At 56.2% G+C, this 57,671-nt stretch carries 51 protein-coding genes and 1 pseudogene (1 of these 52 running past the window's edge); 18 read left to right on the top strand and 34 right to left on the bottom strand.

Annotated features, from left to right (window positions below; genetic code table 11):
- Nucleotides 1-230: the beginning of a DNA translocase FtsK gene (locus tag AB4Y96_RS15580; protein WP_441918355.1), read on the bottom strand. It extends 2,461 nt beyond the left edge of the window; the window shows 230 of its 2,691 coding nt (coding positions 1-230); it begins with the start codon at nt 228-230; its stop codon lies beyond the left edge, outside the window.
- Nucleotides 231-694: 464 nt separating this feature from the next.
- On the opposite strand from AB4Y96_RS15580, the gene AB4Y96_RS15575 reads away from it, so the two are divergent.
- From AB4Y96_RS15575 to AB4Y96_RS15565, 3 genes are read left to right on the top strand one after another with little or no spacing between them, the layout of a single operon-like run.
- On the top strand, nt 695-2,236 hold the full coding sequence (locus AB4Y96_RS15575; RefSeq protein ID WP_441918354.1) for a DUF4153 domain-containing protein: 1,542 nt from the start codon (nt 695-697) through the stop codon (nt 2,234-2,236).
- Nucleotides 2,237-2,247: 11 nt separating this feature from the next.
- Nucleotides 2,248-2,946, top strand: coding sequence for a response regulator (locus AB4Y96_RS15570; RefSeq protein ID WP_441918353.1), 699 nt, complete (start codon nt 2,248-2,250; stop codon nt 2,944-2,946).
- Nucleotides 2,943-4,502: an ATP-binding protein gene (locus AB4Y96_RS15565; RefSeq protein ID WP_441918352.1), complete on the top strand. Its 1,560-nt coding sequence runs from the start codon at nt 2,943-2,945 to the stop codon at nt 4,500-4,502. Before AB4Y96_RS15570 ends, AB4Y96_RS15565 begins: the two co-directional genes overlap by 4 nt.
- On the opposite strand, the gene AB4Y96_RS15560 is transcribed toward AB4Y96_RS15565, so the two are convergent.
- The 5 genes and pseudogenes from AB4Y96_RS15560 to AB4Y96_RS15540 form a co-directional block, all read right to left on the bottom strand.
- Entirely contained in the window at nt 4,483-5,739 is a 1,257-nt protein-coding gene (locus tag AB4Y96_RS15560; protein WP_441918351.1) for an aminotransferase-like domain-containing protein, read from the bottom strand. The genes AB4Y96_RS15565 and AB4Y96_RS15560 overlap by 20 nt on opposite strands.
- A 125-nt stretch (nt 5,740-5,864) precedes the next feature.
- Nucleotides 5,865-6,461: a hypothetical protein gene (locus tag AB4Y96_RS15555; protein WP_441918400.1), complete on the bottom strand. Its 597-nt coding sequence runs from the start codon at nt 6,459-6,461 to the stop codon at nt 5,865-5,867.
- A 260-nt stretch (nt 6,462-6,721) separates the two neighbouring features.
- Nucleotides 6,722-8,200: a DHA2 family efflux MFS transporter permease subunit gene (locus tag AB4Y96_RS15550; protein ID WP_091886818.1), complete on the bottom strand. Its 1,479-nt coding sequence runs from the start codon at nt 8,198-8,200 to the stop codon at nt 6,722-6,724.
- 175 nt (nt 8,201-8,375) lie between these two features.
- On the bottom strand, nt 8,376-8,858 hold the full coding sequence (locus AB4Y96_RS15545; protein ID WP_441918350.1) for a GNAT family N-acetyltransferase: 483 nt from the start codon (nt 8,856-8,858) through the stop codon (nt 8,376-8,378).
- Nucleotides 8,859-9,171: 313 nt separating this feature from the next.
- Nucleotides 9,172-10,540: pseudogene (locus AB4Y96_RS15540) on the bottom strand (ISNCY family transposase); the annotation flags it as partial.
- Nucleotides 10,541-10,884: 344 nt separating this feature from the next.
- Between AB4Y96_RS15540 and AB4Y96_RS15535 the strand changes: the two are divergent.
- The gene (locus AB4Y96_RS15535) at nt 10,885-12,381 is read left to right on the top strand and encodes an MDR family MFS transporter (protein WP_441918349.1); all 1,497 of its coding nucleotides are present in this window, start codon (nt 10,885-10,887) and stop codon (nt 12,379-12,381) included.
- A 19-nt stretch (nt 12,382-12,400) separates the two neighbouring features.
- Here AB4Y96_RS15535 and AB4Y96_RS15530 read toward each other — a convergent pair whose 3' ends face one another.
- The 6 genes from AB4Y96_RS15530 to AB4Y96_RS15505 form a co-directional block, all read right to left on the bottom strand.
- Nucleotides 12,401-14,176: an adenylate/guanylate cyclase domain-containing protein gene (locus AB4Y96_RS15530; protein WP_441918348.1), complete on the bottom strand. Its 1,776-nt coding sequence runs from the start codon at nt 14,174-14,176 to the stop codon at nt 12,401-12,403.
- An 87-nt stretch (nt 14,177-14,263) separates the two neighbouring features.
- On the bottom strand, nt 14,264-14,734 hold the full coding sequence (locus AB4Y96_RS15525) for an ABZJ_00895 family protein (protein WP_441918347.1): 471 nt from the start codon (nt 14,732-14,734) through the stop codon (nt 14,264-14,266).
- 58 nt (nt 14,735-14,792) lie between these two features.
- A complete protein-coding gene (locus AB4Y96_RS15520) occupies nt 14,793-15,350 on the bottom strand; it encodes a hypothetical protein (RefSeq protein ID WP_441918346.1) in 558 nt (185 codons plus the stop codon).
- Between the two features lie 198 nt (nt 15,351-15,548).
- Nucleotides 15,549-16,331 carry an SDR family oxidoreductase gene (locus AB4Y96_RS15515; RefSeq protein ID WP_441918345.1) on the bottom strand — a complete coding sequence of 261 codons (783 nt, stop codon included), beginning with the start codon at nt 16,329-16,331 and terminating at the stop codon, nt 15,549-15,551.
- A 26-nt stretch (nt 16,332-16,357) separates the two neighbouring features.
- Nucleotides 16,358-17,548, bottom strand: a complete 1,191-nt coding sequence (locus tag AB4Y96_RS15510; protein WP_441918344.1) for an aminotransferase class V-fold PLP-dependent enzyme — start codon at nt 17,546-17,548, stop codon at nt 16,358-16,360.
- A 5-nt stretch (nt 17,549-17,553) separates the two neighbouring features.
- Nucleotides 17,554-18,024, bottom strand: coding sequence for a RidA family protein (locus AB4Y96_RS15505; RefSeq protein ID WP_091884923.1), 471 nt, complete (start codon nt 18,022-18,024; stop codon nt 17,554-17,556).
- A gap of 154 nt (nt 18,025-18,178) precedes the next feature.
- Here AB4Y96_RS15505 and gcvA point away from each other — a divergent pair, with 154 nt between their 5' ends.
- Both gcvA and AB4Y96_RS15495 read left to right on the top strand, forming a co-directional pair.
- Nucleotides 18,179-19,108 (top strand): transcriptional regulator GcvA, encoded by a 930-nt coding sequence (gene gcvA / locus AB4Y96_RS15500; RefSeq protein WP_441918343.1) that lies wholly within the window; start codon nt 18,179-18,181, stop codon nt 19,106-19,108.
- Nucleotides 19,098-19,826, top strand: a complete 729-nt coding sequence (locus AB4Y96_RS15495; RefSeq protein WP_441918342.1) for a glutathione S-transferase — start codon at nt 19,098-19,100, stop codon at nt 19,824-19,826. Before gcvA ends, AB4Y96_RS15495 begins: the two co-directional genes overlap by 11 nt.
- Here the strand turns inward: AB4Y96_RS15495 and AB4Y96_RS15490 are convergent.
- The 12 genes from AB4Y96_RS15490 to AB4Y96_RS15435 all read right to left on the bottom strand — a co-directional run bounded on the left by AB4Y96_RS15490 (nt 19,823) and on the right by AB4Y96_RS15435 (nt 34,974).
- The gene (locus AB4Y96_RS15490; RefSeq protein ID WP_441918341.1) at nt 19,823-20,761 is read right to left on the bottom strand and encodes an NAD(P)-dependent oxidoreductase; all 939 of its coding nucleotides are present in this window, start codon (nt 20,759-20,761) and stop codon (nt 19,823-19,825) included. The genes AB4Y96_RS15495 and AB4Y96_RS15490 overlap by 4 nt on opposite strands.
- Nucleotides 20,733-23,402, bottom strand: a complete 2,670-nt coding sequence (locus AB4Y96_RS15485) for a nitrate reductase (RefSeq protein WP_441918340.1) — start codon at nt 23,400-23,402, stop codon at nt 20,733-20,735. The genes AB4Y96_RS15490 and AB4Y96_RS15485 overlap by 29 nt, the downstream gene beginning before the upstream one ends.
- 6 nt (nt 23,403-23,408) lie before the next feature.
- Nucleotides 23,409-23,738 (bottom strand): nitrite reductase small subunit NirD, encoded by a 330-nt coding sequence (gene nirD / locus AB4Y96_RS15480; RefSeq protein WP_441918399.1) that lies wholly within the window; start codon nt 23,736-23,738, stop codon nt 23,409-23,411.
- Nucleotides 23,739-23,742: 4 nt separating this feature from the next.
- Entirely contained in the window at nt 23,743-26,208 is a 2,466-nt protein-coding gene (gene nirB, locus AB4Y96_RS15475; RefSeq protein ID WP_441918339.1) for a nitrite reductase large subunit NirB, read from the bottom strand.
- Nucleotide 26,209: 1 nt separating this feature from the next.
- Nucleotides 26,210-27,007 carry an ABC transporter ATP-binding protein gene (locus tag AB4Y96_RS15470; protein WP_441918338.1) on the bottom strand — a complete coding sequence of 266 codons (798 nt, stop codon included), beginning with the start codon at nt 27,005-27,007 and terminating at the stop codon, nt 26,210-26,212.
- A 10-nt stretch (nt 27,008-27,017) separates the two neighbouring features.
- Nucleotides 27,018-27,926, bottom strand: a complete 909-nt coding sequence (gene ntrB / locus AB4Y96_RS15465; RefSeq protein ID WP_441918337.1) for a nitrate ABC transporter permease — start codon at nt 27,924-27,926, stop codon at nt 27,018-27,020.
- Between the two features lie 10 nt (nt 27,927-27,936).
- Nucleotides 27,937-29,235 (bottom strand): CmpA/NrtA family ABC transporter substrate-binding protein, encoded by a 1,299-nt coding sequence (locus tag AB4Y96_RS15460; protein ID WP_441918336.1) that lies wholly within the window; start codon nt 29,233-29,235, stop codon nt 27,937-27,939.
- A 351-nt stretch (nt 29,236-29,586) separates the two neighbouring features.
- Nucleotides 29,587-30,843 (bottom strand): CmpA/NrtA family ABC transporter substrate-binding protein, encoded by a 1,257-nt coding sequence (locus tag AB4Y96_RS15455; RefSeq protein WP_441918398.1) that lies wholly within the window; start codon nt 30,841-30,843, stop codon nt 29,587-29,589.
- 48 nt (nt 30,844-30,891) lie between these two features.
- Nucleotides 30,892-31,479, bottom strand: a complete 588-nt coding sequence (locus AB4Y96_RS15450; RefSeq protein ID WP_091884943.1) for an ANTAR domain-containing response regulator — start codon at nt 31,477-31,479, stop codon at nt 30,892-30,894.
- Nucleotides 31,480-31,583: 104 nt separating this feature from the next.
- Nucleotides 31,584-32,672, bottom strand: a complete 1,089-nt coding sequence (locus AB4Y96_RS15445) for a M24 family metallopeptidase (RefSeq protein ID WP_441918335.1) — start codon at nt 32,670-32,672, stop codon at nt 31,584-31,586.
- Nucleotides 32,673-32,745: 73 nt separating this feature from the next.
- On the bottom strand, nt 32,746-34,338 hold the full coding sequence (locus AB4Y96_RS15440; RefSeq protein WP_441918334.1) for an ABC transporter substrate-binding protein: 1,593 nt from the start codon (nt 34,336-34,338) through the stop codon (nt 32,746-32,748).
- 54 nt (nt 34,339-34,392) lie between these two features.
- On the bottom strand, nt 34,393-34,974 hold the full coding sequence (locus tag AB4Y96_RS15435) for a helix-turn-helix domain-containing protein (protein WP_441918333.1): 582 nt from the start codon (nt 34,972-34,974) through the stop codon (nt 34,393-34,395).
- A gap of 265 nt (nt 34,975-35,239) precedes the next feature.
- Between AB4Y96_RS15435 and AB4Y96_RS15430 the strand changes: the two genes are divergently transcribed.
- From AB4Y96_RS15430 to AB4Y96_RS15410, 5 genes are read left to right on the top strand one after another with little or no spacing between them, the layout of a single operon-like run.
- On the top strand, nt 35,240-36,244 hold the full coding sequence (locus AB4Y96_RS15430; RefSeq protein ID WP_441918397.1) for an ABC transporter permease: 1,005 nt from the start codon (nt 35,240-35,242) through the stop codon (nt 36,242-36,244).
- A 9-nt stretch (nt 36,245-36,253) separates the two neighbouring features.
- Nucleotides 36,254-37,159 carry an ABC transporter permease gene (locus AB4Y96_RS15425; RefSeq protein WP_441918332.1) on the top strand — a complete coding sequence of 302 codons (906 nt, stop codon included), beginning with the start codon at nt 36,254-36,256 and terminating at the stop codon, nt 37,157-37,159.
- A complete protein-coding gene (locus AB4Y96_RS15420; RefSeq protein WP_441918331.1) occupies nt 37,156-37,992 on the top strand; it encodes an ABC transporter ATP-binding protein in 837 nt (278 codons plus the stop codon). The genes AB4Y96_RS15425 and AB4Y96_RS15420 overlap by 4 nt, the downstream gene beginning before the upstream one ends.
- Entirely contained in the window at nt 37,989-38,729 is a 741-nt protein-coding gene (locus tag AB4Y96_RS15415; RefSeq protein WP_441918330.1) for an ABC transporter ATP-binding protein, read from the top strand. The genes AB4Y96_RS15420 and AB4Y96_RS15415 overlap by 4 nt, the downstream gene beginning before the upstream one ends.
- 21 nt (nt 38,730-38,750) lie before the next feature.
- Nucleotides 38,751-39,251, top strand: coding sequence for a GAF domain-containing protein (locus AB4Y96_RS15410; RefSeq protein ID WP_441918329.1), 501 nt, complete (start codon nt 38,751-38,753; stop codon nt 39,249-39,251).
- Between the two features lie 21 nt (nt 39,252-39,272).
- Here the strand turns inward: AB4Y96_RS15410 and AB4Y96_RS15405 are convergent, their stop codons facing one another.
- From AB4Y96_RS15405 to AB4Y96_RS15375, 7 genes are read right to left on the bottom strand one after another with little or no spacing between them, the layout of a single operon-like run.
- Nucleotides 39,273-39,674: a RidA family protein gene (locus AB4Y96_RS15405; protein ID WP_441918328.1), complete on the bottom strand. Its 402-nt coding sequence runs from the start codon at nt 39,672-39,674 to the stop codon at nt 39,273-39,275.
- A 51-nt stretch (nt 39,675-39,725) separates the two neighbouring features.
- A complete protein-coding gene (locus AB4Y96_RS15400) occupies nt 39,726-41,348 on the bottom strand; it encodes an AMP-binding protein (RefSeq protein ID WP_441918327.1) in 1,623 nt (540 codons plus the stop codon).
- A gap of 5 nt (nt 41,349-41,353) precedes the next feature.
- On the bottom strand, nt 41,354-42,508 hold the full coding sequence (locus tag AB4Y96_RS15395) for an acyl-CoA dehydrogenase family protein (RefSeq protein ID WP_441918326.1): 1,155 nt from the start codon (nt 42,506-42,508) through the stop codon (nt 41,354-41,356).
- A gap of 1 nt (nt 42,509) precedes the next feature.
- Complete coding sequence (locus AB4Y96_RS15390; RefSeq protein WP_441918325.1) at nt 42,510-43,322, bottom strand: enoyl-CoA hydratase family protein; 813 nt, start codon at nt 43,320-43,322, stop codon at nt 42,510-42,512.
- Nucleotides 43,315-43,818, bottom strand: coding sequence for a MarR family winged helix-turn-helix transcriptional regulator (locus AB4Y96_RS15385; protein ID WP_441918324.1), 504 nt, complete (start codon nt 43,816-43,818; stop codon nt 43,315-43,317). Before AB4Y96_RS15385 ends, AB4Y96_RS15390 begins: the two co-directional genes overlap by 8 nt.
- Nucleotides 43,815-44,579 (bottom strand): SDR family NAD(P)-dependent oxidoreductase, encoded by a 765-nt coding sequence (locus AB4Y96_RS15380; RefSeq protein ID WP_441918323.1) that lies wholly within the window; start codon nt 44,577-44,579, stop codon nt 43,815-43,817. The genes AB4Y96_RS15385 and AB4Y96_RS15380 overlap by 4 nt, the downstream gene beginning before the upstream one ends.
- Nucleotides 44,580-46,877: a bifunctional salicylyl-CoA 5-hydroxylase/oxidoreductase gene (locus AB4Y96_RS15375; protein ID WP_441918322.1), complete on the bottom strand. Its 2,298-nt coding sequence runs from the start codon at nt 46,875-46,877 to the stop codon at nt 44,580-44,582.
- 256 nt (nt 46,878-47,133) lie between these two features.
- On the opposite strand from AB4Y96_RS15375, the gene AB4Y96_RS15370 reads away from it, so the two are divergent.
- From AB4Y96_RS15370 to AB4Y96_RS15345, 6 genes are all read left to right on the top strand, one after another.
- Nucleotides 47,134-48,552 carry a 3-hydroxyacyl-CoA dehydrogenase NAD-binding domain-containing protein gene (locus AB4Y96_RS15370; RefSeq protein ID WP_441918321.1) on the top strand — a complete coding sequence of 473 codons (1,419 nt, stop codon included), beginning with the start codon at nt 47,134-47,136 and terminating at the stop codon, nt 48,550-48,552.
- A 71-nt stretch (nt 48,553-48,623) separates the two neighbouring features.
- Nucleotides 48,624-49,760: an ABC transporter substrate-binding protein gene (locus tag AB4Y96_RS15365; protein WP_441918320.1), complete on the top strand. Its 1,137-nt coding sequence runs from the start codon at nt 48,624-48,626 to the stop codon at nt 49,758-49,760.
- A gap of 69 nt (nt 49,761-49,829) precedes the next feature.
- Nucleotides 49,830-50,750: a branched-chain amino acid ABC transporter permease gene (locus AB4Y96_RS15360; protein WP_441918319.1), complete on the top strand. Its 921-nt coding sequence runs from the start codon at nt 49,830-49,832 to the stop codon at nt 50,748-50,750.
- A gap of 8 nt (nt 50,751-50,758) precedes the next feature.
- On the top strand, nt 50,759-51,742 hold the full coding sequence (locus AB4Y96_RS15355) for a branched-chain amino acid ABC transporter permease (RefSeq protein WP_441918318.1): 984 nt from the start codon (nt 50,759-50,761) through the stop codon (nt 51,740-51,742).
- On the top strand, nt 51,735-52,484 hold the full coding sequence (locus tag AB4Y96_RS15350) for an ABC transporter ATP-binding protein (protein ID WP_441918317.1): 750 nt from the start codon (nt 51,735-51,737) through the stop codon (nt 52,482-52,484). The genes AB4Y96_RS15355 and AB4Y96_RS15350 overlap by 8 nt, the downstream gene beginning before the upstream one ends.
- Nucleotides 52,481-53,167 (top strand): ABC transporter ATP-binding protein, encoded by a 687-nt coding sequence (locus AB4Y96_RS15345; RefSeq protein WP_441918396.1) that lies wholly within the window; start codon nt 52,481-52,483, stop codon nt 53,165-53,167. Before AB4Y96_RS15350 ends, AB4Y96_RS15345 begins: the two co-directional genes overlap by 4 nt.
- Nucleotides 53,168-53,203: 36 nt before the next feature.
- Here AB4Y96_RS15345 and AB4Y96_RS15340 read toward each other — a convergent pair whose 3' ends face one another.
- Complete coding sequence (locus AB4Y96_RS15340; protein WP_441918316.1) at nt 53,204-55,498, bottom strand: heavy metal translocating P-type ATPase; 2,295 nt, start codon at nt 55,496-55,498, stop codon at nt 53,204-53,206.
- 70 nt (nt 55,499-55,568) lie between these two features.
- Here AB4Y96_RS15340 and AB4Y96_RS15335 point away from each other — a divergent pair, with 70 nt between their 5' ends.
- Nucleotides 55,569-55,991, top strand: coding sequence for a MerR family transcriptional regulator (locus tag AB4Y96_RS15335; RefSeq protein ID WP_441918395.1), 423 nt, complete (start codon nt 55,569-55,571; stop codon nt 55,989-55,991).
- A 41-nt stretch (nt 55,992-56,032) separates the two neighbouring features.
- Here the strand turns inward: AB4Y96_RS15335 and AB4Y96_RS15330 are convergent, their stop codons facing one another.
- Together AB4Y96_RS15330 and AB4Y96_RS15325 are read right to left on the bottom strand one after the other, a co-directional pair.
- Nucleotides 56,033-56,743 carry a L,D-transpeptidase gene (locus AB4Y96_RS15330; protein WP_441918315.1) on the bottom strand — a complete coding sequence of 237 codons (711 nt, stop codon included), beginning with the start codon at nt 56,741-56,743 and terminating at the stop codon, nt 56,033-56,035.
- Between the two features lie 200 nt (nt 56,744-56,943).
- The gene (locus AB4Y96_RS15325) at nt 56,944-57,663 is read right to left on the bottom strand and encodes an MgtC/SapB family protein (protein WP_441918394.1); all 720 of its coding nucleotides are present in this window, start codon (nt 57,661-57,663) and stop codon (nt 56,944-56,946) included.
- Nucleotides 57,664-57,671 lie beyond the last annotated feature (8 nt).

The raw sequence follows: 57,671 nt of genomic DNA, 5'->3' as shown, positions 1-57,671 counted from the left end.
GCGCGCGTTACTGCACTTGGCGTGGCCACGGCAGGCGCTTCAACGGAGCGTCTTGTGGATACCGGCTCGTAAGGTGACGGCGCCGCAGCGCGTGCGCTGGGAGCAGCTTGGCGTTGAACCGGTGCCGGTGCTGGTTCCGGCACGTAAGGTTTAGCGGCCATCGGTGCCGGTATAGACGCAGGCGATTCGTTCACATCGCCATACTCGTCTACGTAATCATCTGACTTCATTGAGAAATTTGTTCTTGGAATACGCATGATACCTGCAAGCGAAGCGATTGGATGTTGCTCGTAAACTTGCCTTATCGAATAGAAAATGAAGGTTAATAAGTTGCTACTGATGGCTGCAAACACACTGTCTGTTGCCACATCTTGACAGGGGATTTCTTCAACTTGTTCGACACAAGCTGATTGTTGGCCCCATCACTTCAACACGCCTGCACAATTTCTGCACGAAACTGCTGAAATTCTCCTCCAGCGCAACACAAGCCGCCCTTGGTTTGCAAGCACAAAGCCCGCATGCAAACGCCCTCAGAACCCACTCATCACATCAAACACTCTTTGCCTTCACGGCTTCTTGCCGATGGCTGGTGGCTTGTTGATCCGCCAACGCCACTCCCTGGCGCCACAATCCTCCCGTTCAGAGCTTCATCCAATCCGCCTGTTAACCGCAGCGACGCCAAGGGTCACAAAACATGATCACGTCCAAAACACTCCAACCGAGCTTTCCAACGCGAATAGGACTTGCTCTTTTCCTGACCGCCGCTGCTGATTTTCTGCTTTTTGACCAATATGTCGGAGTGTCGCTGCTGATTCTGGCCGTGCTGCTGGCAATTGCAATCGTTGTAGCCAACCCTGCCCCAGCAAAAGGCTGGGTGCAGGCAATCAGATTTACGCTCCTGATCGCCGGGCTTGCTCCGCTCGTTGAAGACGTCACCGGGCTCTCTGTTTCCATCGCCATTATCTCGCTTGGTCTTTTTGCACTGGCCACGGCAAAACGTTTGCGTACAGGCGTGGCTGCTATCGCCCGGCAGATGGCAATATTTCTGCTTGTTGCACCTATCAGGTTCATCAGGGATTTCATTCGCTGGCGAACCGTCATCAGACGTGTTGGCAAGCGTGCAATCCGCTTTGCCAGTATTGCCGTATGGTTGATGCCACTCATTCTGGCGGGGGTTTTCATCACTTTGTTCGGTGTTGCCAATCCGGTGATCGAGCATTGGCTATCCCTCATTGATTTCTGGGCAATCTTTGACCTCATCGGCATATGGCGTAGCCTGTTCTGGCTGCTATTCATTGCCGGAATCTGGGCATTCCTGCGGCCACGCCTACAGATCCGGCGCACCCGGAATACCCGCAAACCGCTGGTCAATCCCTTGGCGTCCGTACCATCGATGAAGATGGATGGCACCAACATCGAAGACATTGTCTTTGGCAAGGGAGCAATTCTGCGCGCGCTCCTGCTCTTCAACGCATTGTTTGCAATCCAGACAGCGCTCGATGCCACCTATCTTTGGGGCGGCGCTGCTTTGCCCGATGGTGTGACCTATGCCAGCTATGCCCATAGCGGTGCTTATCCGCTGATTGCAACGGCATTGCTCGCTGCCGGATTTGTCCTTGTGGCGATGCGGCCGGGCAGTGCGACATCGGCGGACCGCAGCATCCGTGCTCTGGTCTATCTGTGGACAGCCCAGAATGTCGTGCTTGTCATCTCATCCATCCTGCGTCTTGATCTTTATGTCACCATCTACTCGCTGACCTATTGGCGTATGGCCGCATTCATCTGGATGCTTCTGGTGGCCGCCGGGCTTGTGTTGATCATGGTTCGTATTGCACTTGGAAAATCGAATGAATGGCTGTTTGCCGCCAATCTTCTGACGCTTTCTGCAACACTTTATGTCTGCTGCTTTATCAATTTCGCGGCTTTAATTGCCGAATATAACGTAAAACACAGCCGTGCGATGAATGGAGGAGAGTTCAATGTCGATATCAACTACCTTACATTGCTCGGTCCTGATGCTATTCCGGCTATGGATAGCATGATCGCGGCAATGCCTCCTGCAGACGTGCAAACGGCCCGTGTACTGGAAGAGGAACGGCAGGGGCTCGTCAGACAACAACGCCGGTATTTCGAGAACTGGCGTGCCTGGACCTTTCGCGGATGGCGTCTTTCCCGCTATCTAGAGGCCAATCCCACGTCACCCTCACGACCGGATTTCGTGCCGGGTGAACACTGAAAGACGAACCTATGGCTCAACGCATTCTTGTGGCAGATGACGACCCGCATATTCGCGAAGTGATCTGCTTTGCGTTGGAAAAAGCCGGTATGACAACGGACGTCGCGGCGGACGGTATTGCCGCGCTGCGCATGGCCCAGCAAAAGGCACCTGATCTTCTGGTGCTGGATATTGGCATGCCAGAGATGGACGGGCTCGACGTCTGCCGTGAACTACGTAAGACGTCGAATGTCCCAATCCTGTTTCTCTCGGCCCGTGATGAAGAGATTGATCGCATTCTCGGGCTGGAGATGGGCGGCGATGACTATGTGACAAAGCCATTCAGCCCGCGTGAACTGGTTGCGCGGGTCAATGTCATCCTGCGGCGAGCGCGTCCAGCTGCGGCCGAAATCGGCCCGGACCCAAAACCTTTGATCCATGGTCTTCTGACACTTGATCCCGCTCGGCATTCCGTAAACTTTTCCGGGCATGACCTCGATTTGACCTCGATCGAATTCGCCATGATCAAAAGTTTGCTGAATAAACCGGCGCATGTTTTAAGCCGCGACCAGATCATGGGTGCCAGTCATGCGGTCAATATTTATGTGTCCGATCGAACGGTAGACAGCCATATCCGCAACATTCGTGCCAAATTTGCCGCTGTGGGTTGCACAGACGCCATTGAAACGGTTCACGGGGTTGGCTTCCGGCTTGGCCGGTGCGGCCTATGAGCGAGAAGTGGCGACCACGACTTGGACTGGTGGTACTCGTCATTCTGATGACGGTCATGGTTCTGCCCTTTGTCGGCCTGTTTTTCTTTCGCCTCTATGAAAACCAGCTCATCCGGCAAACGGAGGCTGAGCTTATCGCGCAGGGAGCCGCTATCGCTGCAATCTATGCGCGTGAAGTACGCGACGCTGATATTCCCCGTGAAAAGCTTGGCGCAATGCCTGTTCCTGCGGCTGGAAGCAGCGGCGACGAACGCTACCACCCCATCGAGCCACGCCTCGACCTTGCTATTGACCCTGTTCTGCCGCGCCGACCGGACTCTGTTCCAGCTACAGTTGATCCCGCCTTCGTTGCAATCGGCGCGCGCCTTACCGGAATTCTGACCGATACCCAGACAATCACACTTGCCGGTTTCCGGCTGCTTGATCCTTCCGGGGTCGTCATTGCCGGAAGCGGCGAAACCGGCAAGTCGCTCGCGGATATCGAGGAGGTTCGTGCGGCACTGTCCGGCACCTATGCCAGTGCATTGCGCACGCGCGTTCTGGATTCGCCGGTTCCGCCAATCTACTCGGTCAGCCGGGGTACACGCGTGCGCGTCTTTGCAGCGATCCCCGTCATTGTTGGGGATCGCGTTGCGGGCGTTGTCTACGCGTCCAGAACTCCCAATAACATTGTCAAACACCTCTACAGCGAACGCGGCAAGGTGATACTGGCCGCTCTTACCATATTCGGTGTCACGCTGATCATCGCCTTTGTCTTTATCCGCACTATCAGCCGGCCGATCTACGAGTTGATCGACCGGACAGCRCGAATTTCCGCCGGTGACAGGAGTGCCGTTGGCCCGCTGCATCATCATGGGACGCGTGAAATGGCCGAGCTTTCAAATGCGTTTCTTGATATGGCCCACAAGCTACAGGCCCGGTCAGACACAATACGAACTTTTGCCACCCATGTTTCGCATGAACTCAAATCGCCCCTGACTGCAATCCAAGGTGCAGCTGAACTGCTTCGTGATGCCGGAGACGAGATGGAACAGGAGAAACGGTCGCGGTTTTACAGCAATATCATTGCCGATACGGACAGGTTGAACCGGCTGGTCCGCCGATTGATCGAACTCGCCCGCGCCGAGAGCATGCATTCGACCGGCGAAACGACGTCTCTTGGCGAAGTGGTTGAAATGCTTGTTCCGGACAAGCGAATGTCAGTTCAGATTGGTGCTGGCGCAGACATCCGCTTTCGCATGTCTGCCGAGAACGCGGCAATCATCCTTTCCAATCTGGCCGATAATTCCGCGCGCCATGGCGCCACGCGCTTCACGCTTAATGCAGTGGCTGGGCCTGAAATTGTAACCCTTACGGCAAGTGATGATGGCAGCGGGATTTCACCCGGCAACAAGGGCCGTATCTTCGAACCTTTCTTTACCACGCGGCGCGAAAGCGGTGGCACCGGTCTCGGACTTGGTATTGCCGCGGCATTGGTCAGGGGGCATGACGGCACGATTGAGCTGCAGGACACCCCCGAGGGGGCCTGTTTTGCAATCAGGCTCCCCGCAGCATAGTTGTTCTGCCGGAAAGGCTCTGAGCGGCCTCTTCAGCAATCAGTTTTCCAAGCCGGGAAATGCCCGTTTCAATTGCTTCCTTATTGGGCAGGGAGAAATTGAGCCGGATGGTGTTCTTACCCGTGCCATCGGCAAAGAATGCAAAGCCGGGAACAAACGCCACCCGTACTTTCTGCAACGCCTGTGCGAGGAGGGCTGCACCGTCCAAACCCTCAGGCAAGGTGACCCACACAAACATACCGCCCTCAGGCTTTGTCCATGTCACACCTTCAGGCATGAAGCGGGCGAGGGCATCCAGCATATAATCCCGGCGCTTGCGGTAACTGTCGCGAACCTTCTCCACCTGTTTGTCGAATGACCGCTCAGCCACATGATGGATCGCCATCTGATTGATGGTCGGACTATGAAGATCAGCCGCCTGTTTGATCAGAACCAATTTGGCAACCACCGGCTTTGCGGCGCATATCCAGCCCACACGCAAACCGGGTGTGAGTGTCTTGGAGAAACTGCCGGAATAGATGACACGCGTATTCTCGATATTTCCTTCCCGCTCGCAGTCGAGCGCTAGCATTGAGGGGACAGGTTCGCCATCAAAGCGCAATGCCTGATAGGCGGCATCTTCAATCAGCGGTATGTCGAGTTCGTGCGCCAGTTCAATCAATCGGATGCGGCCATCGCGGCTGATCGTTTCGCCAGTCGGGTTGCAGAAATCAGCTGTGAGATAGGCGAGCCTGACATCACCGCCAGCAGCTTTGGCACCGTCGCGATAGGCAGCGGGCGTCATGTTCCCCAGTTCTGGGTTGAGACGGTCATAGCGGGGTTCGTAAGCGTTAAACGCCTGCAACGCGCCGAGATAGGTGGGCCATGTCGTCAGCACCGTATCGCCGGGCGATATGAATAGTTTGCCAAGATAATCGAGAGCCTGCTGTGAGCCTGTCGTGATGACGATATTGTCGATGCTGCAGGGCACCCCGATTGACGCCATATGCGTGACCAGCCATTCGCGCAGCGGGCGATAGCCTTCACTCACCGAGTACTGCAAAGCAACGTCCGCATTCTTGCTGATGATCGCGTCGTAGGCTTCCTTGATCGCTTCCTTGGGGAAGAGGGCAGGGTCTGGAATACCGCCGGCAAAGGATATGATATCGGGCTGATCAAGCAGTTTCAGCAGTTCACGTATCTCAGACGCACGCATGTTTTTTGTACGCGTAGCGTAGAGAGCATCCCAATCGCCCATGTCTTCCTCCCGGCTGTTGTTAAGCCATAGCAACGCAAAACACCCGATATGTCAATAATACTGACATATCGGGTGTTGCTATTTTCAGATGGGTTGATTTCGCCGTCAGATGAACAAACGGAAAATTACATGGGTGGAACCACGCCTTTGGTGCCCACTACAACACGGCTTGTGGAAATGGCGCCATCTGCCGCTTTTTCGCCGGGTACAAACACAACGGCGCCGGGGGTCAGATCCGCCGTTGTTGCGGGGGCGAAGGTAACGATTGGCGTGCCATCGGCAATGGAGATTTTCTTATCCTTGCCCTGATATTTGACCGTTACTGTACGACCGTCGACCGATTTGACCGCGTCTGCCACCGTGGCGTTTGTCATCGAGCTGTTCGGTTTCAGATCCCACGAATAGCTTCCTTCGCCTGTGCCTTTCATGGCCGCCGGGAAGATCAGAACTTCGAGCGCACCATCGCCGCCATCGGCTTTGAGAAGCGATGCAATACCGACGAAGTCGCCGGGCTTGATATCATCAACCGATGCCTTGACGACGCCCGCCACCTGCCAGCCTGATTTAAGCGCGACCTTCGTTGTCGCACCTTCTCTGGTCTTCACGGTCAGTGTCGTCGCATCGATACTGYTGACCGTTCCGCGCACTCTCACACGTTGATCAGCCGATGTTTGCGCCTGCGCCGGCAGTGTTGCCATCGCGGCACCAACCGCGAATAGCATCGCCACGGATATCCGATCCAAACCATACTTGAAGTGCATGCTCTTGCTCCTTTGTTTATCCGACGGCCGATGAGATGAATGAGCGAGACACGACATAGCCCTGCGTGCCAACCTCAGTGCTGGAACGCTTTATCGGGTAGAGAATAGTGGTTGAAACTCCATCGTGTCGTCAAAACGTCCGCTGGCTGTCGGGCTCTATCACTACCGGATGGGCCAGAGAGGCACCAATCAAGTTCAAGTGAGACGAGAGTGACCTGGCGTCATTCCGCCGGAGCTTTGGCTACGCCCTTCGTATGGCCACTAATGTCTGATCCTGCTGAGCGCGAAAAGCGCAGATTCCAGATCGTCGCCGTCAATGAGATCGCTGTCACAACGAGAAAAGCCGCGGAGAAATCACCAAGTTCGGGCGTTGCGTGGCTTCTGACCAGCATCGACCCGGATAGCGCCAATGCTCCAACGCAGATGCCAAGCGACAGCATGAGCTGCTGGAATGTCGTGTAGAAACTGGTCGCCGAGCTCATGCGTTCGCGTCCGATCTCATCATAGGCGACGGTATTGTAGGCTGTGAACTGAAATGACATGAAAAATCCGCAGCACATCAAAATGCCGAAGATCAGCGGGAGCGGCCAATCCGGACGGAACGCGGCGCAAAGCGCATAGCCAAATGTTGCAACCAGACCATTGACGATGAGGCTTGCGCGAAAACCAAAATTCCTGAGAATTTTCGGTGCAACAGCCTTCATGATCATTGAGCCGAGTGCCGTGGCAACGATGATACCGCCCGCCCGCGCGGCGGATAAGCCAAAACCCAATTGCAGCATGAGAGGCAGCAGGAAAGGCTGCGCGCCCTGTGTGATACGCGTCAGCGAACCCGCGATAACCGATGTGCTGAAACTGCTGACACGCATGAGCGAGAAGTCGAGGATGGGGGAGGGATGGCGCTTGGCGTGGGCCAGATAACCGGCACCAAAGACGACACCAATCACAACCAGCAGTGCGGCCACTTTGCCTTCACCCGGACGGCTTGCCATTTCGAAGCCGAACAGAAGAGAGCCGAGCGAAATGCCCGAAAGGATAAGACCAAGGAAATCGAAAGGACCGGTGGCTTCGCCTTTCACATTTTCGATGAACCGTGTGACGAGGATAAAACCAAGGCATCCGATCGGTACATTGATATAAAAGATCCAGCGCCAGTCGAAATAGGTCACGATCAGCCCGCCAACGGGTGGTCCCAGAATTGGACCGACGAGTGCAGGGACGAGCAACCACGACATGGCCGAGACAAGATCCTTACGCGCAACGCTGCGCATAAGTACGAGACGGCCAACCGGCATCATCATCGCACCGCCGAGCCCCTGAATAATTCGGGCAAGAACGAGAAAGCGCAAATCCGGCGCCTGCGCGCAAAGGATTGAGCCAAAGACAAAAACCAGTATGGCGACGCTGAAAACTGTCCGCGATCCAAACCGGTCCGCGATCTTGCCACTCGCCGGAATAAAGATCGCGAGGCTGAGCAGATAAGATGTGAGGGCGAGACTCATCGCTGGTGGCTGAACGCCGAAGTCGCGGGCCATGGTCGGCAATGCCGTTGCCAGCACCGTTGCATCGAGCTGTTCCATGAACATGGCACTGGCAACAATAAGCGCGATGGTGCGGAAGTTCGGACCTGTCTTCTGGATTTCAGGCGCTTGGGTCGTAATCGGCAGAGCCTGCGGGCTCTGGCAAGTTTGGTCCGACATGGTCGGGGTCGCTCTCAATAGCGCGTACATATCAGAAAGAGAATGTCGCGGATTTGCAAACGGCGGTCAGCCGTGGGGAAACGACCACCGATATAAACCTGAGATTATACGATATCCATATACAATCTCGTGATTCATTGTACCTGATACAAAATAATTGCCGCGAAGCCCGATGTTACCCTTTGCCAATACGCTTGGTCATATTGAACCCGGTCAGGCGAAATCCGGTGGATTCGTAAACATGTTTGGCCCGTTCGTTATCGGCGGCCACGCGCAGACGCAGGTGTTGAATACCCATCTCGTCCAATACGTCCTGAAGCGCGCTCAGGGTAGCCTTGCCATAACCTTTGTTCTGAAAATGGGGAAAGACATAAATATCATTGATGAAGGCCGAGCTTGATACGGGGTCCGCGCGAAACCAGAGATAACCAACAACCTGTTCATCGCCATCTTGAACATCAAGGATACAGACCAGTGTCTGGCCCTCTGTTTCCGGACCATTTGGCAAATCTTCTGCAATCTCGCGCTTGGCTTGAGCAATTGCCTCATCGCTTGAAAGATCATAATTCGACGAAATCTCAGCCGCATAGTCAGGGATAAAATAGCCCAGATAGTAAGCTTCAAACTCAGTTTTAAGCATGGGTCTGAATCTGATCATGATTGCCATCACCTATATGTCGCGGCCTTTGGTTGTCTGTCGCTGTGTTATCGCCAAACAAAAGGAATATCCAGTGCGACGCATCGCTTTCATTGCGGAGAGAGTATGCATCCTCCTGAAAACAAAGCGGGTTTAGCATCTGTTGCAGTTGAAAATAGAATGTGCCCCAAAGCGACACAATGTGGCAGCAATTTAGAAATGTCGCGTTGTGTGCAAAGTAGAAATGTCATCCCGAGAGATGCCGAGTTGCGTCGCCGGGCAGGGCGGAGACTTCAACATCGCAGCCCGGACCGGTGACAGTGAATAGAGCCGTGGCAGCTTGCTCCTGTAGTCTGCCTTCTCTTCGTTTCTCAATCCAACTGTCGCGCCGCGAAGGTTTGCGGGCGCGTTTTTGATAATCGATAATCTCGCTGTTGGTCTTCACCTTGGGAGCAGGTAGCGGGTCCTGTTGAGCCTTGATCAAAGACAATACATCGCCCAGCCGCTTGTTCTCGGTCACGGCCGCATGGGTGACACGCTGATCCTTGTCGAACATTGTGTAGGGTAGGGTTACGCCTTTCCAACGCATCTCCAAACGTCCGTCGGCAAAGGCGTAGGTGTCGATATATTGACCGACGAGACCCCGACTGAGTTCATTCTCCTTCAGCATGATGCGCTTGCGCTCATAGGAGAATGCCAGTTGCTCTCCGACATAGCGTTGTTCGCGCTTGCACAGGATGTTGTTCGCGCTTGCACAGGATATCGCGCAATCTATCGGGAACAACATTGAGTGGCCGGTGCAGATTGTCCGGCCTGATTGGAGCAACAGAGAACCTTTCGTTGAACGCGTCCTTAAAGTCCGGCAGGAAAGCATTGCCGGTGGCCATATCGCTGATACCAGCCAGTCGCATCTCCTTGACCATGCGATCCTGCAAGGTGCGGTTGACCCGCTCAACACGGCCTTTCGCCTGGCTCGAATTGGCGCACAATATCTCGATGCTGAGCTCTGATAATGCCCGGCCGAACTGGGTCATCCCCTGGCCGTTCACGGCTTCCTTCTTCGCTACACGAAATACCGAATGCTTATCGGAATAGAATGCGACCGGACGTCCATGCGTCTTCAGATAAAGCTCCAAAGCCTCGAAATAGGTGAAAGCGCTTTCCGAACGCACAAACAAAAGCTGCATCAACTTGCCCGTGGCATCATCGATAAAGACGAGCAATGTGCATCGGTCACCACGATCCTCAAACCAGCGATGATCGCTGCCGTCGATCTGAATCAATTCGCCATAACATTCCCGGCGCAGTCGAGGTTGGCGAAACGTCCGGCGCTGTTTGCGTGACAGCCATAAACCATCATCCGCCATCCATTTGCGCAACGTCTCGCGTGATACCGAAAATCCTTGTTCGACCAGCTTCTCGGTCGCCAGCGTCGGCCCAAAGTCCGCATAGCGTTCCCGAACCACCTGCAGCGCAAGGTCTCGCACACCATCCTTGATCCGGTTGTTCGATCGTCGGCCGCGGCTGCGATGTCGCAGCGCCGGAGCGCCTTCAAGACAGAAGGTCCGCATGATCCGCTGCACCTGACGCACGCTCAGCGACAACACAATGGCCGCCGACGCAATCGTCCGGCGGCGCTCCACAACCTCTGACAAAACCTCGATACGGTGCAGTTCGCGTTCGCTCATCAAAATCAGTCCCAAAATCCGCATCCCATATCTCGTTGCACTCAACAAGAAGTGACACAGCGACGTTTCTACTTTGCAGAAACAGGACACTTTAACTTTGCGGCTACACACAAAGATCGCATAAGATAGCTTATGGAACTGCGTGTGATGTCAGCGGATGGCAGTTAGTCGCTGCAATGTAACCATCAAACAATTGACATCTGCACGTTCGAGGAGTTGAACTGCGTTGCGCAAGCCGCAATTATCAGTAGCCCCTTGCCGCCACCACACTTTGATCCCACAGACTATATTGCTCGCCCGATGGTCTTCATCGACCCGTCGACAACTGTCCCAGCGAGTGGAAAGCCAGAACAGATAAAATGTCCCAATCAGTTGAACGTTCAAAGCGTCCGTTGATTATTGCCTCGATCGTGCTGGCAACTTTCATGGTCGCCATCGAAGCCACGATCGTTGCCACAGCCATGCCAAGGATTGTCGGACAGCTTGGCGGCTTTACCTATTACAGCTGGGTTTTCTCGGCGTTCCTATTGGCACAGTCCACGACAACTGTCGTCTACGGCAAACTGTCGGATATTTTCGGCCGCAAGCCAATCCTGATCGGCGGTATTGTCATTTTCCTCATCGGTTCGGCGCTGGCCGGTTTTGCCTGGTCAATGATGTCACTGATCGCGTTCCGATTGCTACAGGGCATAGGTGCGGGAGCGATCCAGCCGGTGACAATGACCATTGTTGGCGATCTCTATAAACTTGAGGAACGGGCCAAGGTCCAAGGCGTGCTTGCCAGTGTCTGGGCCATCTCTGCCGTAACCGGCCCGCTCGCTGGCGGTCTGATTGTCGATCATGTTTCCTGGGCATGGATTTTCTGGATCAACCTGCCTATCGGCCTGTTTACCATTATTGGCTTTACCCTCTTCCTGCATGAGAAAATCGAACCGCGCAAAGCCAGTATCGACTATCTGGGCACGATCCTGTTTACGGTTTCCATTGTCTCGCTTTTGATCATCCTGACCGAAACAGAGGCTGATCTGTGGATACTGGCATCCCTCGGTGCCCTGTTTATCGCCACGGGCGTCCTCTTCTTCATGCAGGAACGCCGGGCACCGGAGCCGATCATTTCGATTGCGCTTTGGAGCCGCAGGCTTATTGCAACCAGCAATGTCGCAACGCTTCTGGCCGGCATGGCGCTGATCGGTCTGACGACCATTCTGCCAATTTATGTGCAAGGCGTGCTCGGTCGCTCACCTCTCGTTGCTGGGTTCACACTGACCATGCTGATTGTTGGTTGGCCTCTGGCAGTCATGCTGTCCATCCGCCTTTTCCGTGCATTTGGAATCCGCCCGACCTTACGCGCGGGCAGCTTCATGTTCCCGATCGGCGCGTCCTTTCTTCTCTTTCTGACACCGGAAAGCAGCCCTGTTTATGCGGGCTTCGGCGCATTCCTTATGGGGTTCGGCATGGGTCTGGTCAGCGTGACCAGTGTTGTGCTCGTGCAGGAGAGCGTCGAATGGTCCATGCGCGGCAGTGCTACGGCTTCCATCATTTTTGCCCGTAGTCTCGGCAATACGCTTGGGGCAACCACCCTCGGCGCCATATTGAACATCGGCATCGCTCACTTTGGCAGTGGTGATCTTGCTGACCGGCTGCATCAGATAATCAATCAACCGACAGGCCTTTCGAGCCTGTCGACCGATCCTGCAATTCGCTTTGTGTTCCACTCCGCTCTGCACTGGAGTTTTTGGGGTGTGTTTATCGTCGCATTGCTCACCTGCATAACGACGTGGCTCATCCCGGTATCGCGTGAAGCCGGAGGCAAACCACCAACGCAGACAGAAATGCAGGAAGCGATGACGTCCTGACAGCACACGGATTGCCCGTTTACTCGGGCAATCCGGCTTTGCGCAACGCATCGAGATAGCGTTCAAGATGTTCGGGCGTTTTCCAGGGAACACCGACGCGCGTTGTCGTAATGCTGGTTTCGGGAGCAACGCTTAACAGGCCATCCAAAGCAGCACGGGTCGCATTGGCATCTCCCATCTCTCCCAGTGCCGCCAGAAGAACCCGGTGATCGGTCGGGAAATTATAATTCATGTGAAGGGCTTTGCGCGCCCACTCCGCCGCGGCGTCATAATGTCCGTCGGCGAATTCTGCCATGCCGAAAAACGCAAAAGTCCAGTAGTTGGCCGGGTCCCGCGGGCTCAGCCTAATCGCCATTTTCAGGGTTTCCCGCGCGCTCTCAATTTCTCCGGCAAGCGCATAATAACCGCCGCCCCACATCCGCGCGAATGCCAGATTGGGATTGAGATCAATGGCTGTTTCCAGACAGCGGCGTGCATCGTCGAAACGGCGCATGAAGAGCGCTACTGAGCCAAGTATTGTATGGGCCTCGGCATCCCGGTCATCCAGTTCGACGGCCAGCCTTGCCATGTCCTGCGCTTCGGCCATGGCTGCCTGCGGGTTGGGGCTCCAGGCATAAAGCACATCGACAATCTTGCACATGGCGTAGACGACCCGCGCCCTTGCCTGGTTCGGATCAATGGCGATTGCCTTCAGCACAAAATCCTTGGCAGCGGCGCTGTCTTCCTTTGTCCAGCGCCAGGCGTGCCAGTTGGCTCGCATCATATAGTCCCAGGCATTCAGATTTGCCGGATCTTTACGCCGCGCCCGCTTCATTTCTGCGCCAATGAGTTCCGGTGTAACAACACCCACAATGCTTGCCGTGATATCGTCCTGAACCGCAAAGACATCGTCCATCTGCCGGTCGAATTGCTCGGCCCAGATATGATTGCCGGTTGCAGCGTCAATCAGCTGCGCGGTGATGCGTACACGAGAACCACTGCGCCGAACGCTGCCCTCCAGCACATATCGCACACCAAGTTCCCCGGCGACCTGCTTTATGTCAACGGCCCCGCCCCTGTATGTGAACGAAGAATTACGGGCGATGACAAAGAAGGCCTGATTGCGTGCCAGACCGGTGATAATGTCTTCGGCAATTCCGTCGGCGAAATATTCCTGATCCTTATCCGCGCTCATATCCTGAAACGGCAGCACCGCGATGGCCGGTTTGGCGACATCCTCCACCGGCGGTGCGCTGGAAGCGGCGCGCTTCACACCAGCCATGATCTCAAGCACAACCCGGTAAACGCGGATGCGCTTCTTGATGTTCTTGACCTGCCGTTCGCCGAGGTCTTCAAAGGTAAAGGCCACTTTGCCAGCAACCTGCTCGAATACATTGGCAGTGATCGATATTCCGCCCGGTTCGGCCAAAGCTTCCATTCGAGCGGCGATGTTGACGCCATCGCCAAAGATATCGTCACCATCAATGACAATATCGCCTATGTTGATGCCTGCCCGGTATTGAATACGCTGATCTTTTGCAACACTCACCTCCGCCTCCGCCACCCCGCGCTGAATGAGAACAGCGCTCTCGACTGCATCAACGACACTGCCGAATTCAACCAGCAGTCCGTCCCCTGTCGTCTTGACGATACGGCCATTGTGTTCGCGCAGAACGGGATCAATCAATTGCTGGCGATGCAGGCGCAGCCGGGCAATTGTGGCCGCCTCATCCGTCTCCATATGACTGGAATAGCTGACCATATCGATTGCCAGAATAGCAACGAGTTTGCGTGCAACGCGGTCGGTGGCCAACATTATTCCCCGTTTGAATGGCTCTGCACCTGACTTTACGAGTCTATCGGGCTCAAGTCCATTTGAAACCGCTTTCAGTCGTCGGGGCGGCTATTCCTTCGCCTTGGCAAGACGCTTCAGCGCGCCGCGTCCCATAAAGCCCGCAGTGAAATATGTAATGATAAATGCAAGGACGAGACTACCAGCCAGAATAATCGCCACAAAAGTAGCATCAATCCTCCCCAGCCCAACCCCACTGGTCACAGTGTCAAGATTGAGGGAACCGGTCGCGATGTAACTCATAAGCAGCAATGTTGCGACGTTTATAACAATAGTGATGATTGCCGCGCCGAGTGAAAACCGCAATTTTTCGCCTGATGTCATCACCCGGCCTGTTGTTCTTGTGAACAGATCAAAAGCCGGGGCAAGCGCAACCACCAGAGTGATGATACTCATAGAGCTGGGTATGTCGAACTTCAGTACCGTAGTGATCACCTGAACGAAGATGACGCATAATACAAATGCGAATATGAACCGAACAAATATCGGGGCAAGACTGGTCTGAACGGGAGAAGAACTCATTTAGCGTGTCTCACATTTGGAGCGAGATAATCGGATCAGGAGCCAGGATTGGCTTTATTTAACCGCCCTTTGTCAAGCGGGCTGTTTTTGCGGCAGTTTCGCAAGCGGGCGCGAATTGGGTGCGGTCGTTCCGATAGAGACATATCAGAAAATAGTCCTTACCTCCGGCAATCGTTGCAATGATGCGCCTTGTCCTCATTGTTTTCGAAGTACCAAAAACCATTGCCTCGTCAAAGGTCATGTCAACGGCAAGGCGGCCAAACATTTGCGTTGGTTTCTTGGAAACAAAACGGGTCTTTCTGTCGGTCAGATCAGACACATATTGCGCGGCATAGGCCTCCATCGTCTGTTCGGTAACATCTTTGACGGCGCGTATATTCATGGAATACATCTCAATCAGAACGTCGCCATTTTCCGGCGTCGATGCTGTCACACCCATAGGATCGCCGGTTCCATCAGCGAACATGGTGCTTATTCTGAAATTTCCCGGATATTTGTAACTATAGGAGCCATCACGCGCATGAAACTCCTTGAGGTTTTCGGCCGATGCGCCTGAAGCGGCCATCATGATCAGACCGGAACAGCCAAAAGCCCGCAAAAAGGTCAAAACCGGCATAGAATCCCCCCTCAATCTGCGCCTCATATCTATTTCAGCTGTGTTCCGAATTTATGTCAAACCACAATACCGATGTATCAATCAGATCGCCGCAATCGCATCATTTCGTCGAATACTTGGATAGGCGGGAAAACCTGTTCCAGCTTGGGATGGCCGGACACGGCGCCCATCCCATATTCGCTATCGCTCAGGGCGCCATCAGCCCAGAGTTGAATTGAAAGCACCGCCGTCGAGCAGCAGGTTCTGGCCAACGATAAAGCCGGAATATTGGCTGCACAGGAAAGCTGCAGCCGCGCCAAACTCTTCCTTCGTGCCAAAGCGGCCCGTGGGATTGGCGGCATGCGCTTCGGCGCGGGCCTGTTCAACGGAAATGCCCTTGGTTTCCGATGTCTTTTCCAGAAACCCCTTGATCCGGTCGGTTTCGTGCGAACCGGGCAACAGATTGTTGATGATCACGCCATGACGGGCGACCTGCCGCGCGGTTCCGGCAACAAAACCGGTCAGACCGCTGCGCGCCGCATTCGACAGGCCAAGCTGCGCAATGGGCGCTTTCACCGAACCGGAGGTGATATTGACCACGCGCCCCCATTTGCGCTCGATCATGCCGGGAAGGATGGCGTTCATCAGATAGATTGGCGTCAGCATATTGGCATTGACTGCCTTCAGCCATTCTTCCTCATGCCAGTCTGACCAGAGGCCAGCTGGCGGACCACCGGCATTGTTGACGAGAATATCGGGCTGCGGTTCAGCAGCCAGAAGTTCCTTGCGGCCCTCTTCCGTTGTCACATCAGCAGCAACAATCTGAACCTTGACGCCATACGTCTCGGCAATCTCTTGCGCCGTCTGGCGCAGTACCGCTTCCGTGCGTGCATTGAGTGTCAGGTCAACGCCTGCTTCTGCCAGTTTTTCCGCAACACCGCGCCCGAGGCCCTTTGAACTCGCACAGACAATTGCCCGCTTGCCTCTGATTCCCAAATCCATTTTGTCCTCACCTGTCCTTCGTTCCGTCAAGCGGCCTGCCGTGCAAGCACGGCAACATTGTCGCAAAGACGGTCTATTTCCTGTCTTGTATTCAGATAGCTGACCGACGCACGCGCAATTTCGTTTAGCCCACGCGCGGTCATATCAAGCGGTGTGTAAGGTATCCCATTTGCCGCAATTGTAATCCGCTTTTCCGCAAGCTTGCTTCTAATAATCTGTGGTGCCATGCCTTCCAAAGTGAAGGACACAAGGCCGGATTTTTCCGTACCAAGGTCCTGAACCGTCACGCCGGGAATGGCGCTGAGCTGATCGCGCAATTGCCCGGAAAGGCTGACAATCCGCTCGCGGATCGCAGATACGCCAAGGCTTCGCGCCTGTTTCAATGCCGCGCCCAATCCGAGAAGCAGGGCAATCGGCTTTTCACTCGTCTCGAAACGCTGGGCATCCATTCGCACATTCGGCCCGTCTTCGCCCCATGATGAGGAGAGCACATCAAGATAGGCCGGTTCCAGCCTATCCTGAAAATCCTTCCTCACATAGAGAATGGCAGCACCGCGTGGGCCACGCAGATATTTACGACCCGAGCCCTTGAGCATATCGCAGCCAATGGTGGCCACATCCACCGGAAGCTGGCCGAGCGTCTGCGCGGCATCGATGAAATAGGGGATGCCCGCAGCCCGGGTCACCCGTCCAATTGCCGCTGCATCATTAATGAGCCCGCCATTGGCCGGAAGCCACGTCAAGGCGACAAGCCGCACGCGCTCATCGATCATGGCTGCAAGCGCCGTAGCATCAACACTGCCATCTTCATTGGCCGGGATGATCTCCATCCGCGCACCTGCTCTGTTGGCGGCCGCCTGCATGGTCGAAAGATTGCCGCCCCATTCCTGACGTCCGACGAGAATGCGATCTCCTGCTTTCAGCGGCGGTAACGCGGCGAAGGTCAGGCCCCATGCGGCCGAACCGCTGCTGGAGAAGGCGATTTCCTGAGGCGTTGCGCCGATGAGACCAGCCGCGTCCGCCCTCGCTTCGTCGATCAGACCTGCGGCGTTGGCAGCGGCTTCCATCGGCCCATAGAGCGATTCACGCTGCAAGTGCTCTGTTACCGCCGCAAGTGTACTGTTCGATGGCAGCGACGAGCCGGAATGGTTGAAATGCGTGCTGATGGCACAACCCGGTGTTTCCGAACGCAGCTGTTCAATGTCGAGTGCTTCCATTACGATCAACCCTCCAGCTCGACAAGTGCATCAATCTCAACCGTAACACCACGTGGTAGGGAACTGACGCCGACAGCCGCGCGGCTGTGGCGGCCTGCATCGCCAAATACGGCCACCATCAAATCCGACGCGCCATTGGCCACTTGCGGATGCTGTGTAAAATCAGGTGTTGCAGCCATAAAAACTCCGAGCCTGACGATACGGCGCGCGGCTGCAATCGTACCATCGGTCGCCGCAGCGATCTGGGACAGCACGTTGATCGCTGCGATTTCTGCTGCTCTGCGCCCTTCTTCTGGAGAAACTGCCGCACCGACAACACCATGGACGGCATTTTCATCATCAATCCGGCTGATCTGGCCCGAGATGCTGAGCAGATTGCCCGCACGGACAACCGATACATAATTTGCAACTGGGGTGGATGCGACCGGCAATTCGTGACCAATGCTTGCTAGTTTCTCTGCTATTGTAACTGACATCATAATCTCCGGCTGAATTTAGACGCATCATCTGCGGTGCGCGCCGGTGGGTCCAATTCAAATCACCGGGATTACCGATCGATCTGGCTAATGTCTTGAAATCTCGATATCGTAACGACCAACCCAATTTTGTTCTCGAAAGCACGAGACCCCCATGCGTTCTTCCACAACCTTGCCGCCATTGCAGGCACTCCGGGCCTTTGAAGCTGTCGCCCGGCTGATGAGTTTTCGAAGGGCGGGTGAGGAACTGCTCATTACGCAAAGCGCCGTCAGCCATCACATCCGCCAGCTGGAAGAGTTTCTCGGCCTGCCGCTGTTCGTCCGCAAGGCGCGCAGTATCGCCCTGACCCCGGAAGGCACTGATTATCTTGCCCGCACGACCGATGCCTTTCGTCTTATCGCCACGGCCACATCTGATCTGCGCAGCAAGAGCAATCGCAACGTGATCCGGATCAGCTTGCTGCCTTCATTTGCCGCAAACTGGCTGGTGTCGCGGCTGCATAAATTTCAGTCCCGACATCCCAATATCGACCTTGAACTCGACCCCACCTTACGCACGGCTGATGTAGCGGGCGGCGAGGTTGATATTGCCATCCGTTATGGCGACGGCAACTGGACCGGGGTAAATTCACGCTTGCTGATGGCTGAGCAGCTCAGCCCGGTTGTCAGTCCTGCATTGCTTCAAACTGGTCCCGCAATTGCGGTGCTGCAGGATTTGTTGCGGCACACGCTGCTATTCGCAAAAAAGCCGGTTGACTGGCAGGTGTGGGCTGATGCGGTGGGCCTGGATTTGTCTCAGGCACGCACCATCCAATTGACCGATTACAACATCACCCTGCAGGCGGCACTTGATGGTCAGGGCATTGCCATAGGCCGCATGCTGCTGATCCACGATCACTTGCGGACCGGGCGTCTGGTGCAACCATTTCCCCAGACAATTACTTCTACAAGAACCGCCCATTGGCTGGTGACGCCCAAGGACGGCAAAATCGGACCAGCAACACAAGCCTTCATCGATTGGCTGATCGAGGAAACCAAAGCAGCTTCGGTAGAGAGAAATGGAGAACCCGGAAATGCCATATGAACTCTATTATTGGGACGGAATACAGGGACGCGGCGAGTATGTCAGACTGGCATTGGAAGAGGCTGGCGCTGATTATATCGACATCACCCGCGAGTCCGGTAGCGGGCGCGGCACAGCAGCGATGATGAAAATGCTCAAAAGCTCTGGTGGTTTGCATACGCCATTCGCGCCGCCGTTTTTGAAGGACGGGGAGCTGATTATCTCGCATGTGGCCAATATTCTTTTTTATCTCGGGCCAAAACTCGGGCTGGCACCTGAAGATGAAGGACTGCGCTATGTCGCCAATGGTCTGCAACTAACGATTACCGATTTCGTCTGCGAAGTACACGATACGCATCACCCCATCGCAACCGAGCTTTACTATGAGGATCAAAAGGAAGCGGCAAAGGCACGCGCCACCAGCTTCATTGACCATCGCATCCCGAAATATCTCGGCTATTTTGAACGTGTCCTGTCCAGCGGAGATCAAAAGCACAGCGTCGGTGACAAACTGAGCTATGTCGATCTTTCGCTGTTTCAGGTGATCGAGGGACTGCGATATGCGTTTCCGCGCGCAACCCAAACGCTTGGTCGTGATTACCCCTTACTCGTGGCCTTGCATGATCGGGTTCAGCAGCGACCCAATATTGCCCGTTATCTCGCATCACCGCGGCGTATTCCATTCAACGAAGATGGCATTTTCCGCCATTATCCGGAGCTTGATCAGGATGCGGCTTAAAGCCGACTGAGAACCACGACATGTTTGCCCGCCGAACAGAGCTGTTTGGCTCTATTGTTGTCATGAAACGTTTCATGGTCCAAGGCGATCCGTTTGGCCTCACGCCGTGCGAGTTGCAAGACCGCTGGCGACACATTTTTATCGTGAAAGATGACATCAGCCATTTGCAGCTGACGCATGGCCCGTAGTGTTAAAAGCTCGGGGTCGTCGCTTGCAACAGGAATGACAGTCAACGTTCCGGTTCGCCCGCTGCTGTCGTCGGCGATCTCCCCTGCCGTTGCCGCAAGCCTGATCTCTTCGTCAGGTGCGGGCTCCGCATCAAAAGCGCGATTGACGAAATGCTCCCAGAACTGCCGTCTCTGGCGACCCGGTTGGAGCACATCGGCGATATGACTGCGCAACTGCTTTGCCAGTTGCGCCCATGCGGCAAGTGATACGGGCAGGATCGTTTCAATCCGCCTTCGGATCGCCTGCCCCAAAATCGGTGCTGCGCCATCGGTTGATATGCCAATCACGACGGGCGAGCGATTGACGATGGAGCCGAATTGAAACTGGCAGAATGCGGGCTGGTCGATGACATTGCACGGCACCCCCGATTTTACCGCCGCGTCACGGAACTGATGGGCTTCCTGCTCGGTTGCCGCATCGGCAACAGCTATTGCCGCGCCGCGCAAATCGGTCTTCAACCAAGCACGCGGGTGATGAATGCAGGTTCCAGCCGCAACAAGCGCCGACATTTCTTCGCTCATTGCACCGGTGTAGACATGAACATTGGCACCTGCCGCGGCCAGTAATTCGGCTTTCCAGGCAGCCGCAGCCGTACCACCAACGACAACACAGCGCTTGCCCTGAAGGTTGAAAAACACTGGCAGGACGGCCAGTTCCCCGATGCTTCCGGGACTCGGACTATTCTGCGGCCTGGACAAGATTTGCATCAACAATCCCCCTGATCTCGGCGCGGCAGGAGCCGCAATTGGTGCCCGCTTTCAAAGCCTCTCCGATTGCCGCGACGCTGTGACAGCCACTGCGTGCCGCGCTGGCAATCTCATTCCGCCCGACGGAAAAACACGAACAGACGATGGCGCCTTTGTCGGGCATATCCCTGCCGGGCCGCCCTGCCAGAAGCTGGAAGCGGTTTTGCGCTAAGGCGAAATTTTGTAACAGTTGTTCGCTGGCCCAGCTGCGCGAAACGGCGACGGGTTCGCGCGCTATATAGAGCGCACCGATCAACCTATCATCGGTGAAAACAGCCATACGATGCTGACCATTCTTCTCATCGTGATAGCGCAACAACGGCATGCCATCGCCAGCACCGAAAAGCGCCTCGACGAATGCGGACCAGTCGTCCAAATCCTCAAGGCCAGCCAATTCCAGCCTGTAGCCATCATTGGTTTTGGCGAGCGCCCAATAATCCGCAGCAATGGCCGGAGGTTTGTTGCGCAGGACCGCGAAACCATACCAGCCGGCAGCAAACGGCTGAACGTCAACCCTTGCCATCTTCAGTGCGGGCTGCCCCGAGACCGGATCGGTGCGTGATGTCACCAGCGTATCAACACGCGCGCTGCCGGAAAACTGGTTGGTCCAGTGCATGGGTACAAACACGTTGCCGCGCGCCTGCCGGTCGGTCAGCAGCGCCCGCACGATGATTTCGCCATGAGCATTGCGCAGCTTGACGAGACTTGCATCGGCTATTCCCCTCTCCGCCGCATCAAGCGGATGGATTTCCGCAAAAGGTTCGGCGAAATGGGCTGAAAGCCGTGCGCTCTTTCCCGTGCGTGTCATCGTGTGCCAGTGATCGCGGACACGGCCGCTGTTCAATGTAAAAAGCCCATCCTGGTGAAACGTTTCATCCGGATAAACTGCAATGAACCGTGCGCGGCCATCTGCGGTATAGAACCTGCCATCGGCAAAGAAGCGCCCGTCAGAGGCTACACTCCCCCGACCCTGCGGCCATTGAAAGGCTGTAAGGCTAGCATACTCCGTCGCTGATATGGCCGCTTGTGCGCCTATATCAAAGTCACGGCTGCCATTATTGTCCGTACCCGAAAGAGCCGCATGCTCGGCAAAGATCTGCGCCGGGTTCTGGTAGGGAAAGCCATTGGCAAATCCCATCCGCTTTGCCACTTCCGTGATAATCCACCAATCCGGCCTTGCCTTGCCGGGCGTAGGCAGAAATGGTCGCTGCCTGCTGATCCGCCGCTCGGAATTGGTGACCGTGCCATCCTTTTCGCCCCATCCGGCGGCGGGAAGCAGAACATGCGCAAAGGCTGTTGTATCGGTGTTCGCGTTAATATCGGACACGACGACAAACGGGCAGCCCTTCAGTGCCTGCGCCACACCATCGGCTTCCGGCATGGAATCAATAGGATTGGTCGCCATGATCCACAGGGCTTTGATCCGGCCATCACCAACAGCCTTGAACAGATCAACTGCCTTTAAGCCCGGCTTCTTTGGTATATCAGGTGAAGCCCAGAAATTCTGTACCAACTGCCGGTGTCCGGCATTCTCGATCTGCATGTGGCTGGCCAGCATATTGGCAAGCCCACCCACTTCCCGTCCGCCCATCGCATTGGGTTGGCCCGTTACGGAAAATGGTCCCATACCCGGACGGCCAATGCGGCCCGTGGCCAGATGGCAATTGATGATGGCATTGACCTTGTCGGTGCCGGATACCGACTGGTTGACGCCTTGGCTATAGACGGTCACGCATCGCTCGGTTTTTGCGAACAGTTCGTAAAAGGCTGACAGAATGTCTTGCGCTATTCCCGTTTGTCTGGAGACAATTTCCAGATTGTATGGGCTGGCAATCGCCAATGCCGCATCAAACCCCGTCGTGTGCCTGTTAATATAGCTTTGATCCAAAGCACCCCGTGCCGCCAGAAACCCGAGCAGACCAATAAAGAGTGCCGTGTCGCCATCGGGACGGATTTGCAGATGCATATCGGCGATATCCGCGGTCATGGTGCGACGCGGATCGATAAGAACAACGCGCATTTCCGGGCGCGCGACCTTGGCCGCTGCGATGCGCTGATAAAGTACCGGATGACACCAGGCGAGGTTTGAGCCGGTCAGAACGATGAGGTCGGCCAGTTCCAGATCCTCATAGGTCCCCGGAACCGTATCCGAGCCAAAGGCCCTGATATGCCCGGCCACCGATGACGACATGCAAAGCCGCGAGTTGGTATCGATATTGGCCGAGCCGATGAAACCTTTCATCAGCTTGTTTGCAACGTAATAATCCTCCGTCAGAAGTTGACCGGAGACATAGAAGGCGACACTGTCAGGGCCATGTTTCCTGATAGCAGCACCAAAGCGATCCGCCACCAGATCAAGCGCACTCTCCCAGCTTGCAGGCTCGCCTGATATTTGCGGCTCAAGCAACCGGCCATCCAAATGAACCGTTTCACCGAGCGCCGAACCTTTCGAACAGAGCCGTCCGAAATTAGCCGGATGATCCGGATCGCCAGCAATGCCAACCGTTCCATCATCCTTGGGCGTTGCGAGCACGCCGCAGCCTACGCCGCAATAGGGACAGGTGGTGCGGACGGTAACCGGAGAATGCGGCTGATGCTCCATGCCGGTCTATTCCGCCGCTACAGCGGCAAGTTCAAGCAAGGCCAGAATCCGGTCGCCATCCAGCCTGAGAGCGATGGTCTTCACACTCCCCTCATCAGCTCCGAGGGCTTTGCCCGTCTCCAGCGAGATGACCCAATTGTGCAGCGGGCACGTCACCGCAGCACCGTGCACAATGCCCTGACTAAGCGGTCCGCCCTTGTGTGGACAGTGGTCATCAATGGCAAAAATCTGGTCTTCCATGGTCCGGAAAACCGCGATCTTGCCATCGGGTGTATTCACACAGCGGGCACCACGGCGCGGAATGTCGTTGATGGTTCCAATCTCAACCCAGTTCATCATTTCACTCCGCTGCCTGTTGATAGCTGACACTGGCCATAGGCTGGAACTCGTGCTTGTCGACGCCCGAAACCCGCTCGGACCATGGATCGACCTGCGCAAATTTCTGGCTGAAAACAAACCGCTCGAAATAGCCACGGCGTTTGGCATCGTCCTGCATGATCTGGCGGCGGATTTCGTCAAGACCGACACGTTTGGCCCATTTATAAATGCGTTCGAGATACCGGCCCTGTTCGCGGTACATCTGCGTCAACGCGACCACGTGCTCCAGCGCTTCGTCTTCCGTCCGGACCATGCCCAGCACCTCGGTGCCCTTGATGTCGAGACCGGCAGCTCCGGCAAAATGGATTTCATAACCGGAATCCACACAGATAATCCCGACATCCTTGCAGGTGGCTTCGGCACAATTGCGCGGACAGCCCGAGACCGCCATCTTGACCTTGGCCGGGGTCCAGGAACCCCACATGAACTTTTCAATGCGAATACCGAGCCCCGTCGAATCCTGCGTCCCGAACCGGCACCAGTCGGTTCCGACACAGGTTTTTACCGTGCGCAGACCCTTGGCATAGGCTTGCCCTGAGACAAACCCGGCCTTTCCAAGATCGGCCCAGACAGCGGGAAGGTCCTCCTTTTTGATCCCAAGCATATCGATGCGCTGGCCGCCGGTGACCTTTACCGCCGGTATCTCGAATTTGTCGACCACATCGGCAATCGCCCGCAATTCCCTAGAGTTGGTCACCCCGCCCCACATGCGCGGCACGACGGAATAGGTTCCGTCCTTCTGGATATTGGCGTGGACCCGCTCATTGATGAACCGCGACTGATAATCATCCGCATATTCATCCGGCCAGTCGGCAACGAGGTAGTAGTTCAATGCCGGGCGGCACTTGGCACAGCCACAGGAGGTTTTCCACTCCAGTTCCTGCATGACAGCCGGAATGGATTTGAGCTTCTTCGCCTTGATCAGCCGCCTGACATCATCATGGCCGAGGTCCGTGCAACTGCACATTGGGGTAACGGCAGAGGGATTATAGGAGTCGCCAAGTGTGATCGACAGAAGCTGTTCGACAAGTCCGGTGCAACTTCCGCAGGAGGCCGAAGCCTTGGTATGAGCCCGCACATCATCGAGCGAAGTCAGCCCTTTGCCAGAAATGGCACCGGTGATTTTGCCTTTGCATATGCCGTTGCAACCGCAGATTTCCGCATCATCTGGCAAGGCTGCAACGGCCGCCATAGGGTCCAGCGGGGACCCTCCCTGATAGGACTGGCCGAAGATAAGCGTATCGCGCATTTCTGAGATATCAGTGCGCTTCTTGGTGAGGTCATGAAACCACGCACCATCTGAGGTTTCGCCGTAAAGCACCGTGCCGATGATGCGGTCATCCTTGAGCACAAGCCGTTTGTAGACACCAGCCGCCGCGTCGCGCAGCACAATCTCCTGCCTATCGTCACCCTCGCCAAGATCACCAACCGAAAACAGGTTTATGCCTGTGACCTTCAGCTTGGTTGGCGTCTCGCTGTGGACGAACTTTGCATCGGCATCGCCCGCCAGTTGCGCCGACACCACCCGCGCCATTTCATAGAGTGGCGCGACGAGCCCGTAGCACTGACCGCCAACCTCGGCGCATTCTCCGATGGAAAACACATCTGGATCAGAAGTGCGCATACCACCATCGACAACAATGCCGCGATTGGTTTCAAGCCCCGCTTCCTTGGCAAGCAGGGCATTGGGCCGGATACCCGCCGCCATCACCACCAGATCGGCTGATAGTGTCGTACCATCGGCAAGGAGGACCCCTTTCACCTTGTTCTGGCCGGTTATCTCCTTGGTGCTGGCCTTGGTCATCACGCGGATGCCGCGCTGCTCCACGGCCTGTTCAAGCAGATAGCCCGCCGCCGGATCAAGCTGACGCTCCATCAGTGTCGGCATGATGTGCAGAACCGTGACATCCATGCCGCGCGATTTCAGACCAGCGGCCGCTTCGAGGCCGAGCAGGCCGCCGCCGATCACCACCGCCCTTGCACGCGACTGGGCGGCAAGCAGCATGGCGTTGACATCATCAAGGTCGCGATAGGTCAAAACACCCGGAAGATTATTGCCGGGAACCGGCAGGACGAACGGCACGGAGCCCGTCGCAATCAGCAGCTTGTCATAGGTCTCGGTCGTTCCAGCATCGGAGGTTACGGTCTTGGCTGCGAGGTCAATCCCGACAATCTTATGCCCCTTATAGAGCGTGATGCCATGCTTGATGTACCAGCCATCGCCGTGGATGATGATTTCCTCAAATGCCTTCTCGCCCGACAGAACCGGTGACAGCATGATCCGGTCGTAATTAACGCGCGGCTCGGCGTTGAAAATCGTCACGTCATAGGCGTCTGGCGCCATTTCGAAGAGATGTTCAAGCGCCCTCCCCGGCGCCATGCCATTGCCGATGACAACGAGCTTCTGCTTTTTCGTTGCTGCTTCCATCTTATGCGGCCTCCACAAGGCGGTGACGTTCATAGAGGAACTTCAGCACAGAGGAGCGGCAGCGGATGTAAGTGGCATCCGAGGCCAATTCGATACGGCGGCGCGGACGTACCAGCGGCACATCGAGGATTTCGCCTATCTTGGCTGATGGACCGTTGGTCATCATGACGATGCGGTCGGAAAGCAGCACCGCTTCATCCACATCATGGGTGATCATCAGCACCGTATTGGCGAGTTCCGTATGGATCTGCATCACCTGATCCTGCAAATGTGCGCGGGTCAGGGCGTCAAGCGCACCGAACGGCTCGTCAAGCAGAAGCACTTTTGGCTCCATGGCCAGAGCCCTCGCAATACCCACACGCTGTTTCATGCCGCCCGAAACCTCAGACGGACGTTTATCCTTCGCATGCACCATCTGGACCAGTTCGAGATTGCGCATGGTCCAGTCATGCCGCTCCGCCCGGTTTTTGCTCGATGAAAAGACCTTGTCGACGGCGAGCTTGACGTTCTCATAAACAGTCAGCCACGGCAGCAGCGAATGGTTCTGGAACACCACGGCACGGTCGGGTCCGGGCGTGTCAACAACATTGCCTTCCAGAAACACCACGCCGCGTGTTGCCTTGGTGAGCCCCGCAACAATGTTGAGCAAAGTGGATTTTCCACAGCCGGAGTGACCGATGATCGAGATGAACTCGCCCTTTTCCACATTAAGTGAGACTTGGTTCAAAACTTGCGTGCTGGCACCGCCACGGCTGAATACCATGTCGATCTGTTCCAGAGAGAGATAGGGTTTCGACATAATAGCTTCCTCAAGCGCTGGCGGTGTTGCGGGTGACAGTCTTGGCGATGAAGGCGATAGCGCGGTCGAGCAGGTATCCGACGATGCCGACATAGATCAGGGCCAGAATGATGTCGCTGATGCGCGACGAGTTCCATGCATCCCAGATGAAGAACCCGATGCCGACGCCGCCGATGAGCATTTCCGCCGCCACAATGGCGAGCCATGACAGGCCGATACCGATGCGCAGGCCGGTGAAAATATAGGGGGCTGCAGCCGGGATCATGATCTTGGTGAAATATTCAAACTGGTTGAGCCGAAGCACCCGCGCAACATTCTGATAATCCTGCGGAATATTGCGGATACCGACGGCAGTGTTGATGATGATCGGCCAGATGGCGGTGATGAAAATCACGAAGATTGCGGACGGGTTGCCATCCTTGAATGCGGCCAATGACAGAGGCAGCCATGCGAGCGGCGGCACCGTGCGCAGAACCTGAAAGATAGGGTCAAGCCCCCGCATCGCCCATTCGCTTTGGCCGACAAGCGTGCCAAGCGCAATGCCCGCAACAGCGGCAAGGCAATAGCCGAGAGCCACGCGCTTCAGGCTGGCAAGAATGTGCCAGAACAACCCCTGATCAACGCCCTGCCCGACATAGAACGGGTGGGCGATCAGCTCCCACGTTTCTGACACGACCCTGGTGGGTGGCGGAACGCTTGACGTTGGCGAAGAGCAGAGGATTTCCCACAGCACCAGCAGAAACACCAGCGTGATCAAAGGTGGCAATAGATGCGCCGCCAAAGAGGAAAGCCATTGCGGAAAACGACGGGACGAACCCGGTTTTGGCGGGATCGAAAGTGTCATGATCTTGGCCACCACAGGCTTTTCATTGGACACGGGCTTTTCATTCGAACGGATGGGAACGGGGCTGGCTGTCATGCCGGTTTCCTCAAGCAAAACGTTTGATGTCTAGGCTGGCGAGATAGGTCTGTGGGCTGTCTGGATCGAACACCTTGCCGTCGAAGAAGGTTTCCGGACCGCGTGATGTGGAAGCCGGAATATCCGCGGCGGCAACGCCGAGTTCCTTGGCAGCTTCACGCCAGATATCTTCGCGGTTCACCTTGCCGACCAGCGCGGCAATATCCGTATCCGGTGCAAATTTGCCCCAGCGGATATTCTCGGTCAGGAACCACTTTTCATGGCTCTGGAACGGATAGGATGTGTGGTCGCGCCAGAACTTCATCAGATGCGGACTGGCAGTCTCGACACGGCCCCCGCCGAAATCATAGTCACCCTTCAATCGCCCGGCGATATCGGTGGTCGGGACGTTGAACCACGCACGCTTGCCAACGATTGCCGCCAGCTCGTCCTTGTTGGCCATATCATCAGCCCATTGCTGGGCTTCCATCACGGCCATCAGGAGCGCCTTGGTGGCATTCGGGTTTTTCTCCACCCAGTCCGCGCGCATCGCGAAGGACTTTTCAGGATGCTTGGCCCAAATCTCGGCAGTGTTAAGAGCCGTATAACCAATGCCCTGATTGACCAGCTGGGCATTCCACGGCTCGCCAACGCAGAAACAATCCATGGTGCCAACCTTCATATTGGCAACCATCTGGGGTGGCGGAACGACGATAGTTTCCACGTCCTTGTCAGGGTCGATGCCACCGGCGGCCAGCCAATAGCGGATCCACAGATCATGCGTGCCGCCGGGGAAAGTCATGGCAGCCTTGGCCGCATTGCCTTCCGCCTTCTTCTTGGCAAAAGCTTCCTTCAGAACACCCGAGTTCACCCCGGCCTTCAAACCCGCATAGGCCGAGCCAACCGAAATACCCTGCGCATCGAGGTTAAGCCGCGCGAGGATGACCATCGGCAGAGGCTGGTTGTTCTGGGTGACCTTGCCGGTGCTGATGAGGTAGGGCATCGGCGTCAATATATGCGCGCCATCAATGCCATTGCCTGCAGAACCAAGCACCAGATTATCGCGCGTCGTACCCCAAGAGGCCTGCTTGACCACATCAACATCGGGCATGCCATGTTTGGCGAAAAAGCCCTTCTCCTTGGCCACGATCAGCGGGGAAGCGTCCGTCAGCGCAATGAAGCCAAGCGTCGCCTTGGTTGTCTCTGGCCCAGCACTGGCCGCATAGGCACCTGAGGGAAGCGCAGCCTTGGCCGCGGCCAGCAGCGCCAGAGTGCCCCCTGCCCGCAAAAGCGTGCGCCTTGGCATGCCTGTCGAGAATGTCACCTTCATCACAAATCCCCTTTGCAGCGCTGCTTTTCCGTGCAGCTTGAGCCATAAAAAAACGCCGCTGGATGAAGTGCATTCCCACTGTGAGGTGAATGAACTCGTCCAAGCGACGTCTGTGTCTTTGAAAGCATCCGATGGCGATGCTCGCGGTTCCTGTCTTCGTTGACGGAACGGTTTTATAAAAGCAATATACGTGCCAGTTGATTATAAAATTTATAAGATATTGTAATTATTGATATTTATATACATCCTCAGCATTTTCACATTTGGATCGGAAGCAGATGACCGGAGTCGAAATGTGCAGATGCACATGTGATTGCGCTTATTTATTGTGCAGGGCACAAATTTTGCGCATCAGACTTCGTCATCCCCTGCGACGCGTGTTTCAAGATTATGAACCTGAAAACCCTTGAGATATTCGGGGATGTTTTGTGGATCAAATATCGCCCCATCAATAAAACCATCGGCGCGATGCCCACCTTCAACGCGCATGTCTTCAACCGGGATATCCGAACGCGGTCCGAGCGCATTGCGATAGAGATCAGGACGAAAAGCCGTCGCCACCTTCCCCTGTCTTTCCGGCGAATGCGCCACCTGTCCCCACCGGATCATCTGACTGAATATCCATTGCGCCTGACTGACCCAAGGGAAGTTCGCGGCGTTCCGGTGAAACGAGAAATAGTCAGGCACTGTTCGCTCATGTCCATCGGGGTCGGTGGTGAAACGCCCAAGCAGCACCCGGTGCAAAATATCTTCCGATGTATCGATATAACGGGGCTCTGACAGAACCTGCGCCAGCTCGCGGCGATTATCAGGCACATCGCACCATGCCGCCGCGCGGTCGAGAGCGACGATCAATCGCGCCAATGTTTCCGGGTTGCTGTCAGCCCATTCGGGTCGAACACCAATGACCTTTTCCGGGCTAGACGGCCAGATATCTTCCTTGACGGCGACAATTCTTCCGACTTCGCGGGCGACAGCCACCATGTTCCACGGTGCACCGACGCAGAAGCCATCAATCGCTCCTGCCGAGAGAGCATCCGAGGTCATGGGCGGCGGCACGACCACCAGTTTCACGTCGCGGTCCGGATGGATGCCACCCGCCGCCARCCAATAGCGCAGTTCATAATTATGCGATGAAAATGGATAGGTCGTGCCCAGCACCGGCAGCGGCTCGCCCCGCACCCTAATATCGTCAATGACAAGTTTCAGGGCCTCGGCATTGGCAAGCGCGCCCTCGTCACCGGTAAGATCTGCCAACGCCTGCATGCGGCGGTAGAGATTAACTGAAAGGGTGATGGCATTGCCACCTCGGCCAAGGGTGAACGGTGTAATGACAGGCGAAGGGTTTGATCCAAGACTTAAAGCGGATGCAACGGGCATGGGCGCGAGCATATGCGCGACGTCAAACTGCCGGAAGGCAAGCCGATCACGGATATTGGCCCAGGACACGTCCTTCACCAGTTCGAGCTGAATGCCTTCGCGCGCGGCAAAGCCGAATTCGGCAGCCGCAATGAGAACAGACGCATCGACAAGCGGAATGAAACCGGCCTTGACCACGCGGACGCCTTCACTGCGCATCGCCGATGGCGCCGCCAATCCACCGCCCATGCTCTGGCCATTGTTCGTCCCGATAAAACTCACGGCCGACCTCTCTTCCTAGCTTCCAAGCATGGCTGCGGCCATGACAACGCTTTGGGCGATATCGGAAAGCTTCTTCTTCTCGTTCATGGCTGTCTGCCGCAGCAGCGAATAAGCCTCTTCTTCAGATATTTTGCGCGATTTCATCAAAATACCCTTGGCGCGCTCAATGATCTTGCGTTCTTCCAGCGCCGTTTTTGCCTCGGCCAGCTCCTGCTGCAGACGGCTGAATGCTTTAAAACGGCTCACCGCCATATCGAGAATGGGTTTGACACGTTCTTTCTTCAGACCATCAACCACGTAAGCGGAAACACCGGCATCCACCGCGGCCTCGATTGAGGAACTGTCGGAACTATCGACAAACATGGCAATCGGTTTGCGCACGGAGCGGCTAAGCTGAAAAAGATGCTCCAGCATATCCCGATTGGGTGTCTCGATATCAATGACGATCACATCGGGCTGAATCTGTTCGATCTGGCGCGCAAGACCGGCAATATCATGCAAAACCACCACGCGGTCATGGCCCGCCTCCCGCAATCCCTCTTCAATAATTGAAGCACGGATGCGGTTTTCGTCAAAGACCATGATCGATAGCGAAGCGGACATGCCTTAATTTTGCGCATGCACTCAAATTGTGCAATGCTACATTAAGACACAGAGCCAAAAGTAGAAGGTAAAGGCCGTTTCGGTTGCGAAACGGCCTTCTATTATCAAGCTTTGAAAGCCGTTCTTGGCAGTTCGGACAGGACTTCCGCCCTGTTGCCACGGATGATCACGATCTCTTCCAGCCGGAGGCCAAATTTGCCGCTGAGATAAATGCCCGGTTCAATCGAGAATACGTGCCCATCTTCGAGAATGGCTTCGGAGGTTGCGGTGATGTAGGGCGGCTCGTGGATATCGATGCCCATGCCATGTCCGGTACGGTGCAGGAAGAATTCCCCGTAACCTGCTTCGGTGATCACATCGCGCGCCGCCTTGTCGACTTCCCTGGCAGCCACACCGGGTTTGGCCGCAGCAATGGCCGCCTCGACCGCACGATCAAGCACCGCATGCACCTTATCGAAATCCTCTGGCGTTTCGCCGCAGACGGCAACGCGGGTCATATCACTGGGATAGCCATCACTGCGCCCGCCAATATCGATCAGCACAGCTTCATTGGCTTTCAACTTGCGCTCGCCGGTATGGTGGTGAGGGAATGCACCATTCTCACCAAAGCAGACGCTGGTGAACTCAGGCTTTGCATTGTTGGCCTTGTAGAAATCTCTGACAACGCCAGCGATTTCCTGCTCGGTAACACCCGGTTTCAATGCAGCAAAAGCCGCACGCATCGCCCCATCATTGATAAGGGCGTTGGCCTTGAGAGCCGCATACTCAGCGTCGTCCTTACGGGCGCGCAGATAGCCGACCGTATCATTGAGGAAGGTGCGCTTGGCACCCGGCAATGCGTCAATAACAAGCAGCGCGAAATCCGCACGCATTGTTTCATCAAGGGCAATCTTGATGCCGGGCTTCGACGCACCTGCATCTTTCAGCAGGGCGGCAAGCGCCGCATCGGGACCTTCACCGTCGGTCCATGGATAGAATGGCAGATCCGTATGCTGACGCGAACTGTCCGCATTGAGTGCAGGCATCAGCAGCCCGGCATGGTCTTTGCTGACAATCAGCAGCACAGGCCGCTCATCACCATGGGGCGAAAGCCCGGCAAGCCAGACCATATGTGAGGAAGGACCGACCACGACAAGATCGGTTCCCGTTTCAGCCATGCGTTGGCGCAGGCGCGTCATCCGAAGTTCAGACATTTTGCTATTCCCGTTGATATGGACGTTGGATATGGGCCGCCCGGCAATCCGGGCGACCCTGAAGCAGTGTTGCCTAGTTCTTTTTTACAAGGCGGTAGAAGACAAAATCCGAGGTCGCGCCGTTGACATAGCCCGAGACATTCTTGGCCAATGCTACCTGTGTTGCTGCCTGGAACATCACAATAATCGGTGATTTCTCCTGCACTTTTTTCTGCAGATCAACATACATCTGGTTGCGCTTGGTTTGGTCGGCTTCGGCACGCGCTGCCTTGGTTTCAGCATTGAGTTCAGCCGGGACCGCCCAGCCATTGCGCCATGTGGTGGTCGACTGGTAATTGCCGTCGGAATTATCCTCGTTGAAGGCGAATGCCTTGGCATTTGAATCAGGGTCCATGAAGTCAGGGCCCCAATAGAGCAGCATGGCCTCATGGGTACGGGCACGGTACTTCGTGATGACCTGACTGCCCGTGCCGGGAATGATGTTGAAGTTGATCCCGGCTTCGGCAAAACCCGCCTGCAACGACTGCGCCATATCGGTGAATGGCGTTGAATTGATCACATCAAGCGTAACATTAACAGGGGTTTTCACACCGGCATCGGCGAGGATTTTCTTCGCCTTGGCAGGATCATAGGTATAGGGCGTATCATCCAATGAGCCGGGGAAACCCGCTGGCCAGAATGCCTGATGCACCTGCATCTGTCCCTTGAGGAACGAGTCCGTCATGCCCTTGTAGTTGACAAGGTAACGCGCTGCTTCCCAGACGGCAGGATTGGTCAGCGCCTCATCCTTCTGGTTCAGACTGAGAAAATGCACAGCGGCCTGTGGATAGGTCTCGACATTGACTGTGCCCTTGGTCGAAAGGCTGGCGACCTGATCCGGTGTCAGGTTCTTGGCAATGTCCACATCACCAGACTCAAGCAGCAATTGCTGGGTCGCGGCTTCGGCCACATGGCGGATAATGACCGACTTCATTGCCGGTGCACCCGCGAAATAATTAGGATTGCCTGTAAGGCTGATGATCTCCGCCGGACGGAACGCTTTCAAAACAAACGGGCCGGTTCCGGCGGAATTGGACTTGAGCCACGTATTACCCATATCGCCATTGGCTTCATTGGCCTTCACCGTCACCGCGTCAATGACAGAGGCAGGACGGGCAGCGAGAACGTTGAGCACAAAGGCCGAAGAGAAATCGCCATCATATTTAACGACAACCGTGTTGCCGGATGCCGTAACCATCTTGTCGAAATTATCAGCAGTCCAGCCCAGTTGCGCCAGAATGAAGGCAGGTGCCTTGTTCAGTGCAATAACGCGCTTCCAGGAATAGACCACATCGTCAGCCCGTAGCGGATTGCCCGAGGTGAATTTTACGCCGTCCCGCAGGATAAAGGTGATGGTCTTGGCGGCATCATCCACCTTCCACTCCGTCGCCAGACCCGGTGCCAGCGTCTTTACGTCAGGCGCGTCATATTGCACCAGACGGTCATAGGTCTGGGTTACATATTCGCCCGAGGTGAACTCATAGGCTTCAGCCGGATCGATACTGACGATATCGTCGATATTCTGGGCCACAACCAATGCATTTCCGGGGGTTGCCGCATGGGCGGTAAGCGGCGCAGATGCGGATATAACGGAAGCGGCAAACAGTGCCGCTTTGAACAGTTTCATTCTTCATTCTCCTCTGGATTGTTATTGTTATTGGGTTGTTTTTGTTGAAGCGGTCTAAAGGCGGGTCCGGAATATGGGCAATGTCCCTGTCCAGAGAACCCGCGCCGTCTTGTCCGTATCATTCCACCACGCGTGGGGCCGGTTGCCGCGAAAATGCAGGCTATCACCGGTCGAGAGCACCACTTCTTCATCGTCAAGCTGATGGGTAATGACACCTTCAAGCACATAGAGGATTTCTTCGCCCTCATGGCTGACCGTTTCGGAGCGGTATCCCGCCGGTATATGCATGATGACAGACGAAAGAATGTTCCCGGCAAAATCCGTAGCGATCTGCTCGTAAACAATGGAGGAACCGTCGACCGAATATTTCTGCCGCTCGCCCTGCCGGGTCAGCGCGTCTTCCACGTTCGGGGTGGCAATAAAATAATCCATCCCGACATCGAGGCTGCGCGAAATCTGCGCGAGCGTTCCCAGTGACGGTGTGGCATGATCGCGTTCAACCTGACTGAGATATCCGACTGAGATGCCTGCGGCATCGCAGATTTCCTGCAATGTCAGCTGCAATTGACGCCGCCGTGCGCGGATCATTGCCCCGATCTTGGGCTGTCTGTCAGTGTTGCGGACCTCGGAAGACATGGGCGATTCCACTCTTAGTAAAATTTCTTTGATCTAAGCAAAAATTTTTGTATGGTCCAAGCAGAATCTTCGGCAGGCTCAGGCAAAATGCATCCGCACCCCTGAATTTTAGACCGGGATCGACGGGAACAGTCGACACGAATGGGCCAACCCAGGTGTCAAGAATGGGAAGGCACAGGATTTGGCATTCGAATCCGAAACATTGGCAGGTATTGCCACCAAGGCGGCCAAGCGACCGGGCTTTCGCAAGAGCCGGAGTGCGCGCCTGATCTTCGGGCTGGGGGGCTTTGTCATCTCCGTGCTCATCACCTTTCTCGGACTGTTGGCCATCACCTTCTTCATTGGCCGCGTTGTCCCCATTGATCCGGTTCTGGCTGTGGTCGGTGACCGCGCGCCGCGTGCGGTTTATGAAGCGGCGCGGATACAGATGGGGCTCGACCAGCCAGCCCTCGTACAATTCTTCCATTATGTCGGCTCGGTGCTTCGGGGCGATCTCGGCACATCCGTATCAACGGGCAAACCCGTTCTCGACGATCTGAAGCGCGTCTTTCCGGCAACGCTCGAAATGGCCACACTCGGCATCATCATCGGTGTGCTGCTCGGTGTTCCCATGGGGGTCTATGCCGCCAGCCGCCGGGGCAGTCTGGTTGATCAGATCATCCGCGTGGTCGGACTGCTGGGCTATGCGGTTCCCGCCTTCTGGCTTGGCCTCGTTGGGCTTGCGGTTTTCTATGCCCGCCTGAAATGGGTCGCGGGTCCCGGCCGCCTCGATATTTTCTATGACGGGTTGGTCGATCCGGTCACGGGTATTGTGCTGATCGACAGCCTGCTGGCAGGTGAAACCGAGATTTTCGTCAATGCGCTCTGGCATCTCGCCCTGCCCGCCTCGGTGCTTGGTTTCTTCAGCCTTGCCTATATCGCGCGCATGACGCGCTCCTTCATGCTCGACCAGCTGTCGCAGGAATATGTGACCACTGCACGCGTCAAAGGCGTGTCGGAACGGCTTGTCATCTGGCGCCATGCATTCCGGCCTATTCTGGTTCCGCTGATCACCGTCATCGGCCTTTCCTATGCTGCATTGCTGGAAGGCTCTGTCATGATCGAGACAATATTTTCCTGGCCGGGTATCGGCAATTATCTGACCGTGGCGCTGCTCAATGCGGATATGTCCGCCGTGCTTGGCGCAACCCTCGTCATCGGTGCGGTCTTTATCGGCATCAACAAGATTTCCGACGTGCTCTACCGCGTCCTTGATCCCCGCGCGCGTTAGGAGGCACCGATGGCAAATGTACATAGCTGGCTGATCGACGATAGCCCCGCCTCGCGGATGCAGGCCCGTCTTGGCCGCCTTTACCGGATATGCGGCGCTCTCTCGCGCAATCCGCTGGCCGCCGTCGGCGCGATCATCATTCTTGTACTGATCCTCACCGCAATATTTGCGCCGCTCATCGCAACCCATGATCCGCTAAAACAGGATCTGGCACAGCGCCTGTTACCGCCGGGTGGTATCAACTGGATGGGAACGGATGAGCTTGGCCGGGATATCTGGTCCCGCGTGGTCTATGGCGCACGCATCACGCTTGTCATCGTCGTGCTGGTGGCCGTGCTTGCCGCGCCTGCCGGACTGATTATCGGCGCTGTCGCCGGATATTTCGGCGGCTGGATCGACCGCATCCTGATGGGCATCACCGATATTTTCCTCTCCATGCCCAAACTCATTCTGGCACTGGCGCTTGTGGCGGCACTTGGACCCGGCATCGAAAACGCCATTATCGCCATCGCAATCACCTCATGGCCCGGCTATGCCCGCATTGCCCGGGCGGAAACGCTAACCTTCAAAAACTCGGAATTCATCGCCGCGATCCGCCTGCAAGGTGCTTCCTCGCTGCGGGTTATTCTCGGCCATGTGCTGCCACTGTGTACCTCGTCAATGATCGTGCGCGTCACGCTTGATATGGCGGGTATTATTCTGACCGCTGCTGGCCTCGGCTTCATCGGTCTTGGCGCACAGCCTCCCCTGCCCGAATGGGGGGCAATGATTGCGCGTGGTCGCTCCTTCATTCTGGATCAGTGGTGGGTGGCGACCATGCCGGGCTTTGCCATCATCATTGTCAGCCTTGGCTTTTGCTTCCTCGGCGATGGTTTGCGCGATGTCCTTGATCCCAAGAGCGGAGAACAGCATTGAGTACGCCCCTGCTCGAGGTCGACAATCTGCGCGTCACCTTTCCTACGCCCAAGGGTCCGATTGACGTGGTACGCGGTATTTCCTTCACCCTTGGCCGCGAACGGCTCGGCATTGTTGGCGAAAGTGGGTCGGGCAAATCGATGACCGGCCGCGCCATTCTCAAACTCATACGCGCACCCGGTAAGGTCAGTGCCGACACATTCCGCTTTGACGGTATCGATCTGAACAAGCAGTCGGAGAAGGCGATGCGCAGTATTCGCGGCGCGCGCATCTCCATGGTGATGCAGGACCCGAAATTCTCGCTCAACCCTGTTATGACTGTCGGCGAGCAGATTGCCGAAGCGTTGCAAACTCACAAACGCCTGCCACGCCGGGAAACCCAACAGCGCGTGCATTCCATGCTGGAGGCTGTGCGCATCGCCGATCCGGAACGTGTCGCCACGCTCTATCCGCATGAAATATCCGGCGGCATGGGTCAGCGCGTGATGATCGCGATGATGCTGATCCCCGAACCCGATCTGCTGATTGCTGATGAGCCGACCTCCGCGCTTGATGTTTCGGTGCAGGCGCAGGTGCTTGATATCATTGACGAACAGGTCAAGCGTAAAGGTATGGGGCTTATCTTCATCAGCCATGACCTCAACCTTGTTTCGAGCTATTGCGACCGCATTCTGGTTATGAATACCGGCAAAATCGTTGAGGAATGCAAGGCAGGAGAGCTACGCAATGCAACACATCCCTATACGCGCGGGCTGATTGCGGCCATTCCCAGACTGGATGAAACCCGCGACGAGTTGCCCGTTCTCGACCGCAATGCATGGGCGGCCAAATGAGCGCACTCGCTTTGAACAATCTCGACATTTCCTATGGCGAGACGCAGATCACCCACGGCATCAGCCTTGATATTGCTGAGGGTGAAAGCTTTGCTCTGGTCGGCGAAAGCGGCTCGGGTAAATCAACGGTTCTGAAAGCCGTTGCCGGTCTTGCGCCGCAATGGACGGGATCAATCACCGCCTTCGGCCAGCCGCGCAGCCATGGCATTGATCAGCATTTCGCTAAGCATTGCCAGATGGTGTTTCAGGACCCCTATGGTTCCCTGCATCCGCGCAAGACGGTTGATGCCATCCTGAGCGAGCCGCTGGCCATTCACGGCATCGGCAGTCAGAACAGCCGTGTTGAGGATATTCTCGTAGCCGTCGGGCTCGAGCGCAAATTCCGCTTCCGCTATCCGCACCAACTGTCTGGCGGCCAGCGCCAACGTGTTGCCATAGCCCGCGCCCTGATGCTTGAACCCAAGCTATTGCTGCTGGATGAGCCCACCTCGGCGCTCGATGTTTCGGTGCAGGCGGAAATTCTCAATCTGCTCAAACGCTTGCGCCGCGAACAGAACCTCACCTTCCTCATGGTGACGCACAATCTGCCCGTCGTCTCGTTTCTCTGTGACCGGCTGGCTGTCATGCGCCATGGGCGGATTGTCGAAATAGCCGACGTGGCTGAACTCAAGCGCGGTGCGCTGAAAGAAACCTACTCGCGCGAACTGATGGAAATCAGCGTCGCACATACGGGTTGAAAAACGATCAAGGATCAGGAAATGACACAGGAAGACATCACAGCGGCTTTGGCCGAATTTGACGCTGATATCGCCAATGACACGAGCGCCGACGGCCCATGGCAGGCATTGCAGGTGCTGTCGCAAAAGATCATCGGCGCCAAGCTGTTCACCATCATGACCGTCGACATGAAGAATGAACTGGCGCGCCGTGAATATACCTCGGATGCCAAGAGCTACCCGGTATCAGGCACCAAGCCGATCCATTATGACCGCTGGTTCGATACGGTGCACAAGGACCGTCAGTCCTTYGTTGCCAATACCATTGCCGACATTGCGACGGTGTTTTCAGATCATGAAACGATCTGGGCGCTCGGCTGCGGTTCAGTGATCAACATTCCCGTAGTCATTGCAGGCGAACTGCTCGGCACCGTCAATTGTCTCGACGTAGAGCATCACTATACGCCAGAACGTGTTGAGCTTTCTAAGCTTCTGGCACTACCCGCCAAGCTGGCGTTCCTTGCTGCCAGCAAGCCCGCGTAATGCCGTATATTCCTGCTCGCTCTATGGGCGGGCAGGAATGACCGCTGTCGCCTCGATCTCAATCAACGCGCGATCCTCAAGCAGCGCAACGACCTGTACCAGCGTCATTGCTGGAAAATGCCGTCCGAAAACCCGGCGATAGGCTTCGCCCAGCCGCTTCTGCTCGGCCACATAGGTCTTTTTGTCGGTGATGAACCATGTCAGCCGCACAAGATCGGTCGTCTGTGCACCGGCGCTTGCAAGCACATCGACAATATTGCGCATGGCTTGTTCGGCCTGTTCGACGAAATCATCCGTCTCAAAAATCTGGTCCTTGGTCCAGCCGATCTGTCCCCCGACAAAGATGACCTTGCCTTCGGCTGCCATGCCATTTGCATAACCCTTTGCCGCTGGCCAGCCCTGCGGATGTATGATCTCTGCCATTCCGATTTCCTACCTGATTTCTTTCTGGAATGCGTCCTGTGCCTGACGCTGTTACTGATATGCCTTGCGCAACTGGAAGCGCTGTATTTTCCCTGTCGCTGTCTTGGGCAGCGCATCGAGAAACTTGATTGAGCGTGGATATTTGTAGGGCGCTATGACCTGTTTGACATGGTCCTGCAAGCGCTTGATCGTTTCGTCGCTCGCCGCAACATCGGCCCGCAGAACCACATGCGCCTGCACGATCTGGCCACGGGTTTCATCGGGCGCACCGATAACAGCGCATTCGCTGACATCCGGGTGGGCGAGCAGTGCCGCTTCCACTTCCGGCCCGGCAATATTGTAGCCAGCCGAAATGATCATATCGTCGGAGCGCGCGGCAAAGTGGAAATAACCGTCCTCGTCCTGAAAGAAGGAATCGCCGGTAAGATTCCAGCCATCGCGGACATAATTCTTCTGGCGCTTGTCGGCGAGATAGCGGCAACCGATCGGCCCGCGCACCGCAAGCCGGCCGATTTCGCCGCGCGGTACTTCTTTCATCCCCTCATCGACAATCACAGCCTGATATCCGCTGACGGGCTTGCCGGTTTTACCCGGACCTGAATCCTCCAGCCGGTTGCTGATGAAAATATGCAGCATTTCCGTTGCGCCGATGCCATCAAGCAGTGGCTTGCCGGTTTTCTGCATCCACGCTTCATAGATGGGCGCTGGCAATGTCTCACCTGCCGAGACCGCGATGCGCAGGGAAGACAAATCAGCACCCTCATTCATCGCCTGCAACATGACGCGGTAAGCGGTGGGTGCGGTAAAGCTGATCGTTGCCTTATAGGTCTCGATAATATCGATCATCTTTGGCGGCGTTGCCTGTTCGAGCAAAGTGGCTGCAGCACCAAAGCGCAGGGGAAAAATCGCGAGGCCTCCAAGACCGAAGGTAAAGGCCAGCGGTGGTGAACCGACGAAAATATCATCCGGGCGAACACCCAGCACTTCCTTGGCATAGCCATCGGCAATGATCAGAAGATCGCGGTGGAAATGCATCGTTGCCTTGGGCTCGCCCGTCGTACCTGAGGTGAAGCCAAGCAGCGCAACATCATCGCGGCCGGTTTTCACAGCTTCGAAACGAACAGATTTGTCGAGCGCGATCCGGTCCAGTTCCGCCTCGTGATTGGCGGTTCCATCAAAGCCGACGACCTTTTTCAGAAACTTGCTGGATTTGGCACAGGTTTCCATGTCTTCAAGCAGGCGCGTATCGCACAGCGCCAGAGATATCTCAGCCTTATCGACGATCTGGGTAAGTTCCCCCACCCGCAGCATCGGCATCGTATTAACAACAACCGCACCAACCTTGGTTGCCGCCAGCCAGCAGGCGACCATGGCCGGGTTGTTGGCGGAGCGTATGAGAATACGATTACCCGGCTCAACACCGTAATTTTCGACGAGCGCATGGGCGATGCGGTTGGTCCAGTCAGTCAATTCCTTATAGGTCCGGCGGCGGCCGTTGCCGATCAGCGCGGTATTGTCGCCGAAACCTTTGGCGACCATGGCATCGGTCAGTTCCACGGCGGCGTTCAGCCATTCCGGGTACTGGAAATTTTCCATCAGCAGCTCAGGCCATTCCTCCAATGGAGGAAGATTATCGCGGGTAAAGTGATCCGTATGCGCCGATGGTCCCAACATTCTCTTTATCCCCTTGCAAGTTCATGCCTTGCGATGATTATTTTTTGAACGTCCGACGCACCTTCATAGATGCGCAATGCCCTGATCTCCCGGTAAAGGCGCTCGACAACGCTGCCTTTGCGAACGCCATCTCCACCGTGAATCTGAACAGCCTTGTCGATCACGCTTTGCGCCCGGTCGGTGGCATAAAGCTTGGCCATGGCGGCTTCCCGGCTGACCCGTTCGGCGCCGCTATCCTTCAGCCATGCGGCCCGGTAGACGAGCAGCGCCGCCGCATCGATATCGACAGCCATATCGGCGATATGCCCCTGCACCATTTGGAGGTCGGACATCGGCGCACCGAACAGGTTACGACCATTGGCACGGCTTACCGCTTCATCCAGTGCACGGCGAGCAAAACCCAGCGCTGCCGCAGCAACAGTGGAGCGAAAAACATCAAGCACTGACATGGCAATGCGGAAGCCCTGACCCGGCGCGCCTACTAGCGCCGAGGCTGGTATGCGGCAATTGTCAAAGACAAGCCGCGCCAGCGGGTGCGGAGCGATCACTTCAAGGCGTTCGGCAATGATCAGCCCCGGCGTATCGGCAGGCACGATAAAGGCAGAGATGCCCTTGGCACCCTCGCCTTCGCCCGTGCGGGCAAACACCGTATAGACATCGGCGATCCCGCCATTGGAAATCCATGTCTTTTCGCCATTGAGCACAAAGCCGTCGCCGTCGCGCACTGCCGCCAATTCCAGATTGGCCACATCGGAGCCTGACTGCGGCTCGCTGAGCGCGAAGGCGGAGAGCGCCTTGCCCGCGCGGGTTTTCGTCAACCAGAATTGCTTTTGCGCATCGGTGCCAAACAGGGACAGCGCACCAGTGCCAAGTCCCTGCATGGCAAAGGCGAAATCAGCGAGCCCATCATGCCGCGCCAACGTCTCGCGAATGATGCACAGGCTGCGTACATCAAGCTTGCCTGTGGCATCAGGATCAACCGCCGTGTGCCTGAGCAGTCCGGCTTCTCCAAGCTTTGCGACAAGACCTCGACAGGCGTCATCAGTGTTCTCGTGATCGATATGGCCCGTATTGGCAACCGCCCATGCTTCAACCGTATCGGCAAGCTGGCGATGCACATCCTCGAAAAACGGCCATGACAGAAAGCTGCGATCAATCATTTCAATCGCCCTTGAAGACTGGGGTCTGATGCGCGACGAATGCGTCATAGGCCCGCTGGAAATCCTGTGTCTGCATGCAAAGCGCCTGCGCCTGCGCTTCCGCCTCGATGGCTTGATCGATGGACATGGACCATTCCTGATTGAGCATGGTCTTGGTCATCATATGGCCAAATGTCGGACCATCGGCGAGGCGTTTTGCCAGTTTGAAGGCCTCGTCATCCAGCTTTTGCGCATCAACAATCCGGTTATAAAAACCCCAGCGCTCGCCTTCCTCGGCGGACATGCTGCGTCCGGTGTAAAGCAGGTCGGCAGCCCGGCCCTGCCCGATAATGCGCGGCAGGATCGCACAGGCACCCATATCGCAGCCAGCAAGGCCAACACGGGTAAACAGAAACGCGGTTTTGGCAACGGGTGTCGCAAGGCGCAGGTCTGATGCCATGGCAATGATCGCCCCCGCACCCACGCAGACCCCATCGACAGCGGCGATAACAGGCTTGCCGCAATGCATGATCGCCTTGACCAGATCGCCCGTCATCCGGGTGAACTCCAAAAGGCTTTTCATGTCCATCTTCAAAAGCGGGCCGATGATATCATGCACATCGCCGCCGGAGCAGAAATTGCCGCCATTGGAGCCGAAGACCACCGCCTTGATATCATCCGCATAGACAAGCGCGCGAAAGCAGTCGCGCAGTTCCGCATAGCTGTCGAAGGTCAGTGGATTCTTGCGCTCCGGGCGATCAAGTGAAATGACTGCAACGCCGTCGGTCACGCTCCATTTGAAATGGGTGGCCTTGTAATTTGCCATCTCACGCATCGTGTTCCTCCCCGCTGTGCAACCCTTGCGCATGTTCGATTGTATCCAGCGTAGCGAGCAATCCCGCTGTCACATCCACAGGCAGACTGCCGAAAATCTCGTTGATCCAGAGTTCATGTGCCGCCGCCATTTTGGCAAACTCGTCCCTGCCCCGCTGTGTCAGCCGCACCAGCATGGCGCGTTTGTCGCCAGCGACCGGGACGCGCAGCACCGCGCCATCCGAGACAAGCCGCTCGATGATGCCCGTGACATTGCCGTTGGAAACCCGCAGCGCCGAAGAAAGCTCGCTCATCTTCAGCCCTTCCTCGAAACGATAAAGCGCGGCCATCACATCGAAGCGCGGCAAGGTCGTATCGAATTCAACCCGCAGGTTTTCCCGGACAACCGCTTCGACATGCTTGGTGGCTTTCAGCATTTTCAGCCAGACGCGCAGGCTCTGTTTCACGCGCTCAGGCTCGGCTTTGCGTGAGGCGGAAGGATTGTTCTTGCTGCTCATACTTCGCCTCCTGAAATGGATATGGCTTGCCCGGTGATGGAGCCGGAGTTCGGGCCGCATAGCCAAAGCACCGTCTGCGCAATCTCCTGCGGCTGGATCAGCCGCTTCTGCGGATTGGATGCGACAAGTGCAGCGACTGCCTCGTCGCGGCTTTTGCCGGTTTTCTGCATGATGGTTTCGATGGACCGTTCAAGCATCGGCGTCTCGGTGAACCCCGGACAAACAGCATTGACCGTGATCCCGGTTTTCGCGAATTCCAGCGCCAGTGACTGGACCAGCCCGATGACACCATGCTTGGCAGCGGCATAAGCGGCCACATAAGGATAGCCTTTCAGACCCGCAGTCGAGGCAATGGCAATCAGCCGCCCATTGTTTTTCGCTGTCATGGCAGAAAGCGCATGCTGGAAGGTCAGGAAAACGCCCGTCAGATTGAGATCAATCTGGCTTTGCCATGTCTTCAGATCCAACTTCTGGAAGGGTGTGCTTGTCGCCGAACCCGCATTGGCTATCGCAATATCGAGCGAACCTGTTTCGCTCTGGATACGCTCAAACAAGAGCCGGGAGGATTCCTCGTCAGTTACATCAACGGCGATGGGAATGATCTGCTTTGATTGTGCTGCAATTTCATTGAGCGCTTCGATGCGACGGCCTGCAATCACAACCCGTGCGCCTTCGCCCGCCAGCGCAAGCGCTATGGCTGCCCCCACGCCCGAACCGCCACCGGTAACCAACGCAATCTTACCTGCGAGCGACCGTTCCATTTACGCGCCCTCAATGGGAGCGATGACTTCGGCGCGCTCCGCCAGACGGTAGATTTGATCCCGCCCGGGATAATAGGGTTTTGGCCACGTCACACTCTTATCACCCAGCGCCACCGCCGCATGCAGCGTCCAATAGGGGTCAGCCAGATGCGGGCGAGCAAGACAGACAAGATCGGCGCGTCCAGCGAGCAGGATCGAGTTGGCATGATCGGGCTCGTAAATATTGCCGACAGCCATGGTTGCCATGCCCGTTTCGTTGCGGATACGATCCGAGAACGGGGTCTGGAACATGCGGCCATAGACAGGCTTGGCGTCTATTGAGGTCTGTCCTGCCGAGACATCGCAGATATCAACACCGGCCTCCTGCAACATGCGTGCAATCTCAACCGCGTCCTGCGGTGTGATGCCTTTGTCACCCATCCAGTCATTGGCGGAAATGCGCATCGAAATGGGCTTTGCCGAGGGCCAGACAAGGCGCACCGCCCGGAAAATTTCGAGGGGATAGCGCATGCGGTTTTCCAGCGAACCGCCATATTCATCCCTGCGATTGTTCATCACGGGGGTAATAAACGACGAGAGCAAATAACCATGCGCCGCATGGATTTCCAGCATGTCAAAACCGGCTCTGTCAGCCATCTCAGCCGAAACCACGAACTGATCACGCACACGATCCATATCGGCGCGGGTCATCGCCATGGGTGTCTGGTTATCCGGGGACCAAGCCAGACCAGACGCGGAAAGCACCGGCCAATTGCCATCGGGCAAGGGCACATCCGTTCCCTCCCAGCCAAGACGCGTTGATCCCTTCGCACCGGAATGACCAAGCTGGCAGCTGATTTTCGCTTCGGTTTCCGCATGGACGAAATCGACAATGCGCTTCCACGCCGCTTCATGCTCGGGCGTATACATGCCGGTGCAACCGGGGGTGATCCGTCCCTCCGGGCTGACACAGGTCATCTCGATAGTCACGAGGCCAGCACCGCCCTTGGCGCGCTCGCCATAATGCACGAGGTGCCAGTCACCAGGCGTGCCGTCAACAGCCTTGTACTGCGCCATCGGCGAGACGACGATGCGGTTTGTCAGCACCATGTCGCGCAGCTTGAACGGCGCAAACATCGGCGCGCGTTGCGTTCCCTTTTTTGCTCCAGCCTTTTCCTGAAACCAGCCTTCCGCGCTTCCCAGCCAGTTCCGGTCACGCAGGCGCAAATTCTCATGGCTGATGCGCTGCGAGCGGGTCAGCAGTGAATAGTTGAACTGCACCGGATCGAGTTCAAAATAACGCTCGACTTCCTCGAACCACTCAAGCGAATTGCGCGCGGCTGATTGCAGGCGCAGCACCTGCAAGCGCCGCTCGTCCTCATATTTGGCGAAGGCGTCTGCAATGGATTTTTCCGCATGGAGATAATTGGCGAGGGCAATCGCGCTTTCCAGCGCCAGTTTTGTGCCCGAACCAATGGAAAAATGCGCTGTAGCTGCCGCATCGCCCAGCAACACCACATTGTCAAACGACCATTTTTCACACAGAACACGCGGAAAACTGATCCATGCGGAACCGCGAATGTGGTTGGCATTGGTCATCAATGCATGACCGCCGAGATATTTGGCAAAAATCCGCTCGCAGACCGCAATGGATTCCTGCTGGCTCATACTGCCAAAGCCGAACTTGTCCCATGTCTCCTGACTGCACTCGACAATGAATGTCGCCGTATCGCCGTCAAACTGATAGGCATGCGCCCAGACCCAGCCGTGCTCGGTTTCCTCGAAAATGAAGGTGAACGCGTTGTCGAATTTCTGGTGTGTACCAAGCCAGACAAATTTGCATTTACGGGTATCAACTTCAGGCTTGAAATGTTCAGCAAAGACCGTGCGGGTGCGCGAATTCAAACCATCGGCAGCAACGACCAGATCATAAGTCTTCGCAAGCGCCGGGATATCATCAACAGGCGTTTCGAACTGCAGGTTCACGCCCAGTTCACGGGCGCGGTCCTGCAAAAGCATCAGCAGTTTCTTGCGCCCGATGCCGCAAAAGCCATGGCCGGTTGAAACGGTTTCGGTCTGCTTGAAGTGAACGGCGATATCATCCCAATAGGCAAAGTGCGCGCGGATCGCATCAGCACTCACCGGGTCGTTGGCGGCAAGGTTCGCCAATGTCTCGCTTGAAAGCACGACGCCCCAGCCGAACGTATCATCAGGCTTGTTGCGCTCGATCACGGTGATGTCGTGGCCGGGATTGCGCAGCTTCATGCTGATCGCGAAATAGAGACCGGCGGGTCCTCCTCCAAGGCAAGCGATCTTCATCAGGCATACTCCCGTTAAACCCTGCTCATCGTGTCACCGCATCAAAATAATTTCAAGCATGAAATTTCAAGCTTGAATAATTTTCAATTTATGGGGATAGTCAATTCAAGCAGAGCAAACTGCAGGGGGGATGCGATATGGAAAACTATATCCAAACCGAGGTGAAGGATGGTTACGCCATCCTGACACTGACGCGCCCCGATGCAGGCAATGCGGTATTCCCAGCCAAACGCCAACCTGACTTCAGGAGGCGCTAATGGCTCATCCAGTCAACATCATTGGCATTGTTGGTGCTGGCACCATGGGACGGGGTATCGCCCATCTGATCGCACGATCCGGCATAAGGGCAATTCTGCATGATACGCAGGAGGGCATGGCTGCGAAAGCCAAAGCCACGATCCTTGCCGAGATTGACCTGCGTATCGCGCGTGGCAAATCGACGGAAGGCGAGCGTGATGCGTGCGCCGGGAATATCGTCATTGCCGAGACCTTGAATGATCTGGCGCCTGCACAATTGGTTGTCGAAGCCATCATCGAGACGCTGGAAGCCAAGGCTGCGCTGTTCCAATCATTGGAAGCGATCTGCACCCCGGATTGTCTCCTCGCTACCAACACCTCATCCCTATCCATCGATGCAATCGCCCGCTCCATCCGGGATCCCAAACGTTTTGCCGGACTGCATTTCTTCAATCCGGCTCCGCTGATGAAACTCGTTGAAGTCGTCGCCGGTTCGCAGACCGAAACCGACGTGACAACGAAACTATCCGATCTCGTTGTGAGGCTCGGGAAGACACCGGTCGAGGTGCGTGACAGTCCGGGATTTCTGGTCAATCGCTGTGCCCGTCCCTTTTACGGTGAAGCGCTCCAACTGCTTGAAGACCGCATTGCCGACGCCATAACCATCGATGCCTGTATCAAATCATCGGGTGGTTTTCCTCTCGGGCCATTTGAACTGATTGATCTTGTAGGCGCCGATATCAACCTTGCCGCAACGAAATCCGTATGGGAAGGGTTTGAGCGGTCACCACGCTTCAAACCCTCGCCGCTTCTCGAAGACATGAAGGCCGAGGGCAGACTTGGCCGCAAAACCGGCAATGGGTTCTTCACCTATCCCCGTCAGGACAATGTGCTCTCGGGGGAGAGCCACATATCCACAGTTGAAGCGTTGAAACGGCAGTTGGAGACGCGCACGGGTGTCGCCGTTCATCTGAGCGATGGCCGCACTGCACATGAGCTTGGTACTGCCAACCACCAGCCCACCATTGTGCTGGACCGGCAGATCGGCAACTGGCGCGGTCCCGTGACGCTTGCCTTCGCGCAATACGAACTGAGAGAGGCCGATATTCACTCCATAGCACTGCAAGCCAAGGCGCTCGGTGTTGAACTGCATGAAATTGCGGATACACCGGGGCTCATCTTCCTGCGCGTGGCGGCTATGCTGATTAATGAAGCAGCCTTTGCGTTTGAACAGGGCCTGTCCACGACAACGGGAATTGATACCGCGCTGAAACTCGGCCTGAATTTCCGGCATGGCCCGCATGAAATGCTTGATACGCTTGGTCTACCCGTTGTTAGCAATACGCTTGAGCGCTGCGGTCAAATCCATCCTTCTGGCCGATATGATCCGTGTCCGGCTCTAACCCGTTTTGCGGAGGATAAGACAACACAGAATTAGAGCGCGTGAGCACTTGCATCGAAGATCAATTTGCAATTGAGATGAACCATAAAAATAAGGGGAACGACGCAATGAAGACAATAGCAGCAGCGGCATTGGTGGCAGGTTTGGCCTTTTCGGCTCAGGCCATGGCTGAACCTGTAAAGATCGGCATGATCACCACGCTATCGGGCGGTGGTGCAGGACTTGGCATCGATATCCGCGATGGTTTTCTGCTTGCCATCAAGGAGTCTGGTAACAAGGATATCAAGGTCATCGTTGAGGATGATGCGCAAAAGCCGGAGCTTGCCGTGCAGATTGCCGACAAGATGGTCCAGAGCGAAAAGGTCGATATTCTCACCGGCATTGTCTGGTCAAACCTTGCCATGGCGGTTGTTCCCGGTGTTGTTGGTCAGGGCACATTCTATCTGTCCACCAATGCGGGTCCATCGGCGCTTGCCGGGGAAAAATGCAACCCCAATTACTTCAACGTTGCCTATCAGAACGACAATCTGCATGAGGCGATGGGCAATTACGCCAATACAGCCAATTACAAAAAAACCTTCATTCTTGCCCCGAACTATCCGGCGGGCACAGATGCACTCACCGGCTTCAAGCGTTTCTACAAGGGCGCTTTGGCGGGCGAACTCTATACCAAGGTCGGCCAAACAGACTATGCCACCGAGATCGCGCAGATCCGCGCGTCGGGTGCTGACAGTGTCTATTTCTTCCTGCCCGGTGGTATGGGCATTGCCTTCATGAAGCAGTATTCACAATCGGGCATTTCCACCCCAGTTATGGGCCCCGGCTTTTCCTTCGATCAGGATGTGCTCGGCGCCATCGGCGATGCAGCCTTGGGTGTGAAGAACTCGTCGCATTGGTCAAAAGACCTCGATAATGCGGCCAACAAGAAATATGTCGCGGCCTTCAAGGCTGAGTATAAGCGCCTGCCATCGCTCTACGCGACACAGGGCTATGACACCGCCAATCTGATCCTCTCGGCTGTCGCCAAGGCGAGCGTCAAGGACAAGGATGCCTTCCGCGCCGCTCTGAAAGAAGCCAAGTTCGATTCCGTGCGCGGCAAGTTCAAGTTCGGCAACAACAACCATCCGATCCAGGACATCTATGTGCGTGAAGTGATCAAGGAAGACGGCGTTTTGACCAACAAGATCGTCGCCACCAGCTTCACCGATCATCAGGATGCCTATGCAGCCAACTGCAAGATGTAGGCGGTAAAACCCGGTGCGCGGATGAAAAGTCCGCGCACGTTGCTATGCCTGTTATGGATTGGATGAAACTTGTCGTCGGCTCTCATCATTGAACAAGCCCTGAACGGCCTGCAGTTCGGCATTATGCTGTTTCTGATGGCCGCCGGATTGACGTTGATTTTCGGCGTCATGGGGGTGATTAACCTCGCCCATGGCTCGCTCTATATGGTCGGCGCTTTCGCCTGTGCTGCCGTTGCCGCCTATACTGGCTCGTTCTGGCTCGGTCTGGTGGCCAGTCTCATTGCCGCCGCCGCTGCCGGAGCGATTGTCGAAGTCACCGTGATCCGCCGCCTCTACAACCGCGATCATCTGGATCAGGTGCTTGCCACCTTCGCGCTTATCCTGATCTTTTCGGAAGGCACCCGCTGGGTTTTCGGCTCCTTTCCACTCTATCTCGACATACCAAAAGTACTGCAGGGCGCAATCAGCCTGCCGGGCGGTGCGCAATACCAGCTTTACCGGCTCGCTATCATTGGCGCGGGACTTGTCGTTGCCATCGGGCTCTATCTACTGATTGCAAAAACACGGTTGGGCATGCGCATCCGTGCTGGCGAATCCGACCGGGAAATGATCGGCGCGCTTGGCGTCGACATTGCCTCGCTCAACACCATCGTTTTTGCGCTTGGAGCGGCGCTTGCAGGTCTTGCCGGAGCACTCGTCGGCGCATTGCAATCGGTGCAGGTAGGCATGGGGGAACCTGTGCTCATTCTTGCCTTTGTCGTTATCGTCATCGGCGGTATCGGCTCCATCAAAGGTGCGCTTGCCGGTGCCATTCTTGTTGGTGTTGTCGATACGATGGGGCGCTTTCTCCTGCCGCAACTGTTCACGCTGTTCATGGAACCCTCGCAGGCGGCTACGGCGGGCGCTGCTGTCGCCTCCATGCTGATCTACATCGTCATGGCCTTCATCCTCGCAGTGCGGCCAAAAGGCCTCTTTGCGGTCAATGCGTGAGGGGTGAAATGGTGAACCGCGAGCGCCTTGTGAATATCGTTCTTGCCCTGATTTTGCCCGTACTGGCCTTCGTGGCTTCTGGCATGGGCGAGCCCTTCTACATGACGCTTGCCACCCGTATTGCCATTCTCGCCCTTGCCGCTGTCGGATTGAATCTGGCGCTTGGGCTTGGTGGGCTAGTCTCGTTCGGCCATGCGGCCTTCTTTGGCATTGGCGGGTACGTGGCTGGAATATTTGCCACCCATGCCTTCAACCAGATACCGCTTCTCTCCTCGCCCTTTGTCATCATGGCGACAAACCAGATGCCGGTCATCTGGATTGTCAGCGCCATTGTTGCCGGTCTGGTTGCATTTCTCATTGGCTTGATCAGCCTGCGCACATCGGGCGTCTATTTCATCATGATCACCCTCGCCTTTGCCCAGATGATCTATTATTTCGCCATTTCATGGCCCGCCTATGGCGGCGAGGACGGCCTCTCGATCACGATACGCAATGGCTTTCCCGGTGTGAACACACTTGCTCCCCTCAATTTCTTCCTGATCGCCTATGCCCTGCTTCTGCTTGCTCTCTTCGCCTTCGCCCGATTGAGAGATTCCCGTTTTGGTGCCGCCCTGCAGGCAACCCGGCAAAACGAGATGCGCGTCGCGTCCATCGGCATCCGGCCACTGCGCATCCGGCTGGTTGCCTTCATTCTATCGGGGATGATCACCGCCATCGCGGGCGCCCTCTTTGCCGATCTCAACCGCTTTGTCGGCCCGTCCATGCTGTCGTGGAGCATGTCCGGTGAATTGATCGTGCTGATTATATTGGGAGGCACCGGCCGTCTCTTTGGCCCTGTTGCGGGGGCCATCCTGTTTGTCCTGTTCGAATTTGCCCTTGGCGGGCTGACCGAGCATTGGCAACTTTTCCTTGGTCTCATTCTCCTCGCGGTCGTCCTGTTCGGGCGCGGCGGTCTTGTTGGTCTTCTCGCCGGGAAGGTGCGTCATGGCTGAACCCGTTCTGAGCATCCGCAATCTCTGCAAATCCTTCGGCGCGCTGAAGGCGACTGATGATGTCAGCCTTGACCTTTATCCCGGCGAAATCCATGCGCTGATCGGGCCGAACGGAGCAGGAAAATCTACACTCATCCACCAGATTGCCGGGACATTGAAACATAATAGCGGTGCGATTCATTTCATGGGCCATGATATTTCGGCGCTGGATGTTTCGCAGCGCGCACAACGGGGACTTGGCCGCACATTCCAGATATCGTCACTGACACCGGAGTTCTCGGCGCTGCGCAATGTCATGCTGGCCGTTCAGGCCAATGAGGGTTCGAGCTTCCGCTTCTGGAAGCCCGTCATGGCCGATGCTTCGCTCAAAGACAGAGCGCGAGACATGCTTGGCCGTGTCGGGCTGCTTGACCGCGCTGATATACCCAGCGCCGAGCTTTCCCATGGGGAACGCCGCCAGCTTGAGATCGCCATTGCGCTGGCACTTGGTCCCAAGGCCTTTCTGCTTGATGAACCGATGGCGGGCATGGGACCGGAAGGCTCAAAGCGGCTGACAGCATTTCTTGATACGCTTCGGCATGAAGCACCAATCCTTCTTATTGAACACGATATGGATGCGGTCTTCGCCTTGGCCGACCGTATTTCGGTGCTCGTCTATGGCCGCATCATTGCAACCGGCTCCGTCGATGAGATCCGGCAGAACCCGCTTGTGCGCGAAGCCTATCTCGGGGAGAGCGTCTGATGCTGCTGGAACTTGCGAAGGTCGAAACATTCTATGGCGCATCGCAGGCGCTTTTCGGTGTTGATCTTGCGATGGCAGAAGGCGAAGTCGTCGCGCTTATGGGCCGCAACGGCATGGGTAAAACCACCACCATTCGCTCGATCTTCGGCCTCTCACCCTTACGCCATGGCACGATCCGCTTTGCAGATAATGATATCTCGGCGGCAAAGCCCTATCGCATTGCCCGGCTTGGTCTCGGCCTTGTGCCGGAAGGACGCCGCTGCTTTCCTAACCTCACCGTCGCGGAAAATCTGCTGGCCTCGGCGCGCAGCGGTTTCTGGACGATCAAGGAGGTGAATGCGCTCTTCCCCCGCCTCGCGGAACGCTCCGGCCAATATGCCAATTCCCTTTCGGGCGGCGAACAGCAGATGCTTGCGGTCGGTCGCGCGCTGATGACCAACCCCAAACTGATTGTTCTCGATGAGGCAACAGAGGGGCTGGCGCCCGTCATCCGGCAGGAAATCTGGAAGGCCATCGCCGCGCTGAAACAACAGGGCCAGTCCATTCTGGTTGTTGATAAAACCCTGTCGGAACTGCTGCCGGTAGCTGACCGCTGCGTGATCCTCGAAAGGGGACGCACTATCTGGAGCGGACTGCCGGGAGAACTGACAAGCGAGATTCAGGATCGCTATCTTGGTGTGTGACGGCATCTCAAGCAGATAGCCGTCACACATCATTTTCTATGAGCGGCCCTTCCAGCCGAGAAGCCGCATGGCGTTGGCTGTTACCAGCACAGTTGCGCCCGTATCGGCAAGGATCGCGGGCCACAATCCGGTGAGGCCAATGATGGTCGTCACCAGAAACACCGCCTTCAATCCAAGCGCGACAGTGATGTTCTGGCGGATGTTGCTCATTACAGTCTTCGACAGATCAATCATATTGGCAACATCGATCACCCGGCCATGCAGGATCGCCGCATCGGCGGTTTCAAGCGCCACATCGGTGCCCCCGCCCATAGCGATACCGATATCGGCTGCGGCAAGCGCGGGAGCATCGTTGATGCCATCGCCAACCTTGGCAACAGTCAGGCCGGAACGCTGCATCTCGCCAACGATCCGCTGCTTATCCTGTGGCAGCAATTCGGCTCTTGGCTCAATGCCCAGTTTGGAGGCAATGGCTTCGGCGGTGCGGCGGTTATCACCTGTCAGCATCACGGCGCGAATGCCCTGCTCTTTCAGCACAGCAAGTCCGCGCTCCGCATCGGCACGCGGCTCATCGCGCATGGCCAGCAATCCCGCGAGTTTGCCCGCAACAACCACAACGGAAACCGTCTTTCCCTGATCATTCAGCTTTTCAATTGAAGCTGTTTGTTCGGCGCTGAGTGGCGTCGTTTCGCTAACCGCCTGCGGCGAGCCGAGAAACACCGTCTTGCCGGAAACAGTTCCTTCAACGCCCTTGCCTGATACAGCCTTGGCCAAGGTGGATGGGAGAACCGTAACGCCGTCAGCCTTTGCCTTATCAAGAATGGCCATGGCAAGCGGATGGCTGGAACCAGTTTCGAGAGCAGCGGCCATCGACAGGATTTCCTGCTCGGGCATGCCGAATGAAACGATATCCGTGACGACGGGTTTGCCTTCGGTCAAAGTGCCCGTCTTGTCGAAGGCAACAGCCGTGACTTTTCTGAAGGTCTCAAGTACAGCGCCGCCCTTCATCAGCAGGCCGCGCCGCGCACCGGCGGAAAGACCTGCGGCAATGGCAGCGGGCGTCGAAATAACCAGCGCACAGGGACAACCGATCAACAGAATGGCGAGACCCTTATAGACCCATTCACTCCAGATACCGCCCATGAACAATGGCGGCACGACAGCAACAAGCGCGGCCACAACCATGATGGCAGGTGTGTAGTAGCGCGAAAAACCGTCAATAAAGCGCTCGGTTGGAGCCTTGCTTTCCTGCGCCTCTTCAACGAGCCTGATGACCCGCGCAATCGTATTGTCACTCGATGTCGCTATTACCTTGATCCGCAGAACACCATCGGTATTGATCGTACCGGCAAAAACCGTATCGCCAACATTTTTGCGCTTGGGTGTGCTTTCACCCGTCACCGGCGCTTCGTCGATTTCGCTTGTGCCTTCGGTGATCTCGCCATCGGCGGGAATACGGTCACCCGGACGGACAAGGATGATGTCGCCGATAACAAGACTATCGGCAGGCACTGACGTGGTGTTGCCGCCGCGTTCCACCAATGCGGTTTTGGGGACGAGATCAGCCAGACCTTGAATGCTGGCACGGGCACGGCCAGCCGCAACGCCTTCCAGCAATTCGCCAATCAGAAACAGGAACACTACGGCGGCAGCTTCTTCACCCGCGCCGATAAACACAGCACCAATCGCCGCGATGGTCATCAACATTTCAATGGAGAATGGCGTGCCCGATCGGGCAGCCATGATCGCCCGGCGGGCAATGGGGACAAGCCCGACAAACATCGCGACCACAAAAGCCCAGTTGGCAATGTCAGGATAGAGCTTGCCAACGCCGTAGGCCGCAACCAGAGCCACGCCGCTGATGATAGTCAAAAAGCCCTTGCGGCTCTGCCACCAGCGGCTTGGCTTTGAACTTTGCGCCGACGCGGCGGCAGCGACCACAGGAGCATTTGCTTTTGCGTGGTCATGACCTGAATGATCGTGTCCCGCATGGTCGTGATCGTGGTGATCCCCATGATCATGTCCTTCGTGGGAATGACCTGCATGGTTGTGGTTCGCGTGATCGTGACCGCTGCATGTCGGAGCGGCAGCCTGTGCAGTGCTTTTGGCAGTCAGCGGCGAAACCTTGTAGCCAAGCCCGCCCACCTTTTTCTGGAGAACAGTCAGATCCGCCGTCTCATCGTGTTTGACTGTCATTGTCCCGGCAGTGACCGAGACGGAAATGTCAGATACTCCCGGCAAGCGGCGCACCGCCGTATCGATCTTGGCTGCACAGCTGGCACAGTCCATGCCCTCGACCCGGAAGCGGGTTTGCGTTGGCGCTGCTGTCATGATTCAACCTCTCTTGACTCTGTTGACGGCAACGCTACATGCTCTAGTGACTAGAGGAGCAAGCGAAATGTTGAAAGAAATTTCAATCGGTGAAGCAGCCAAGCGCAGCGGCGTCAAAGTGCCGACGATCCGTTATTATGAGCAGATCGGGTTGCTGGCAGAACCGGCGCGCACGGACGGCAACCGCAGGCATTATGAAGACACGGATATCCGCAGGCTGGCGTTCATTCGCCATGCGCGGGAACTCGGTTTTGAAATCGACTCGATCCGCACTCTGCTGCATTTGCAGGATGATCCCAACCAGCCCTGCGAAACGGCAGATGGTATCGCCAATGCACGGCTCATCGAGGTTGAGCAGCGTATCCGCAGCCTGAATGCGCTGAAAGCCGAGCTTGAACTAATGGTCGAAGGATGCAGGCATGGCCGCGTTGGGGAATGCCGTGTGATCGAAATTCTGGCCGATCACGGCAAATGCGTTCATCCGCATCATTGAGATTGCGGTCTATTAAACCGCAATCTTAATTGCATCAGGGATTATAGAACCAGTAAGGGCGTCTTGCTTGGAACGCGATCATACAGGTCCATCACATCCTGATTGAACATGCGGACACAGCCAGATGAAGCGGATTTGCCGATGGAGTTCCAGTCGGGCGAACCATGAATCCGGTAGAGCGTATCGACGCCGCCCTGGAAGATGTAAAGCGCGCGCGAACCAAGCGGATTGTTCACACCCGGCGGCATACCCTGCCGCCACTTTTCCAGTTTCGGATCGCGCGAAATCATCGCTGATGGCGGTGTCCATGTCGGCCATTTGCGCTTCCACTGAACAATCGCGCGGCCCTTCCACGAATAGCCCTGACGGCCCAGCCCGACGCCGTAACGCATGGCCTTGCCATTCTTCAGCACCAGATAGAGAAACTTGTCGACCGTGTTGATGACAATCGTGCCGGGCTTCTCCCCTGTCGGATCATCCACGATCTGCCGCAGGAATTTCTCATTGACCTTGGCAAAGGGAATGGCGGGCAGTTTGTAGCCATCCTCTTCAACCGCACGGTACATGCTGACGTAATCAGGCTTTGCCGGTTCAACCCGCGCTGCAACCGGTGGCTGTTCCGGCGCGGGAGGCGTTTGGACATCGGCGACTTCGAGGGACTGTTTGGGCAATTGGGCACAGGCCGCAACCGCGGAAACGGCAGCAAGCGACAGCCCGGTCAGGAATGACCGGCGCGAAACAAGGGATGACATTCTGTATGCTTTCAAACGTTGGGATAGGCAGGGCGGACAGGCGGTCGTGGCTACCGCTTTGCTGTTCCTTTGAGATCGGATCGCGGCAACTCTGTGTCAAAAACAAGGCGGACCGCAATGCCTACGGCGCTGTTGCAATATCATCACAGTATATATCGCGCTGTAACCTTGCGTGATTTAGTTACATGTATGGCCACCACCTAGTCCTTGGTGCTGCCTTCCCATGTGCCATGGGAAATACCCTTCTGCTTTTCCATATGGATGATAACCGCATCGATCTCAGCGGGATCAATGGCCGTGCTCACCAGCGTAGCGACGATCTCCACTGTCTCCTCATCGCCCTGATCCAAAATCTCCACGTCGCTGACGGGATAATCCGCATCCTCCAGTTTTTCGACCAGAAGATCGCGCATGGCAGGCATGGCCGCGCGGGTTGATATCAGCTTGACCTCATAGGTTGCCTCCGCCGCCTGTTCGCTGATCGGGATGCGATTGATGAAATTGACCAGCGGGCGCAACAGCGTATTTCCAGCCAGAACAAACACCGTCAGCAATGCGGCTTCTGCAAGCATATCCGTACCCGCACAGGCACCCACCGCCGCCGAACACCAAAGTGTCGCCGCTGTGTTGAGGCCGCGCACATTCATGCCCTCTTTCATGATCACGCCGGCACCGAGAAAACCGATGCCTGATACCACATAGGAAATGACCCGCACCGCTTCCGTCGTTCCGGCAATGCGCTGCGCCAGATCGACGAAAGCCGCAGCGCCGATTGCCACAAGCACATTGGTGCGCAGACCGGCGGTGCGCTGCCGGTATTGTCGTTCCGCGCCGATCAGCGTGCCGAAGATGAAGGCGGCGACAAAGCTGATAGTCGTGTCAAGGAAGGGATAAAGATCAAATGTCTGTATGAATTTCATTTTAGCAC

The sequence above is a fragment of the Phyllobacterium sp. TAF24 genome, assembly GCF_052113785.1.
GTDB lineage: Bacteria > Pseudomonadota > Alphaproteobacteria > Rhizobiales > Rhizobiaceae > Phyllobacterium.
The sequence above is the reverse complement of the archived record's forward strand: the minus strand, read 5'-3'. Positions and strand labels throughout refer to the sequence as shown.

Coding starts and splice junctions, on each gene's coding strand:
- AB4Y96_RS15370 (WP_441918321.1), top strand. CDS start 47,134: ATGGCTCATCCAGTCAACATCATTGGCATTGTTGGTGCTGGCACCATG.
- AB4Y96_RS15535 (WP_441918349.1), top strand. CDS start 10,885: ATGTCCCAATCAGTTGAACGTTCAAAGCGTCCGTTGATTATTGCCTCG.
- ntrB (WP_441918337.1), bottom strand. CDS start 27,926: ATGACAGCCAGCCCCGTTCCCATCCGTTCGAATGAAAAGCCCGTGTCC.
- AB4Y96_RS15405 (WP_441918328.1), bottom strand. CDS start 39,674: ATGGCAGAGATCATACATCCGCAGGGCTGGCCAGCGGCAAAGGGTTAT.
- AB4Y96_RS15415 (WP_441918330.1), top strand. CDS start 37,989: ATGAGCGCACTCGCTTTGAACAATCTCGACATTTCCTATGGCGAGACG.
- AB4Y96_RS15340 (WP_441918316.1), bottom strand. CDS start 55,498: ATGACAGCAGCGCCAACGCAAACCCGCTTCCGGGTCGAGGGCATGGAC.
- gcvA (WP_441918343.1), top strand. CDS start 18,179: ATGCGTTCTTCCACAACCTTGCCGCCATTGCAGGCACTCCGGGCCTTT.
- AB4Y96_RS15490 (WP_441918341.1), bottom strand. CDS start 20,761: ATGCAAATCTTGTCCAGGCCGCAGAATAGTCCGAGTCCCGGAAGCATC.
- AB4Y96_RS15330 (WP_441918315.1), bottom strand. CDS start 56,743: ATGTCATCCCTTGTTTCGCGCCGGTCATTCCTGACCGGGCTGTCGCTT.
- AB4Y96_RS15460 (WP_441918336.1), bottom strand. CDS start 29,235: ATGAAGGTGACATTCTCGACAGGCATGCCAAGGCGCACGCTTTTGCGG.
- AB4Y96_RS15440 (WP_441918334.1), bottom strand. CDS start 34,338: ATGAAACTGTTCAAAGCGGCACTGTTTGCCGCTTCCGTTATATCCGCA.
- AB4Y96_RS15350 (WP_441918317.1), top strand. CDS start 51,735: ATGGCTGAACCCGTTCTGAGCATCCGCAATCTCTGCAAATCCTTCGGC.
- AB4Y96_RS15395 (WP_441918326.1), bottom strand. CDS start 42,508: ATGATTGATCGCAGCTTTCTGTCATGGCCGTTTTTCGAGGATGTGCAT.
- AB4Y96_RS15530 (WP_441918348.1), bottom strand. CDS start 14,176: ATGTTGGCCACCGACCGCGTTGCACGCAAACTCGTTGCTATTCTGGCA.
- AB4Y96_RS15450 (WP_091884943.1), bottom strand. CDS start 31,479: ATGTCCGCTTCGCTATCGATCATGGTCTTTGACGAAAACCGCATCCGT.
- nirD (WP_441918399.1), bottom strand. CDS start 23,738: ATGAACTGGGTTGAGATTGGAACCATCAACGACATTCCGCGCCGTGGT.
- AB4Y96_RS15355 (WP_441918318.1), top strand. CDS start 50,759: ATGGTGAACCGCGAGCGCCTTGTGAATATCGTTCTTGCCCTGATTTTG.
- nirB (WP_441918339.1), bottom strand. CDS start 26,208: ATGGAAGCAGCAACGAAAAAGCAGAAGCTCGTTGTCATCGGCAATGGC.
- AB4Y96_RS15495 (WP_441918342.1), top strand. CDS start 19,098: ATGCCATATGAACTCTATTATTGGGACGGAATACAGGGACGCGGCGAG.
- AB4Y96_RS15515 (WP_441918345.1), bottom strand. CDS start 16,331: ATGGATTTGGGAATCAGAGGCAAGCGGGCAATTGTCTGTGCGAGTTCA.
- AB4Y96_RS15510 (WP_441918344.1), bottom strand. CDS start 17,548: ATGGAAGCACTCGACATTGAACAGCTGCGTTCGGAAACACCGGGTTGT.
- AB4Y96_RS15525 (WP_441918347.1), bottom strand. CDS start 14,734: ATGAGTTCTTCTCCCGTTCAGACCAGTCTTGCCCCGATATTTGTTCGG.
- AB4Y96_RS15570 (WP_441918353.1), top strand. CDS start 2,248: ATGGCTCAACGCATTCTTGTGGCAGATGACGACCCGCATATTCGCGAA.
- AB4Y96_RS15505 (WP_091884923.1), bottom strand. CDS start 18,024: ATGTCAGTTACAATAGCAGAGAAACTAGCAAGCATTGGTCACGAATTG.
- AB4Y96_RS15545 (WP_441918350.1), bottom strand. CDS start 8,858: ATGATCAGATTCAGACCCATGCTTAAAACTGAGTTTGAAGCTTACTAT.
- AB4Y96_RS15390 (WP_441918325.1), bottom strand. CDS start 43,322: ATGCGTGAGATGGCAAATTACAAGGCCACCCATTTCAAATGGAGCGTG.
- AB4Y96_RS15485 (WP_441918340.1), bottom strand. CDS start 23,402: ATGGAGCATCAGCCGCATTCTCCGGTTACCGTCCGCACCACCTGTCCC.
- AB4Y96_RS15520 (WP_441918346.1), bottom strand. CDS start 15,350: ATGCCGGTTTTGACCTTTTTGCGGGCTTTTGGCTGTTCCGGTCTGATC.
- AB4Y96_RS15550 (WP_091886818.1), bottom strand. CDS start 8,200: ATGTCGGACCAAACTTGCCAGAGCCCGCAGGCTCTGCCGATTACGACC.
- AB4Y96_RS15375 (WP_441918322.1), bottom strand. CDS start 46,877: ATGAAGATCGCTTGCCTTGGAGGAGGACCCGCCGGTCTCTATTTCGCG.
- AB4Y96_RS15380 (WP_441918323.1), bottom strand. CDS start 44,579: ATGGAACGGTCGCTCGCAGGTAAGATTGCGTTGGTTACCGGTGGCGGT.
- AB4Y96_RS15425 (WP_441918332.1), top strand. CDS start 36,254: ATGGCAAATGTACATAGCTGGCTGATCGACGATAGCCCCGCCTCGCGG.
- AB4Y96_RS15435 (WP_441918333.1), bottom strand. CDS start 34,974: ATGTCTTCCGAGGTCCGCAACACTGACAGACAGCCCAAGATCGGGGCA.
- AB4Y96_RS15575 (WP_441918354.1), top strand. CDS start 695: ATGATCACGTCCAAAACACTCCAACCGAGCTTTCCAACGCGAATAGGA.
- AB4Y96_RS15325 (WP_441918394.1), bottom strand. CDS start 57,663: ATGAAATTCATACAGACATTTGATCTTTATCCCTTCCTTGACACGACT.
- AB4Y96_RS15445 (WP_441918335.1), bottom strand. CDS start 32,672: ATGTCTGAACTTCGGATGACGCGCCTGCGCCAACGCATGGCTGAAACG.
- AB4Y96_RS15470 (WP_441918338.1), bottom strand. CDS start 27,007: ATGTCGAAACCCTATCTCTCTCTGGAACAGATCGACATGGTATTCAGC.
- AB4Y96_RS15385 (WP_441918324.1), bottom strand. CDS start 43,818: ATGAGCAGCAAGAACAATCCTTCCGCCTCACGCAAAGCCGAGCCTGAG.
- AB4Y96_RS15400 (WP_441918327.1), bottom strand. CDS start 41,348: ATGTTGGGACCATCGGCGCATACGGATCACTTTACCCGCGATAATCTT.
- AB4Y96_RS15365 (WP_441918320.1), top strand. CDS start 48,624: ATGAAGACAATAGCAGCAGCGGCATTGGTGGCAGGTTTGGCCTTTTCG.
- AB4Y96_RS15560 (WP_441918351.1), bottom strand. CDS start 5,739: ATGGGCGATTGGGATGCTCTCTACGCTACGCGTACAAAAAACATGCGT.